Source organism: Schaalia sp. JY-X169, from assembly GCF_014069575.1.
Taxonomy (GTDB): domain Bacteria; phylum Actinomycetota; class Actinomycetes; order Actinomycetales; family Actinomycetaceae; genus Scrofimicrobium.
This window is the reverse complement of record NZ_CP059675.1, coordinates 2187616-2245286: the sequence shown is the minus strand read 5'-3', so window position 1 is coordinate 2245286 and position 57671 is coordinate 2187616. Positions and strand designations below refer to the sequence as shown.

Genomic DNA, 57671 nt, shown 5'->3' with positions numbered 1-57671 from the left:
CAGGGTGCCGAGGCGACGGTTGTTGCTGAGGGGAGAACCGGAGATAACAGGGGAGGTCTCAGAGAGTCCGTAGCCCTCCAAAATGATGCCGTGCGAGGCCGACTGCCAGAGGTGCGCAACCTTTTCGCTGAGCGGCATGGCGCCGGAAACTGCGAAACGAATCGTGGAGATGTCGGTGTTCGTCTCCAACGCTCCCTTGGCGATCCGTTCAAACATTGGAGGGACGCCGACGAAAAAGGTCACGGGGCGTCGGCGGTGTGCTTCGAGGGCGAGGTCGACGTCAAACTTGGGGAGCACGACCTGGGTCGCAGCCTTCTTCACCGAGGCCAGTAGGAAGAAGGTCAGACCGAAAGCGTGAAAGTAGGGGAGGAGTGAGAAGAAGACTTCTGCGCCCTCGTGCAACTTGAAGACCCAGAACAGGCACTGGTCGACGTTGGCGCCGAGGTTGCGGTGGGTGAGGGGAACCGACTTGGGGACCCCGTTGGTTCCGCCGGTGTGGAGAATGACCGCGATGTCATCGACTTTGGCGTGCGGGTAGTGAGCGGGAAGTGGGCTGGCTTCCCGGACGGCCCTATCCCACGATAGGGCCGAGGACGGGACCGGGGATCTCAGCGAAGCACGCTGCTTGCGGGCGGCCTTGACAGGAAGGGTAAGTAGGATGCGGGTCTTGACGGGCATGTGAGCGGTGATGTCGACGGACAGCACAGTCTCCAAAGTGGAGTCCCCGCCGATTGGGAGGTGAGCGACCGACCCTTCCCACGCGATGGCAACCTTGGCCTTGTGACGCGCGACCTGACCGGCAATCTCATCGGCGGGTGCCATGGGGTTGTGTTGGGCGGCAATCGCCCCAATCCTTTGACACGCGTAGAAGGCGACGAAAGCCTGGGGACAGTTCGGCAGTGAGAGTGCAACTACGTCCCCGCGTTCAACGCCCAGGTCAGTCAGCACTTGAGCGCCACGTTCAGCCTGGTCAAGGACCTCTGCGTAGGTGATGGTTTTTCCGAAGTAGTCCAGGGCAACGGTGTTGGGGTAGCGCTTTGCTGCGTCCTCGAGCAGGTGGTAGACCGACTCCGTTGGGATGGGGATTTCAAAGGGAACTCCGGGCTCGTAGTGCTTGTGCGCCTGTTCGGCAATTGTTTCGCGTTTAGCCACGGAAGTAGCTCCTCAACCTTTACCTCAAAATATCCTCTCGATATCGTACGCTGATAGTCCTAGTTCTGGTGCGTCGTAAGCGCGGCGCACAATGGCGCACGCTGGTAATTTCGGGGCAAGACCGACACGTCGTGAAATGTATACGTGGGGGTGAAAACCCCGCGTGGGGTGCCTACCCCAGACGCACATTTGATCCCAACATATACATTTCGCACAGCGCGGCGCAGCGAGGCGAGGCGCGGCGCGCCGGGTGGCGTGGCTGAGGGTTGCGACCTGGTTCGTCACGGTAGTAGGTCGATTACTCCTGGTCGGGCTTTCATTGCGTGAATGACCAGTTCGTTTCCGCTGTCAAAAACGAGGATGACCAGTTCAAATAGTCGTCCTTTGGCGTCGAATCCGACTCTTAGCTGACGCGATGGATTGTCTTCGTCGAGGTCTTCAATCCACAGTGCCCACTCCGCGGCGTAGAGTGCGTCGTCGTCTGTTATTCCGTGTTTGCGTGCGGAGGGGTTGACCTTCATGCTGAGGCCAGGTGCAGCGCCTCTCGGATAACTTCCGAGCGTGTGGTTCCTTCTTCTTTCACGCGAGCATCAAGTCTCTCGACTTCCTCTTTGGTTAGACGCAGGGCGATAACTTGGGAAGCAACTGCTCCGCGTCCGGGCCGACCCCTTCCGCGCTTCTTCATTGCGACGTAGTCGTATCCGGCCTCGGCCTCATCAGCCCATGCCTGAATCTGTTCTTCGGTTACCGGCTTGCCGTCGATTGTCTCGTTGGTACCCATACCAATATCGTATAACGAAAATGGTGTGGTTCAAGGATTTGGGGGTTGGAGGGTGGGTGTAGGCAAAAAGAATCCCAGCGGTCAAAATACGCTGGGATTTTCGTGGCTCCGACGGGCGTCGATCCCGTGACCTTTCGATTTTCAGTCGAACGCTCTACCAACTGAGCTACAGAGCCGAAAGTCGGCCCTAAAGCCGACTCTCCGCGACCCCGACGGGACTTGAACCCGCGACCTCCGCCGTGACAGGGCGGCGCGCTAACCAACTGCGCTACGGGGCCTAACCTGAAAGAAGCCGAAGCCACTTCCAAGACCGACCGGAGGATTACCCCGATCTTTGGCCAGTGATCATTCTAGTAGTTGAACAATCGCTCTCCCAAATCGTGAGCAAATCTTTGAGATTTGACACTTCATTGAGAAGTACCCCCAACGGGATTCGAACCCGTGCCGCCGCCGTGAAAGGGCGGTGTCCTAGGCCGCTAGACGATGGGGGCCTGTTGACTTGGTTCCCGAAAGAACTTCTATCTCCAAGACGGAAATCATACGTGAGCCAAGACGTGACCACAAATCATTTTGGGCTCCTAGTTCAACAGGTAATAGATCCCACAGTTCCGTAGGCTGGGTGATTGGATGGTGCAGAAGACTTTGTAGGTGCTCTCAATGCCACGAATTCCCCGCTAACGGGACTGATAGTTGGCGCGGCGATGGGTGCGCTGGTTGCGCTCATTTTCGTCGTAGTACTCTCCTTTGGGTTTCGTGGCCACGGGGTCGTGAGCCGCCTGGTGCGTAGCACGCGCGCCCAGATTGCATTGCTCTTCACCACGCTCGGTGCTTGGACGGGATTTGTGCTGACAACTCCTCCCGACCCTCCTGACTGGTACGGACACGTCGCCCACGGACTTTTGGTGGCCGTGATTGTTGTTGGTGGATGGATCATCTACGCGGGAATGGGTCTGCTCGGTGAGCCGGAAATCTTGGCAGATGTCCGCACCGGAAGGGACATCCGTCGCTTTCGTACTCAGGTGCAAATCCTGCGCCGCGCCTCTCAGGCAGCAACCGTCACCCTGACACTGGTTTTTGTGCTGTTGACATTCCCTGAGGCGAGGGCGCCCATGGCGTCCCTACTTGCCTCGGCGGGTTTGATTTCGGTTGTCGCGGGCCTCGCCGCGCAGACAACTTTGGGGAACGTTTTCGCAGGGCTGCAACTGGCGTTCACCGATGCGCTTCGGGTCGGTGACAACATAGTTGCCCCCGGTGAATCACAGCCGGGACGCGTGGAGGAAATCACTCTCACCTATGTCGTTGTCCGAGTTTGGGATGAGCGTCGCATAATCTTGCCCTCGACCGAGTTCACAACAAAGGGATTTGAGAATTGGACCCGCAAGTCCGCATCCCAGCTGTCCGCCTTTGAGATTCAGGTTGATTGGACCGCGCCTGTTGCTGAGATCCGCGCCGAGGTGCAACGCCTCCTGAAGTCGACGGACCTTTGGGATGGGAGGACGTGGAGCGTTCAGGTCTACGACCTGCCTGGCGCATTCATGACGTTGCGGATAACGGTTTCGGGCGACAACTGGGCGCGCTTGCAGGACCTGCGAGGTTACTTGCGTGAGAACCTTGTTGCCTGGATCCGCGAGAACATCCCCTCAGCGGTTCCGCGTGAACGGCTGATTGTCTCAGAGGCTCCCGAGGTCACGCCCGGTATGGGAACCGACGAACTCGATATCAGCCTGCTTGCTGATCCCTCCCTGATCGGACCACTCGGTGGTGGCGACTTCACCAAGGAGCAGCTCTTCAAGCCTGACCCAGATGCGCTGTTGCGTTCAGCAGCTCCCAGCGTTGAGGGTGCCCATTTGTTCTCTGGAAACCCAGCGGGTGAGAAGCGCGCATCCCTCTACGAGGGCCCAGGTCACGAAACGCTCTTGCACCGGGCTCTTCGTTCCCTGCAAAGGGCTAAGGACGAGGCCGCCTTGCCCCTAATGGGAGAGTTCGACCCCGAGGTCGTCAAGCAGGTCCAAAGCAAGGCCAAGCCTGGCGCGCCCACAGGGGAGGGGACTAGCGTTAACTGACATCCACATTGGCTTTCGATGGAAGGGGAGGGTGGCAATGGCATACGAACTTGATGAAGAAACCTGGAGAAAGCGCCTCTCCCCGCTTGAGTTTCAAGTCCTCCGCCAGGCTTCGACAGAGCGCCCCGGTTCAGGGGAGCACCTCTATGAGGATCGGCCTGGCACCTACTACTGCAAGGGCTGCGGCCAGGCCCTTTTCGACGCTTCAACCAAGTTTGATGCGGGCTGTGGCTGGCCCAGTTTCTTTGAGAACAAGCCGGGCGCCGTCACTGAGGACACCGACTACCTGCTGGGATATCCCCGTACTGAGATCCGTTGCTCGCGATGCAACTCCCATCTGGGGCACGTCTTCCCCGACGCTCCCGATACACCAACCGGCATGCGGTACTGCATGAACTCCGTTGCTCTGAACTTTGAGCCCGAGGACGACGGGTCGGACCGCAACTGACTGGAAACCCACCGCGGAAAGGCAGCCTGGCAGTGTTGCCTGCCCCCGCACTCTTCATATCCGCCGCGCTGTTTCAATACGTTGGCGCGGCAATCGCCATCGGCCTGTTTGGCGTCCTCGACCCCGGGGCGGTCGTCTGGTGGCGCATCATCATCGGTGGCGTGGGAATGGTGCTCCTCTGGCGTCCGTGGCGAGTGCGGTGGACCCCACGTTCCCTGGGGGCTTCGATTCTCTTCGGACTGGCACTCGCGGGCACCAACCTGCTCTTCTATGAAGCCATTGCACGGATCCCTCTTGGTGCCACCGTCTCCCTTGAGTTCCTTGGTCCCGTCGCGGTGGCAGTCCTTCGAGGACGAGGACGCGAGCCGCGCATCGCCGCCGGGATCGCCCTCGTCGGAGTTGTGCTCATCGGTGGCGTGGGCTTAGACCTAACCGACGCGACCACGCGAACCGGGTTCTTTTTTGGCCTGGCCGCTGGAGCCGCATGGGCCGGATACATCCTGCTGGGCGCCCGCATCTCCCAATCCGCTCCGCCCGGACCGTCGCTTGCGGTCGGAATGGTGGCGTCCGGGGTGGTCTTCCTCCCATTCCTCTGGTCCCAGGTCGTTACGACTCCGCTGACGCCCTCGTCCCCCGTGGTGTTGACCTGGGGTTTGGTACTAATGCTGGTCGGGGTTGGTCTCTTCTCAACGACCATTCCTTACTCGATCGAAGCCGTGGCCTTCTCCAGACTGCCCGCCGCCACCTTCGCGTTGCTCACCGCCCTCCTCCCCGCGACATCGACGCTGGTTGGCGCGGTAGCCCTACGGCAAATCCCCACGGTTGCCGAGTTGATAGGTTTGGTACTGATTTCTGTCGCCGTCTGGCTTGCTTCCCGGGCGCCCTCGACAAACTAGGAGTTGTGGAATGCTGAACCTACTGTGGATGGCCATTGTCGGCGCTGTGATCGGTGTTGTTGCCAGCATGTTCATCCAGGGGTCGCGGGCATCGGGTATGGGATGGACGATCTTCCTCGGCGCGGGTGGTTACGCCCTCGGCGGTTTCCTTGCGTATTCTTTCCACTGGTCAACGCTGATTCAGTGGATTTGCGGGATCGCGGCGGCAACACTTTTGCTCACTGGTTATCTCATGGTGACCGCGAAACGCGAATAACAGGCACAATACCCCCATGCACCACTCACCGCTTTCCCTCCCCCAAGATCACGCCTGTCTGACGGTTCACGGTCCAGACTCGGCTGGAATCGTTGCCGCTGTTACCGGCATGCTTGCTCGCAACGGGGGCAATATTGTCGCCCTCGACCAGTACGCGGACGAAACGCGAGGTGGGAAGTTCTTCCAGAGAGTGGTCTTCCACAAGGCGGGCCTCGCTGTTGCAATGCCCGGACTTCGCGAGGATATCGACGCGACTTTGCGCCCGTTCGGGCTGGACTGGGAACTGCGTGATCAGTCGGTTCCCAAGCGCATGGCGATCCTGGCTTCGAAACAGGACCACTGCCTGCTGGACCTCCTGTGGCGTCGTCGTCGCGGTGAGTTGCCGGTCAGTATTCCCATGGTGATTTCCAACCACGCGGACACGGCCGAGGACGTGCGCTCCTTCGGTGTCCCCTTCTTCCACGTGCCATCTGAGAAGGGTCCGGATAAGTCCAGGGCTGAGAAGAAGATCCTAGAGTTGCTGCGGGGCAACGTCGACTTCGTGGTGTTGGCCCGTTACATGCAGATCCTCTCCGGGGACTTTTTGGCCGAGGTCGGCGTTCCGGTCATCAACATTCACCACTCATTCCTTCCGGCATTCATTGGGGCCAACCCATATTTGAAGGCGAAGGAGCGCGGCGTGAAACTGATCGGAGCGACCTCGCACTACGTCACCGAAGACTTGGATGAGGGGCCGATCATTGACCAGGACACGGTCCGCGTCACCCACGCTGACACCGTTACTGAGTTGGCTCGACGCGGTGCGGATGTGGAACGCCAGGTGCTGGCGCGTTCTGTGCTGTGGCACGCGGAGGACCGCGTCATTCGCGATGGTCGGCAGACGATCGTCTTCTGAGGGCGCTGCGGCGCGGGCGGTTAGCGGCGCTTCTCGCGGGCATCGATAAAGCGCCACGGTTCATGCCGGGTTTCCGCGTAGTCAATCCCGATTCGTGGGGTGGCCCGCAGGGTGACCGGGTCGGTGCGCGGGGTGATGAACAGGTCGGTGCCGCTCAGATCGCTTCCGTAGTCGGCGCCGGTAATGGCCATGGCTTGACACAGTTTGCCGGGGCCGTCAGCAAGAGCTTTGCGGCCGCCCCGGAGGTCACGCATCTGCTCTTCGCCGCTGATGGGGTGTATTCCGCGAATGAGGACGCCCTCGCCCGTTCCCTCCGGACGCGTGACAGCGTTGAGGTTCCACCACATGCCGTAGATCAGATAGATGTAGGCGTGGCCGGGCGGGCCGAACATAACCTGGTTGCGTTTGGTGCGCCCGCGGGCGGTGTGTGCCGCGTCGTCTGCTTCCCCCAGGTAGCCTTCGGTTTCGGTAATGCGACCGACGAGGACGCCCCCGCCTAGGGTCTCCGGAAGTCTGCGGTGGAGGTAGCAACCCACCAGGTCTTGCGCGACTAGCAGGGTGTCGCGCTCATAGAAGGAGTGGGGCAGTGGGAGTTGCAGGTCTTGCACGTTTTCCTTCCATGGGGGTTGGACGCCAGCGCCAAGTGTCGGAGGGCGTTGTTAGGCTGATTGTAGTTAGTCGGAATGCATGGAGGTTGCCGGTGGTACAGATAGTCGTCTATGGCGCGGGACGCCTGGGGCAGGCCGTCATCGCGGCTGCAAAGGCAGCGGGGTGCGGGATTGTGGCAGTGGATCGCCACCTCTTGGAAAGCGGTGGCGGCGATGCAGTTGGCGCGCCGATGTTTGCGACGCTTGAGGAAGCGGCGCAGCAGACGTCCCCGGATGTGATTGTTGATGCCTCACGCGCGGATGCCCTCGATGAGGTGCTTGAGTTCGCGGTGGGTAGCGGAACCGGGTTGGTTATCGCCGCAACGGGCCATGATGAGGGCCAGGTTGCGAAGATGAAAGAGGCCGCGAAGGTTATTCCGCTACTACGGTCTTCCAACCTGTCGGTCGGGGTGAACGTTCTGCGTCGGTTGGCTTCTGACGCGGCTCGCATGCTTGGTCCGGTGGACACTGAGATTGTTGAGGCCCACCACAGGCTGAAGGTCGACGCCCCCTCAGGGACGGCGCTGACCCTTGCGGAAGCGGTGCGGGATGCAGTCGATGTGGACCGTGAGTTCGTCTATGGGCGCAGCCCTTCAGACCACGGGGCCCGCGGGAACGAAATCGGTATTCATGCGGTTCGCGGCGGGACCGTGGTTGGTGAGCATACGGTGACGTTCTTGTTGGACGATGAGATTGTTGAGCTGCGCCACGTTGCACAGTCGCGCGGGGTGTTTGGATTTGGCGCGGTGAAGGCGGCACGTTTCGTAAAGGGTGCGCAGCCCGGTTTGTACACGATGGAAGACCTGTTGGGCTAGAGGGGCCAAGACTATGTTGAATGAAGAGTTCCAGAAGATTCCGTCCTCGTACCTATTTAGCGACATCGCGAAGAAGGTCGGCAAGTACCAAGAGACGCACCCCGACCAGCAGGTTCTGCGCTTGGGGATCGGGGATGTGACACTCCCGCTGGCCCCGGCAGTTGTTGCGGCGCTGCATGAGGCAGTGGATGAGCAGGCGTCAAGTGAGACGTTTGCTGGCTATGGGCCTGAGCAGGGCTATGGCTTCCTTCGTGAGGCGATCGCGGAGGGAGAGTACGGTGTGATCGGCGTCAGTGTCGACCCTGATGAGATCTTTGTCGGTGACGGTGCGAAATCAGACACGGGCAACATCCAAGAGCTGTTCTCGGTTGATGCGTCGGTCGCAGTGGCGGATCCGGTGTATCCCGTTTACGTGGACTCCAATGCCATGGCGGGTCGGTTGGGGGAATACAGGGACGGCACCTGGTCGAATCTGACATACCTCAGTTGCACGGAAGCGAACGGCTACAAGCCGCCGTTTCCCAGCGAACACGTTGACCTGATTTATCTCTGCTACCCCAACAATCCCACCGGGACCACATTGACCCGTTCGGAGTTAGAGGGATGGGTGGACTACGCGCGCCACAACGGGAGCATCATCCTGTTTGATGCCGCTTACAGGGCTTTCATTACGGATGACTCGATCCCGCGAAGCATCTACGAAATCGATGGGGCTCGGGAGGTGGCTCTTGAGTTCGGCAGCTTCTCTAAGACCGCTGGGTTCACCGGGTTGCGTTGTTCGTGGACGGTCGTGCCTAAGGAGCTGCAGGTCGAGGGCGTGTCGCTGCACGCCATGTGGAACCGCCGCCAGTCAACGAAGTTCAATGGAACACCGTACGTGGTGCAGAAGGCTGCAACCGCGATTTACACGCCGGAGGGTCGGGTGCAGGTCCAGGAAGCCATTGACTACTACCTGCGTAATGCGGCGCTGATCCGGGACGCACTGCTTGGAAGCGGAATCGAAGCCGTCGGTGGGGACAACTCCCCGTACGTGTGGTTCAAGTGCCCCGGTGGCATGGATTCTTGGGAGTTCTTCGACTATCTGCTGAACAACGCGCAGATTGTTGGTACGCCGGGTGTCGGCTTCGGCCCTGCTGGGGAAGGGCAGTTCCGCCTCAGTGCTTTTGGCTCTTTTGAGACTACCTCTGAAGCGGTGCGGCGCCTCCAGGCTCTCTTGCCGACGCTCAAAGGGTAGCCCGCCCTCGTCCTCAACACTTCGCAAATAGTTCGTCCTCGTCCCACTCCATCCCCCGTCGCATCGCAGCTGCCCCGGCCGCACTTAGAGAAAGGACTGGCAATGCCCCGCACTGCCCCCTCAGAAGCAAAACTACGTGAGATCGTTGCGAAGATTCCGACGCCGTTCCACCTCTACGATGCTGCGGGAATCCGCGCCAACGTGGATGCCTTGCAACAGGCTTTCGCGTGGAACCCGGGCTTCAAAGAGTACTTTGCGGTCAAGGCAACCCCGAATGCCGCCATCCTCAAGCTGCTCAAGGATCAAGGGTGTGGGGTCGACTGTTCCTCTTACACTGAGCTCCTGCTCTCTGATGCTATGGGCTTCAAGGGGCACGACATCATGTTCTCCTCGAATGTCACGTCCGCAGAAGAGTACCGTTTGGCACGCAAACTGGGCGTCCTCATCAACCTTGACGACATTAGCCACATTGATTTTCTCGCGGAAAATGGCGGTATCCCAGAAGAGATCTGCTTGCGCTACAACCCGGGGGGCGACTTCAAGTTGGGGACCCGGGTCATGGGGGATCCTGGGGACGCCAAGTACGGGCTGACTCCGGCCCAGATGCCGGTAGCGATCAACCGCCTGAAGGAACTGGGTGTCAAGCGGTTCGGAATTCATGCGTTCCTGGCTTCAAACACCACTGATGGCGGTTACTATCCGGCGCTGGCGAAGATTCTCTTCCAGTTGGCTGTGGACCTTGCCGAGGAGTGCGATGCGGAGTTCTTCCTCATCAACCTCTCCGGGGGCATCGGTATCCCGTATGAGCCCGGTCAGCCCAATGCGGACCTCACAGCTATTGGGGCTCAAGTTGAGGTGGCGTACCAAGAGACGATCGTGGCCGCGGGAATGGACCCGGTTGCAGTGGTCACGGAGTTGGGGCGGTACATTACCGGGCCGAATGCGTGGCTGGTCGCCACTGCCCTGCACCACAAGGACACACACAAGCAGTATGTCGGCCTGGATGCCAGCGCTGTGAACCTGCTACGCCCGGCCATGTACGGCGCATACCATCACATCACGGTTGCCGGGAAGGAAGATGCGCCCCTCGACCACGTTTACGATGTGACCGGGTCACTGTGCGAAAACAATGACAAGTTCGCCATTGATCGTCCTCTTCCAGAAATTGAGATTGGCGATCTTGTAGTGCTGCACGACACCGGGGCCCACGGACACTCCATGGGGTACAACTACAACGGAAAGCTTCGCTCCGCCGAGGTGCTCCTTGAAGAAGACGGGTCTTTCCGCATGATTCGCCGCGCCGAAACGCCGCGGGATTACTTTGCGACAATCGCGGGTTTTGAGGTGACGGAGGACCTGGGTAAACCAGAACTTGATCCGCTACTGCACGACCCGGTAAATAACGCGTAATCTAGCCGGACACTACCCAGAGGTTCACAACTTTCACCCTTAGAGGAGCACATGAGATGGCAACCGTAAACGTCGCAGTACTTGGGGCAGGGACCGTTGGCTCACAGGTGATTCGCCTTATTCAGGAGGAAGGCGGCGACCTTGCGGCCCGCGCCGGTGCCGATCTGAACATCCAGGCGGTCGTTGTCCGTAACGTGTCTGCGCCCCGCGATGTAGAGATTGATCCCGCGTTGCTCACCACGGATGCGAACCAGGCCATTGACAACGCGGATCTGGTCATCGAGCTGATCGGCGGTATTGAACCGCCGCGCACTTTGGTATTGCGCGCACTCAGCCAGGGCAAGACCGTGGTGACTGGTAACAAGGCACTCCTTGCAGCTCACGGCCCAGAGTTGTACGAGGTCGCAGCCCAGAATGGTGCTGACCTCTACTACGAAGCCGCCGTCGCGGGTGCAGTTCCGGTTGTGTATGGGCTCCGCGAGTCTCTGGCGGGAGATAAGATCCTCCGCGTCCTCGGCATTGTCAATGGAACTACCAACTTTATTCTCGACTCGATGACCTCGACGGGTGCTTCGTATGAGGACGCATTGGCTGAGGCCCAGCGGCTCGGCTTTGCTGAGGCTGACCCCACGGCAGATGTTGAAGGGCTAGATGCCGCGGCGAAGTGCGCCATCTTGGCGTCACTCGCCTTCCACACCAGGGTGTCTATCGACGACGTCGCGGTTGAGGGGATTTCAAGCATCACGGCTGACGATATTGCTGAGGCAGAGGCCGGGGGCAACGTCATCAAGCTGCTCGCAATTGCTGAACGCGTCACGAAGGATGATGGCACCGAATGGGTTTCAGTGCGGGTCCACCCCACGCTTGTCCCACGTGACCACGCCCTCGCCAATGTCAACGGTGCTTTCAACTCGATTGTTGTGGATGGTGAATCTGCTGGTCGGCTCATGTTCTACGGTCAAGGTGCAGGCGGGGCTCCGACAGCGACAGCCGTACTTTCAGATGTTGTGGCTGCGGCCTCGCACATTGCCAACGGTGGGAACGGTCCAAGGGAACTGGTGTATGCAAACCTGCCGATCTTGCCGCGCGCGGAGGCCGTTACCCGTTACCAGGTGCAGGCAGAGATTCGCGACAGGGTAGGTGTGCTGGCTGAAGTGGCGGGCATCTTCGCTGCGAACGGGGTCTCTATCAAGTCGGTGAGTCAGAGGGACGCCAACGATGAGGTCAGTGAGGGGAGCGGCGATCTCAAGACTGCTGTTCTGACGATTCTCACTCACCGCGCCACGGAAGGTTCCTTGGAGCAGGTGGTTGCAGACCTGAACGACAGCGCATCAGTCATTGAGGTGAGTTCGATCCTGCGTTCAGAGGTCAGCGCCTAGGCGCCAACTCGGCACCCCCGGCATCCGCCGTCACGTAAGGTTGCCGCCGTCACACGCAAGCACTGGGCCACAGACCTAAGGTCGCCGATGTCGCCTAAGGTCGCCAATAATTCGCTAGAACAGCGGCGACCTTAGTGGATATCGGCGACCTTAGGAATGGCGGGGTGCTCCGCCGAGTCAAGATCGGTGGCGTGGCGCTCCATTGGGTCGCGCGCAGTGGACTTTCGGGCAGGCTCAGTCGGCTCCAACCGGCGAACGGAACAGAGCAGTAGCCTCAGTCGCCGGCAGCGGGCGAACGGAACAGCGCAGCCGACTCCGCCGGCAGCAGGTGGCCCGGCAGCGTTGCACCGCCAAGTTGAACGTCGCTGTCTGCGACTCTGTTGTCCTGGGCTGGGCTGGTAGACCGAGCGTTGCCAGGGTGGGCTGCGCTGCTGAGCAGCATCCAGTCTCGAGACAACCCGCGTGGAAGTGGGACAGGCGCCGAAGTGAAATTCACGACCAGGTCAACGGTGGTTTGAGTTGGGGTCTCGGCAGCAGTCTGCTCGCTAGGCTCCACGGTTGGAAGTGCCCAGAGGCGCAGATGCAGGAACCCGGTCCTTTCAACTTCGGCAACTGGCGAAACCCATTCCAAAGCACCAGACCCCAAGGCAGGCTCTTCCCTGCGCAATCGCAGCAGGTTGCGGTAAAGACTCAGCATGGAGGACGGATCACCGGCCTGCTGCGCGACCGTCAGTGACGCCCACTGATCCGGCTGGGGCAGCCAGGTCTGCGGTGGGGGCGCCCCGGGTCCTGTGGGAGAAAACCCGAACGGCGGTTCAGATCCTGACCAGGGAAGAGGAACGCGGCAGCCATCTCGGCCTCGAACGGCCCCATTTGTGCGGAAGAATGATGGATCTGTCAGAACCTCGTCAGGCAAATCCGTCACCTCGGGAAGGCCCAACTCCTGACCCGCATAGATGTATGCGCTGCCGGGAAGGGATAGGAGTAGAACCGCCATGGCCCGAGCCCGACGCACCCCGATGTCAGAGGCTGCGTCCTCGCTGCCAGCGCCTGCAGTGTCGACTTGCGGGACATACGCCCCGCTCAGCGACCCACCGGTTGCGTAACGCGTGACGGACCGGACCGTATCGTGGTTGTCCGTCACCCAGGTGGTCGCGGCGCCAACGTCGGCGAAGGCGCGAGCCGACTCAAAGATAGCCCGCGCAATCTCTCCCCCGTCCCACCCCGTCTTCAGGAAGCGGAAGTTGAACGCCTGGTGCATCTCATCCGACCTCAAGAACAGGGCGACGATGTCGTCATCAGCGCCTGTCTCAATGACTGCCATGGTCTCTGGATACTCATCCATCACGGCGCGAAAATGGCGGTAAATGTCGTGAACTGGGCTCGCAGCATCCTTGGGGATGACCGGCCATCCGCCCTCGGTGTCTGGCCACGCCGTGTCCTTGATCAGGGCATCGGAAACGTCGATACGAAAGCCATCTACACCGAGGTCAAGCCAGAAGCGCAGCACGCCCTCAAAGAACTCCAAAACCCGGGGATTCCCCCAGTTAAAATCAGGCTGAGTGGGGTCAAAGAGGTGGTAGTACCACTGACCCGGCTGGCCATCGGCCTCGACAACGCGTGTCCAACTTGGTCCCCCGAACACCGACTTCCAGTTGTTAGGCGGTAGCCCCCCACTCGCGCCGTCGCCCTCGACGAAGTGGTACATGGCCCGCTCCGGACCCCCGGGCAGACCGCACAGAGCGGCCTGGAAGAGGGGATGTTGGTCAGAACTGTGGTTCGGGACCAAGTCGATAATGACCGCTAAACCCTGCTCATGAGCGGTGTGAAGCAGCGCCTCAAAGTCCTCCAGGCTTCCAAAAACTGGGTCAACGTCGCGGTAGTCCGCAATGTCGTAACCAGCATCCACCTGGGGCGATGGGTAAAAGGGACTAAGCCAAAGTGCGTCAACGCCAAGGTCTTTCAGGTATGCGAGCCGCGAGGTGATACCCGCCAAGTCCCCCATTCCTGACCCCGAAGAATCCGCGAAAGAGCGCGGGTATACCTGGTAGACGACGCCCGTCTTCCACCAGCTTGATTCAGTCGTCGATTCCGGCATCGTCAGCTTCAGTGATAAGCCATTCTGTGAACGTGATCGAAAGCCGTTTGCGGCGTGGCGACGCAACGTAGGGACCGGCTTTCACCTTCAGGGCGCCCTCGAACGGGAACATGCGCACTAGCTGCAGCGGCTCACCATCAACGCTGGCGTAAATCCACATCATCTCGTGTTTCCACGCGGCTCGAACTCGCACCGGGCGCCCGTTCCAGTCGGCCACCTGACACATCGAACGGTCGGAAAGTCCCCGGGTCAGAGTCGCAGTGAGCTGCAGGAGCCCGTCGGAGAGCTCCATGCCCGCCTTTGCCCACGTTGCGTCGTCTGAAACGATGAAGATGCCGGCCTGGTCAAACTGTTCGGTCATGTCCGCAATGAATGCGACCTCGACCGCTTGGCCCTGATGAAGGTCGGTGACGAGGGCGTTCTCGGTGTGAACCGTCTTCGCGGGATCGGTGCTATTCCATGCATCCGACATCTCTGTTGCCGTGATGGTAAGGCCCAGTGGGCTGCTCCGGACGTCCTCGGGTACGTGGGTCCACAGACCCTCTTCCCACGGCACAGCGCGGACGGTCATCAGTTGCATCATTCCTGCCACCCCCTCGTGGTCTTGGCACACACCAAACGTTACCGAACGTGGCGTGCAACTTCGCGCATTACGCCCACGGTGAGCTAAGCGCCACCTTTTGTCAGACCAGGTCCGCGAGTCCGAGGCGCTGGTTCGGAAGAACGAGTTAGGTACCTACTTCGTCACCTTGAGCTGTTCGTCGACAGTCCCCCCGCGAACTGCAACGATTCCGGCCGCTGACATGGGGACTGCGGTGAGGGCGAGGACGATGAGGATGGGCTCCCAGTTCCCAATCGCACCGAACGTAATCCCGACAAGGAATGGGCCCACGGCAGCAAGCAGGTAGCCGACCGGTTGGACGAATCCGGACAGGGCCGCAGTGATGGAAGCGTGACGTGTCTTGTCGATGATGAGGGCGAGGGCGGTGGGGAAGCAAAACCCGGCTACTGACAGGCACAGCGCCCACAGCCAGGGGAGCGTCGTTGGGAGAAAAGCTATCCCCAGGTATCCGATAGCCAGCAGGGCACCGAAAACAGTAATGAGGCTTTGCAGCCCACGCCCTCGGGAAACCAGCCACGGCATGACGAGTCCACCCGGTATGCCGCCGAGGGCGATGATTGAAATCATTATTCCCGCAGAGGTCGCATCCAAACCTCCTGCCCTGTAGGCAACTGGTGCCCAGCCAAACTGGATGTATGCCTGCATGGACTGAAGCCCAAAGAAGAACATGAGGGCGACCGCTGTCTTTGACTTCCAGATCTTCTGGCGACCAGCGTGGCCGCCGACGAGTTGGGGGTGCTCCTTCTTACGCAGAGACGCGTCCCTCAAATAAAGGTATAACCACAGCGCAAACGCCACAAGGCTGATCGCCGCCCACACACCGATGGCAGCTCGCCAGCCCAAAAGTGGTTAGAACCGACCCCGCAAGTAGTGCCCCAACTAGTCCACTCCACGATGCAAGTCTGATAGAAATGATGCCGATCGCGGCGAAGCAAATGCCGGGCAGAGCAGTGAGAAGCCCCGCCAATCCTCCGCTCATTCCAAGGGAGTCCATCAATTCGGGGAGCGCAGGCCCAACAGAAGTAGCCCCGGGACGCAGGCTTGCTGCAGTGACAATCGCTGCCGCTACCAACACCAGAACGAGGGCGCCACTGCGGCGGTCTCGTCTCGGTATTTGGACCAAATTGGGAGTCTCGGGGATCTTCGACATAGCTGTGTAGCCTAATTCGTCCTCGTCCGCAGTGGAATTCTTCTTGAAATTCCACCAATTGCCCGCGCGGTGTATCAGCGCGCTATTCTTGGGGCACTTCGCAACCTGTCCTGTTGTTAGGGCGCATTTCTGTGCCTTGGCGTGGGTCAGAGATGAAGTTGCGGGGACCACGGAAAGATTTTTTATGTACCGGTACCTATTCAGGCGGTTGCTCAACTACCTGGTGTTGCTGTTTATTGCGGTTTCGCTTGCCTACCTACTGGCGGGAACCGCACTGAATCCGCGCACCCAGTTTGACTTTACCAACCCCAACCTCGATGTGGATTCTGTCAACGCAATGTTGACTGCCTACAACATCAACCCTGACATTCCACTCCTGGAGCGCTACTCAACGTGGCTACAGAATGTTCTGTTCCACTGGGACTGGGGCCGCACGCCAAAGGGTGACTTTGTCAACAGTATTCTGGCGACTCGCATCTGGGTTTCGGTGCGACTCATCACAATTGGGTCTTTCGTCGGCATCATCGGCGGTGTCGCTCTGGGTGCTTGGACTGCAACGAGGCAGTACAAGGTTTCGGACAGGGTCGTCTCCCTGCTCGCCCTCATCGTTATCTCAACTCCTACCATCGTCATCGCGACAATCCTGCAGATCCTGGCGGTTCGTTTCAATCAGGCGACAGGAACCGGGTTCTTTGAGTTTGTTGGTGAGACTGGGAACATTGGCAACTATCCGGGCGCTGAGTTGGTAAACAGACTGCAACACCTGCTGCTTCCGACAATCTCCATGTCGCTTGGCGGCATCGCCACCTATTCGCGTTACCAGCGCAACCTGATGTTGGACACGCTGGGCGCCGACTACGTGCGCACCGCCCGAGCCAAGGGCCTTCGCAAGGGGACCGCCGTGCGTAAGCACGCCCTCCGCACCGCGTTGATTCCAATGGCAACTTACTTCGCGTTTGTGATCGCCGGACTCTTTACGGGGGCGACTATCACGGAGCAAATCTTCTCGTGGCATGGCATGGGGATCTTCTCAGTCATGTCGATTACCCAGCATGACGTTAACGGCACCGTGGCCGTCGTGGCGTTCTCCGCAGCTACAACATTCTTTGGACTGATGCTTGCAGATGTATTTACTGTCGTGGCCGACCCGCGCGTGCGCGTTAGTTAGGAAGGGGGAGAGCAATGGCAATTGGAGATAACAAATCTAGTGGCGATCCGTCGCACCCATACTTTTCCCGCGACCCGATTCGTCGTGAAGAGGACGGTTTCAACACTAAAGGCAGCCAGCCTGACCCGGCCGGTGAATTGGGGATTGACCCGGACGGTCTAACCACGCCTAGCGCTAGCGAGGAGGGCCTGGAAGGTGTTCGGACCGAAGTTGCCGTCCAGGATGAAAAGGTCGCGAACCAGGCGTTCGAAGACGAGGACCTCGACAAGAAACCTCTGACCCGCGGTCAGCTGATTTGGCGTCGTTTCTCCCGTTCGAAGACCGCGATGTTCGGCCTCATCGGTTTCATATTGATCGTCGTCTTTGCAATCATCGGCCCCTACATCAGCCCCTGGGAATACCGCCAGGTTGACAGTGGAAACTTCCTCAAGGGACCGTCTGCCGAACACTGGCTTGGCACGGGACAGACGGGGCGCGACATGTTCGCTCTTACCGTTGCCGGCCTCCGCAAATCGCTGGTTATCGGCCTCTCCGTCGCCGCCATTCAAACGGTCGTTGCAGCACTGGTTGGAGCCTCGGCCGCATTCTTCGGCAAGTGGTACGACAAGGTGGTTCTGTGGATCATCGACTTGCTGCTGGTGATCCCCGCGTTCCTTCTGATCGCAATCATAACTCAGCGCATGTCTGGCAGTAAGAGCTCAACAATCACGTTCATTTTCCTGCTGGCAGCATTCTCCTGGATGCTGACGGCCCGCGTGATCCGCGCAATGACGCTGTCTGTCACAAACCTTGACTACGTGCGGGCCGCAAAGTACATGTCGGTTCCGTCGTGGGCGACCATCACCAAGCACATCCTTCCCAACGTTTCGTCTTACCTCATCATTGATGCGACGCTCGCGGTGGTTGCCGCCGTCATGATGGAGACCTTCCTGTCGTACTTCGGGTTCGGTGTCCAGCCGCCAGAGACTTCGCTTGGTGTCTTGCTTTCAGAAGGCCAGGCGATGGCGACCTCGTTCCCCTGGACCTTCCTGGCACCCGCGACCATCCTGACCTTGATGCTGGTGTGCATCAACTTCATCGGTGACGGTCTGCGCGATGCCATTGACCCGACCTCAAAGTCCGGAGGCACACTGTGAGTCGTCGAAACAAGAATCAACCAACTTTCGAAAGCAACGAACTACCAGAGAAGAAGGATGACGTCCCAGTTCTTGAGGTCAAAGACCTCAAGGTTACGTTCCCGTCCGAGGACGGGGCGGTTCACGCTGTTCGTGGCGTCAACTTCACCCTGCGCAACGGGGAAGTCCTTGGAATCGTGGGTGAATCCGGGTCCGGCAAGTCTGTTACCTCAATGGCCGTGATGGGTCTGCTGGACGAGGGCGCCAAGATTGAGGGCTCAGTCAAGATGTACGGGACTGAGATCCTTGGCCGCTCAGACGCCTACATGTCCAACGTCCGCGGCAAAGTCTTGTCGATGGTTTTCCAAGATCCGCTGTCCGCCCTGACACCTGTTTACACCATCGGTAGCCAGTTGGTTGAGGCACTGCAGATCCACCAGAAGATGACGGACAAGCAGGCGGAAGTTCGCGCTGTGGAGCTGTTGGGACTGGTGGGGATCCCCAATCCTGAGGTTCGTTTCAAGTCTTTCCCCCACGAGTTCTCCGGAGGCATGCGTCAGCGCGTCATGATTGCCATGGCGATTGCCAACGACCCGGATCTGATCATTGCGGACGAACCAACCACGGCCTTGGATGTGACGATCCAAGCCCAGATCCTTGACCTGTTGCGCACCCTACAAAAGGAGACAGGCGCGGCGGTCATCATGATCACCCACGACCTGGGTGTTGTCGCAGGAATGTCCGACAAAGTGTCCGTGATGTACGCGGGTCGTGTTGTTGAGTCCGGTCCTGTCGACGATGTTTTCTACCGTCCTCATATGCCGTACACAATCGGTCTGCTCGGTGCATTGCCGAGGCCGGATGCGAAGTCGGATTCCGCCCTCGCCACCCTGGACGGGAACCCGCCTTCGATGCTGCAGGTGCCGACGGCTTGCCCGTTCGCGCCACGCTGCCCAATGGCTGTGGCGGCTTGCCTTGACGGTGAACCGGACCTGGAAGTCCTGCCTGCCGCCGCCCTCGCCATCGAGGATGAGAGAGTCGCGGAGACGGGCGAAGACCGTGGACCTGACGCCGACCTTCCTCATCGCGCAGCCTGCATTCGCCAGGCGGAGATTGCTGAGAAGGGGTGGCATTACAAGGATATTTACCCGATTCCGCGTCACATTGACCGCATGGTTGGTCGCCGAGGGCGCGCGGGTCGCGAGAACATTCTTGAACTGAAGGATGTTGTCAAGACCTTCCCGCTCATGAAGGGCGCAGTCTTTAAGAGGCAGGTTGGCACTGTTCACGCTGTCGATGGGATTTCCTTCCGTATTAAAGCTGGCGAGACCATGGGGTTGGTCGGGGAGTCAGGCTGCGGGAAGACCACAACGTTGCTGGAGATCCTTGATCTCAAGGCTCCAGAAGAGGGCACCATTGTCGTCCTCGGGAAAGATACCGGGCAGCTGAGTCGCAGTGGGCGCAAGGAGGTCCGTCGCGACCTGCAGGTTGTTTTCCAGGACCCAATGGCATCTCTGGATCCGCGCATGCCGATCTCAGAGATCCTCGCGGAACCGCTGAAATACAACGGGTACTCCAAGAAACAGATTCAGGAGAGGACGGCCGAGCTCATCGAGTTGGTCGGCTTGGAGCGGGCGCACCTTAACCGCTATCCGCGTCACTTCTCCGGGGGGCAGCGCCAACGTATTGGCATTGCACGCGCCCTCGCTCTCGAACCGAAGCTGCTGGTCTTGGATGAACCTGTCTCTGCACTGGACGTTTCGATTCAGGCGGGTGTCATCAACCTGCTTGATGAGTTGAAGGCCAAACTGGGTTTGTCGTACCTGTTTGTGGCACATGACCTCTCAGTTGTTCGCCATATCGCGGACCGTGTTGCGGTCATGTACTTGGGCGTCATTGTTGAGAAGGGTGATGTTGAAGAGGTATTCCGCGCCCCGCAGCATCCTTACACCCAGGCTCTTCTCTCTGCGATTCCCGTTCCGGATCCGCGGTTGGAACGGTCCCGCGAGCGCATCCTGCTCAGTGGGGATCTCCCGTCACCTGCCGACCCCCCTTCGGGATGTCGTTTCCGCACGCGTTGCCCACTCTTCAAGCTTCTGCCGGAAGAGAAGCAGCGACTTTGCATTGATGAACGCCCAGAGTTGAAGCCACGCGCGGGGTCCTTCGACATGCAGACGGCATGTCACTACCCCGAGCCGCTCAACCCCTTCGTACCGGACGCGGTTGCGGAACTGGACGAGGACGCAGAGGAGGCGGCCGCATCCTGATCGGTGTGGCGACACTCTCAAAATTGCGAGTTTTGGTCACGGTTTAGGCTCAAAACGATCGAATGTGCCCCGCTGGGACCCGGCGGGGCATATTTGCGTCCTATTGTGAAACGGTCTATTGATGATCAAATTTGGAGGTTAATTGATGCGACGCTCAATGCGTGTTTTCGCAGCAACTGCCGCCGTTCTGGCCCTGGGCCTCGCTGGTTGTTCCAGCGGCACCAGCGGTGACCAGTCCGGCAACAACGAAGGTGCCGCAGAAGGCGCCACCGACGCAGTACCTGCATCGGCAATCAACGCTCACGACCGCGCTGATCTCGAAAAGGGCGGCCAGCTCCGCTTTGCAATTAGCTCGATGCCCACGTCATGGAACACCATGAACGTGAACGGCAACAAGGTTGACTTGGCCTCGACGATGGCAACCTTCATCGCACCCGCCAACTGGATCTACCAGGGCGATGGCACCTTTGATGTCAACCCCAACTATGTCGAGAGCTTTGACGTGCAGGATGGCGACGGCGCAGATACGCCCCAGGTCGTTACCCTCCACCTCAACAAGAACGCTGTTTGGGGAGATGGAACCCCGATTTCCGTTGCCGACTACCAGGCCACCTGGAACGCTTGTAACGGTGAGAATTCAGACTTCCTGTGCGCTTCAACCGACGGATTCGATCACATCACCTCTGTTGAGCAGGGCGCCGATGAGTTCGAAGTAGTTGTTACCTACAAGGATGTTTTCCCTGACTGGTCGGCAGCACTTTCGACGGTATATCCCGCCGCGGGTGTTTCAGATCCAGAGACCTTCAATGAGGGTTGGAACGAGCCCAACAACGACTGGCTGGCTGGTCCCTACCAGGTCTCGGGCGTTGACGTTGCACAGCAGGTCATCAGCCTTGAGCCAAATCCCGCATGGTGGGGCGAAGAGCCAATGCTTGACTCCCTGTCATTCCGTGTCATGGATCCTTCGGCAAACGGCACCGCCTTTGCTGGCAGTGAGATCGACGTTCTGACCGGCATCATTTCCGCTCAGGAATACCTTGAGGCCGCAACCCGCGCCGATGGCGAAATCCGTCGCGCCGGTGGCCTGCAGTGGCGTCACGTCACCTTCAATGGTGAGTCAGGCGTACTCCAGGACAAGGATCTGCGTGCAACCCTGGTTCGCGGTATTGACCGTGTTGCCATCACTGAGTCTGACCTTGCAGGTATCCCGGATCTGGTTCCCGTTGACCTCGTCCTCGGCAACCACTTCTTCATGCCGGGTCAGGAAGGCTATGAGGACAATGGAGTGGACTACTCCTACGATCCTGAGCGCGCAGCGAAGGAACTGGATGAGCAGGGTTGGGTCCTGGAAGATGGCGCGGAATACCGCACCAAGGATGGCGAAACCCTCGCATTCGAATACATGATGATGCCCGACATCCCCACCTCGAAGAATGAGGGTGAGCTGATGCAGGCACAGCTGAAGGAAATCGGCGTTCAGGTAAACATCCGCAACGTTGAGTCGGCAACCTTCTTCGATGAGGTTCTTGCTGGTTCCTTCGGTACCACCACATTCGCATGGCAGGGTACCCCGTACCCAATGGCGAACATCAACCAGATCTACTCGTGCAAGCAGTTCGCACCTGAGGGTCAGAACTACGCTCGCGTTTGCGATGAGCGGATTGATGAGTTGTCGGCGAAGATCGCGGTTGAGCCCGATCACGCAGAGCGCCTCAAGATGGCCAACGAAGTTGACGCCATCATCTGGGAGAACACCATGGTTCTGCCGCTGTACCGTCGCATGGAGATGACCGCAGTTCCGGCCAACTTGGCCAACTACGGCGCCTTCGGCATGTCTTCGGTTCAGGGTGAAAACGTAGGCTTCCTGAAGTAAGCAGTAAATAAGCACCAAGCGCCCCGGGGATCGTTCTTGTGAACGCCCTGGGGCGTTTTGCTGCCCGCGTGCCCGGCACTGTGGCACCCGCCGCCGCCGCGCCGACCCCGCGGGCGCGGGTCTCGCCCCCACCCCCGCCCACCACCCCCGCCCACCGGCAGGACTGCGGCCCCCCGCCCCTGCCCACCGACCAACGCCCACCGGCCAACGCCCACCGGCAGGACTGCAGCCCGCACCCCTGCCCACCGGTCAACGCCCACCGGCCAACACCCACCGGCAGGACCGCAGCCCCCACCCCCGGCCTAAGGTTGCCGCAGTCACGTAAGGTTGCCGCGGTCGCGTAAGGTTGCCCGTAATTCGCAAGATCGGCGGCAACCTTAGGAGACTGCGGCAACCTTAGGCTTGAACAGGACTGCAGTACCTCAGCCGCGCAGCCGCCTCGAACTGTGGTCTATCGGTGGTTGGGGAGCCTCCTCCCGCGGCTCCTCGGCCGCGTCGAGGGGTGCTCCGTGAGATGTGTGCGTGGGGGCCAAATGTATATCTGGGGTATATACCCCGCGCGCACATTTCGCCCCCACGCATACATTTCAGGACGCCAGGTAAAATCTGACTGAATCTGGCGAGTAGAGCGGGTCGCACGGCCGGATGCAAGGGAATGCGCTCTGGGTGCTGGACGTTCGGGAATGCGCTCTGGGTGCTGGACGTTCGGGAATGCGCTCTGGGTGCTGGACGTTCGGGAATGCGCTCTGGGTGCTTCGCTGGGTTGCTAGAAGAGAATGCGCCAGATCCAGAAGGCCGCAAATGCCACAAAAACACCAATCTGTAGGAAGTTGTACCTGTAGCGCAGACCCTGGTACTCGGCCCCGGGGTCAGCAAGCGGTTCCCGAGCAGTATGACTCTCTGGCCGCTTGCTTGGGTTCTCTAGGTAGAACTTCTCTTCGTCCAGAATGCGTGCAGCAACCATCGGCGTGACGCGAAGAACCACCCTGTTCCGTTTTCCCAGGTTGAGAGGCGGGGTAGGTGGGGCCTCCTTACTGGTCGCAGTCTTGAAACCCCCGCGCGCTGGGACTGCAGAGGCGTAGATCGCCTTCTTGCTTGCAAGGTCATCCGGGTCAAGGTTGATGGGATCGACTGCTCCGATAGTGAGGCGCCCGCCAGCGGTGACCTCGGTCGGGGACGGGGTCGCGGTGTCTGTGGAGGACGGGGTCGCGGTGTCTGTGGGGGACGGGGTCGCGGCCGGGTCGGCGGTGGGTGTTGCGTAGACGTAAAGCCCCCACCGGGCCTCCGCCCTAGCGAACGACGACCAGGAAACGTCAGCTGTCCGCACCTGATTGCGCACCGCGATCCCACGCTCGTCGACAATTACCGCGGGCCAAGTCCAAATCCACCAGGTGAAATAGACGATACCCAGAGGAAATGGAACCGCTGCGAGCATCTGGACGAACCCGTCGGCCCACCACACTGTTCCCAGAAAAAAGATGCTGAAAGCCAGAAGCCCCCAGACGGCAATCTGTCCGTAGCGTGAGCGGAAAACCAACTGATAGTTCATTGTTCAAGCCTAAGGGAAAAGGGGATGCGGGTCGGCTCCGCGAGGCAGCATCACGCTGGTGGCGAAGGGGATGCGGGTTGGCTACGCGAGGCAGCATCACGCTGGCGGCGAATCGAGGGGGTTCGCCGCGCTGCCGTGGCGAACGTCGCACGTCGGGGACCTCACAGCGACCGTTTGACGGAAGCTGGGGCCGTTAGACTGGGGTGTTCGATTTCAACTTGGAATCGAGCGTATCTAACCGCGCAGTAACATCTGGGGGAGGCATCCACATGCCCGTACGTCCCGACATTCGCAACCTAGCGATTATCGCCCACGTTGACCATGGCAAAACGACCTTGGTCGACGCCATGCTCTGGCAGGCTGGCGCCTTCACGGCTCACCAGTCCCAAGAAAATACCGGTGAACGAGTCATGGACTCCGGTGACCTTGAGCGCGAAAAAGGCATCACAATCCTCGCGAAGAACACGGCCGTTCAGTACAAGCGTGCCAATCCCGAGGACGGGTCCGTCGAAGAGATCACCATCAACGTCATCGACACCCCGGGTCACGCTGACTTCGGTGGCGAGGTCGAACGTGGCCTGTCCATGGTTGATGGCGTTGTCCTTCTGGTTGACTCTTCTGAGGGTCCACTGCCGCAGACCCGCTTCGTCCTCCGCAAGGCTCTTCAGGCCAACATGCCTGTCATCCTGGTGGTGAACAAGGTCGACCGCCCCGACGCTCGCATCAGCGAGGTCGTGGATGAGACCCAGACCCTTCTGCTTGCCCTTGCCGATGACCTGGTCAACGATGGTTACGACATCGACATTGACAAAGTCTTGGACATGCCGATCCTCTTCGCCTCCGCGAAGGCAGGCCTTTCATCACGTGAGCAGCCGGCTGACGGCACGCTTCCCGAAGAGGATCTTGAGCCTTTGTTCCAGACCATTCTGGAGCACATCCCCGGGCCCACCTTCCAAGAAGACGCTCCCCTTCAGGCCCAGGTCACAAACCTGGATGCCTCCCCATTCCTCGGTCGCCTGGCTCTGCTGCGTGTCCACAACGGCACCCTTCACAAGGGTGACGTTGTCACATGGGTGAGGACGGATGAGACCAAGAAGAACGTCAAGGTCACCGAGATCCTGCGCACCAAGGGCCTTAACCGTGAACCCGCTGAAGAGGCAAGCGCAGGCGACATTGTCGCCGTGGCCGGTATCGAAGACATCACCATCGGTGATTCACTTGTTGATCCCGATGATCCCCAGCCGCTCCCAGCAATCCACGTCGACGAGCCAGCCATCTCGATGACTATTGGCATCAACACCTCACCCCTGGCGGGACGGGTCAAGGGCTCCAAAGTCACCGCGCGGCAAATCAAGGACCGCCTCGACAAGGAGCTGGTCGGCAACGTGTCGATCCACGTCCTCCCCACCGAACGTCCGGACACCTGGGAGGTTCAGGGTCGAGGCGAACTCGCCCTCGCCATCCTTGTCGAACAGATGCGTCGTGAAGGTTTCGAGATGACCGTGGGCAAACCCCAGGTTGTTACGCGCGTTATCGACGGCGTTGTTCACGAGCCGATGGAGCACGTCACCATTGACATTCCCGAAGAGCACCTCGGCGCAGTCACCCAGCTTATGGCAGCCCGCAAGGGTCTGATGCAGTCCATGTCTAACCACGGTTCCGGATGGGTGCGCTTGGAGTTCCAAGTTCCTGCCCGCGGCCTGATTGGCTTCCGCACCCAGTTCCTCACGGAAACCCGCGGCACGGGCATCCAGTCCGGCGAGTTTGACGGCTACAAGCCCTGGCAGGGTGAGATCACGCGACGCCCCACGGGTTCGCTGGTTGCGGACCGCTCCGGCGCTGCCACAGCATTCGCCATGGTTGCCCTACAGGAACGCGGCACGCTGATGGTGGAGCCCACCGCCGAAGTCTACGAGGGCATGGTTGTTGGGGAAAACGCCCGCAACGAAGACATGGATGTGAATGTCACGCGTGAGAAGAAGCAGACCAACATGCGTTCGGCCACGGCCGACGCGTTTGAGGCGCTGACACCGCCCCGCCACCTCACCCTCGAGGAAGCGCTGGAGTTCGCGTCCGATGACGAGTGTGTCGAAGTGACTCCCGAAATCGTCCGCATCCGCAAGGTCTACCTGGATAAGACGGAACGGGCGAGGGCGACTGCGCGTAAGAAGCGTGGCGACGCCGCTTAGGATCCGAAACGGGGACGGGGTGGTCGGACCACCTTCCCCACAATCATCTGGGAAGCATCAACCCGCACCCGCCCTCGTCGTGCATCGATTACGACATGGTCGGGTGCGGCTTCCACAAGTGTGCCGAGGGCGTCGCGGCTGCCGCCATCGGTATCGCGATAGCGGACGACGACCCTCTGGCCGACCTGCCATGACATCCACGGCAGCGGCGGCGGTGGGGTGGGGCGGCGAGTATCATCGTTGGACATCTTCGAAGTCTAGCGATCTGGACACTAGCGATAAGCTGTCAGTCAGGAGGAGCAATGACCTACATAATCGCGGAACCGTGCGTGGACATTAAAGACCGGGCATGTGTTGACGAATGCCCCGTGGACTGCATCTATGAGGGAACTCGGATGCTCTACATTCATCCCGAAGAATGCGTTGACTGCGGGGCTTGTGAACCGGTGTGTCCGGTGGAAGCAATCTTCTACGAGGACGATCTGCCTGAGAAGTGGTCAGATTACTACAAGGCGAACGTCGACTACTTTGACACCATCGGGTCGCCGGGCGGCGCTCAGCGTACCGGCGTCATCGACATGGACCACCCGGTCGTTGAAGCCCTCCCGGCGGACATAAACGATCACCTCAAGGGTTAGGCGCTAACCGGAACCTACAGGTAGTCCACCTTTGAGATCTGCGACGCTAGTCCAGCCAAACTATGGGACGAATGTCCCTATGGCGGTAGTATCGGTGCCGGGCACGCTGGTGTGAGGCAGACTAGTGCTAAGGCGCACACGCAACAGTTCTACGCACAGGCAACAGACTTTTTAGGAGTGGCAGATATGGCGGAACAGACCCCAGGTACGGAAGCGACAGTAGAAAGGGGCCCGGATGGTCTCCTGACCGTTGGGGCAACAAAGGTGGAGCTTCCACGGGTCACGTCCACGGTGGGATCAGATGGTCTGGCGATCTCGAAGGTTTTGGCATCAACCGGCGACGTCACGTTGGATTACGGCTTCGTGAACACGGCGGCTTGCGCATCGGACGTTACCTACATTGATGGTGACGCCGGCATCCTGCGTTACCGCGGTTACCCGATTGACCAGCTGGCACGCCACTCATCTTTCCTTGAAGTTGCTTGGCTACTGATCTACGGGGAACTCCCTCGGGCCCAGGAGCTGGAAAGCTTCCTGCGCAGAATTCAACGTCACCGCCTACTTCATGAGGATTTCAAGGCTTTCTTCACTGCCTTCCCACACAATGGGCACCCCATGGCGATCCTCCAGGCCGGTACTGCCGGCTTGGCTACCTACTATGAGGAGACCCTGGATCCCCACGATCCTGAGCAGTTGGACCGCGCCCTCGTCCTCCTCATTGCCAAGATGCCGACGATGATTTCGTACATCGCGAAGCGCGCAGCAGGTCTGCCACTGCTGTACCCGGACAGCCAGCGCGGCTACACCGAAGACTTCATTCGCATGACTTTCGGCATGCCCTACCAGTCCTACGACATTGATCCGGCGCTGGTCCGCGCCCTCGATATGCTGCTGATTCTGCACGCGGATCATGAGCAGAACTGCTCGACCTCGACCGTGCGTTTGGTTGGCTCATCGGATGCGAACCTCTACTCCTCCGTGGCGTCGGGTATCGGTGCGCTCTCCGGTCCCCTTCACGGCGGTGCGAACGAGGCCGTCTTGAGGATGCTCAACCAGATCGTTGGCGGTGGCGGGTCCGTCAGGGACTATGTCGACAAGGTGAAGAATAAGGAAGACGGCGTGAAGCTCATGGGCTTCGGGCACCGCGTCTACAAGAACTACGATCCCCGTGCAGCAATCGTCAAAGAGAGCGCGCATGACGTCCTCGCTCGCTTGGGTAAGAAGGACCAGATGCTTGACATCGCGATGGAGCTTGAGGAAATCGCGCTGGCTGACGACTACTTCGTCTCTCGCAAGTTGTACCCGAATGTCGACTTTTACACGGGCCTGATCTACTCGGCTATGGGCTTCCCGCCGAAGATGTTTACGCCGCTGTTCGCCCTCGGCCGCCTGCCGGGCTGGATCGCACAGTACCGCGAAATGATCAACGATCCCAACACCAAGATTGGCCGCCCTCGTCAGGTTTACCAGGGCGTTGTGGAACGGGATTACGTGCCGTTGCGCGCCCGGTCACGCCGCGAAGGCTGACCTTCAAGCAAAGAAGGCCCTGGGTTAGGCGCCCTCCCCTGAACTGAGAATGATGGTGGAGTTGCCCCGACCCAGGGCCTCAATGCTGCCCGTTAGTGAGTTGCGGCGGAAGAGGACGTTGGAGGCGCCTGCAAGTCGTGAGGCCGGAACAAGCTTCGGATTGATGAACGAGCCGTGCGAATCGGGGACGACGCCACCACCAGGAAGTAGTGAAACACGGGTGTTGGCAGTAACGAACACCCCGGCTTCGACGACACAGTCGTCGCCAAGGGGGATCCCCAACCCAGAGTTGGAGCCCAAGATACACCGTTTACCCAAGCAGACACGGGCGTGAGAGACGCCGACGACGCGACCCATGGTTGAGGCGCCACCTCCGACGTGTGAGCCTTCCCCGACCACAACACCCTGTGAGAGGCGCCCCTCGATGGTTGCGCGACCAATTGAACCAGCGTTGTAGTTGACGAACCCGGCATGCATGACGATGGTGCCCGGCGCCAGGTGTGCCCCCAGTCGCACGCGCGCACCGGAAGCAATCCGTACCCCTTCGGGGACGACGTAGTTCACCATTGGTGGAAACTTATCCACGCCTGTAAGGGTGGCGGGGTGGCCGTAGTGGGCGCGCAGCCGGAAGCGTGTTTCCTCAAAGTTCTCCACCGCGCATGGGCCAGCCGAGGTCCACGCAACGACGGGCAGTCTGGAGCGAATCCCGTCAAGGTTGATCGTGTTGGGTTCGGCAAGGCGATGTGAGAGCAGGTGCAGACGCAGGTAGGCGTCTGCTGTTGAGGTGGGCTGGTCACGCAGGTCCGACACGACACGTACGACAGAGGTGTGCACGCGGCGCGCCTCATCACGAGTCTCTAGTCCAGCGAGCTTCGCAAGAAGATCTGGGTCGCCACCTTCGGGCATAGCGCCCAGGTGAGGTTCCGGATACCAAACATCCAGGGTCTTGCCAGAATCAGTTACGGTCGCGAGGCCGATGCCCCAAGCCAACATTTCTCTCATCACCCCAGCTTAGCCGCTGGGATCTACCTCACGCTCGGTTCCACAGGTCTGGCCAGAAGACGCCAAGGCGCCCGGCCAAGTCGCGCAGTAGTGGAAGTGAGACGCCTACAACGGAGTGCGGGTCCCCGGTCACCCCGCGTACGAAGGGCCCACCGAAGCCGTCGATTGTGAAGGACCCGGCGACGTTGAGGGGTTCGCCAGTCGCCACGTAGGCGTCGATCTCAGCGTCAGAGATGTCCCCGAAGTGCACTACTGTCGAGGCCGCCTCCACTGCCTCCCCATCCGCGTTGCCCTCAGCATCGACGGACAGAAGCGCGTGGCCGGTCCACAAGACCGCATCCGTGTTGCGCATTTCAGCTATGCGTTCCTTCGCGACTTCCGCGGTGTGTGGTTTGCCGACTATGCGTCCATTGATCTCCAGCATGGAGTCGCACCCCAAGATGAGGGATTGTCCCGGTCCGGGGCGGGAGCTCACCTCCGCAGCAACCGCCTGAGCTTTGGCGAGGGCGAGGGCGGAAACGACCTGCGCCGGAGCGGCGTCCGGTGGTAGAGCTGCCGCCACCGCGTCCTCGTCCACATCCGACACGATGACAACGGGATCGACCCCGGCACTTCGCAGCGTGGCGAGCCGCGCGGGAGATTTCGAACCCAAAACTAGCCGCACGCGCGAATCATCCGTCACTTGTCACGCCCCTAAAAGGGCGCGCCGCAGGGTCCCCATCGGTAGTGAGCCGAGGGCGAGTGCACGGGTGTGGAAGTCGCGAACAGCGTCGGCGCGGGACCCTGTGCCCTGATGGGCGGCCGCGAATTCGTCGCGCATTCCCAACCACAGGCGTTGGCCAATCTTGTACGAGGGCGCCTGCCCCGGCCACCCCAGGTAGCGGTCCAGCTCAAACTTGAGGGAACCATCCGACATGGCGCTGTTGTCGCGGAGGAACTGGTGGGCATAGCGCGGATCCCAGATCCCGTTGCCGCCAGGACGCTGCTTGCCAAGGTGAACGCCAATGTCGAGGACGACCCGCGCGGCGCGCAGCCGCTGCGCATCGAGCAGGCCCATGTGGTCGCCGGGATCCTCCATGTACCCCAGGTCAGCCATGAGTTGCTCTGCGTAGAGCGCCCAGCCTTCCCCGTGTCCTGAGTTCCAGGAACCCAGCCTGCGCCACAGGTTCAGAGAGCCGGACTCATAGATGGCCTGAGCGATCTGCAGGTGGTGTCCGGGAATGCCCTCGTGGAACACCGTTGTCTTTTCCTGCCAGGTGTGAAAGACCGTATCGCCCTCGGGAATGGACCACCACATTTGACCGGGCCGGGAGAAGTCAGCCGAAGGCCCCGTGTACCAGACCCCGCCCTCCTTTGAAGGCGCGATGCGTGCCTGCAAGACCTGCAGTTCAGGCGCAATCTCAAACTGCGTCCCATTCAGGTCAGCGATGGCTTGGTCACCGGTTCCCTGCAGCCACTGTAGAAGGGCGTCCTCGCTGTGCAACTGGTATTTGGCGTCGGCATTGAGTCGTTCAAACGCTTCAGAAATTGTGGCGCCAGGGCCATACAGGTCATTTGCGATGGCCTGCTGGCCCGCAACGATGCGCTCTAGTTCCTCCAACCCCCACTCATAGGTTTCGTCGAGGTCGACGCGGGCCCCCACAAAGAGAGCGGAGAAGAGCTCATAGCGCCCACGCCCCACCGCGTCTTCTGCAGGTGCGAGCGGAAGCAGGTTCTCTTTCAGCCAGTCAGCGAGCCACAGGTAGCCCTGCGAGGCCGCCCTAACGGCACTGTGGATCCGGTCGTTGCCTACCTTCGCGACGATCTCCGCAGGGCAGTCCAGCGCTAACTTCTCAAAGAACGCCCCGGATGAGCCCGGTGTCCCAATGGAGACAGACTGCTTGATACCTATCTCCACCTGACGCCTGGCGGCAACCATTCCCGACTCCGCCGCATACGCCAGCGACTGGGTGTACTGCATCAACGCTTGCGGGACGTTCCCCATTCGGCCCACAATGGCTTCCCAATCTGCCACGGTCGCGGTTGGCATCAGTGAGAAGGCGTCCTTGACCGACTGGAGGGGGGAGGCGAGGTTGTTGAGTTCCGCGTAGTCCTCTTTGCCGGCGTGGAGTTCCTGGCTGATACCCAAGCGGTCGACGAGGGCGTCTGCGGTGACCCGATCGACCTCGTCCTCAAGCGCAGTTTGGGCAACCGTGGCTAGCAGCGCTGCGTCAAGACCCGCGCGTTCGTCGATGCCGTCAGGGGAGAGATCGGGAAGCGTCGTTGGGTCCGTGGGTAGACCCCAGTCTGTTGCTGCCGTCGGGTCGAGGCGCGCATAGTCGTGGATGTAGCTATCACAGAGTTTGTCGAGGGCGGACCAGTCGCGGGTCTCCGGGGCAGTATTGGTGCTTGTCATGGAACCACTTTACGTTCCGCGCTTCGGAAGCAAGCGGGAATCTGCAAGGATGGGCCCATCTGCCTATGCAGAGGGGCTCCGGGGCGGTAGGCTCATCTGGTGACCTGTGCCACATCAAATTTCCACCGCGATGTGGGGTCGGCGTGGGGTGATGACGAAAGCGGGAGAGAGATAGCAGTGCAGAGCATGACGGGGCCGGAAAGTAGGCTGCCCGGACGGCACGTTGAGTCCCGCACGTTGGACGAATATCAACAGCTGCTCCTTGGTGGGCGCCCAACCCTGACCGCAGATCAGCTTGCTGAGAAGTCGGGAATCCCCATCGACGAGGTCCACAACTATCTGTTGGAGATGGGCTTTTCTCACGTCGACCACGACGAAGTGCGCTTCACGGAGCGTGACTTGGACATTTTGGTGCGCTGGACCGAAGCCGCGGAAGCAGCTGGTCTGGCTCCGAACACAACCGCGTCGCTGGCTCGCGCCCAATCGCACCTCAGTGACAGGCTCGCCTTGTGGGAGATTGAAGCATTGGTCGAGGGCGTGGAGCGGCGCACCGGTCTGGATGACACTTCGGCGCGGGTTGTGGCAATCAATGAGATGCGCCAGATGGTTGATGCCCTCGAAGAGCAGATGGTTTACGCGTGGCGCCGCCAAATGTATGCGCTGATTGAACGCATGACCCGGGAGATTGCTGGGCGTAGCAGCGACCATTCCAGTCGCAGATTCCCGCTGAGTCGCGCCTTCGGGTTCGTTGATATGTCGTCTTACACTCACACCGCATCCATCATGGGCGCGGACTTAGTCGGGCTGGTCGAACGTTTCGAGTACCTGTGTCGAACCGTGGTTACCACTGCTGGAGGGCGCGTCGTCAAGATGATTGGCGATTCTGTCTTCTTCATCGCTGATGACCTTGAGGTGGGGTTGCAGGTGGTGACTGACCTTATCGACAACCTGCGGACTGCAGAGGGGATACTTCCTGTTCGCGCCTCATTCATTCAAGGTGATGTCTTCTCGCGCAGTGGCGACGTCTTTGGCCCGGCTGTGAACCTTGCTGCTCGCCTAGTTGACATCGCGCCACGTTGGTCGATCCTGACGGACGCGCGAACCGCGGCGGCTATCGACTCATCTTCGGTGCGATCCGAGTACGAAATCCAGGAGTTCCCTTCCACGGAGCTGCGCGGACTCGGCCGAGTTTCCCCCTACAGGCTTCGCAAGCGCGGCCAATGAAGGCGGTTCTACAGCGGGCATTGACGGCTTCTGTCGAAGTTGAGGGCGAGATTGTGGGTGCGATCGAGAGACCCGGCCTGGTCGCCCTCGTCGGCGTCTTCAGAGACGACAATGAAGGGGACGCGCGAAAGCTAGCGCGAAGAATCGCCACCATGCGCATCCTGGAGGACGAAGAATCGCTTGAGAGTCTCGGCGCGCCAGCCCTGGTGATTTCGCAGTTCACGCTTGCCGGCAGGACCCGCAAAGGAACGCGCCCGTCGTGGTCAGATGCGGCCCCTGGTGAGGTTGCGGAGCCCCTTGTTAACCTGGTCGTTGCAGAACTTCAGGCCCTGGGCGTCGAGACGGCAACCGGACGCTTCGGCGCCATGATGAACGTGTCCTTGGTGAACAACGGGCCCTTCACCGTGATCATTGATACCAGGCAAACGCGCGCATCCCAGCGTTCCTGAAGCGGAACTAGACCAACGCCTTCAGCGAACATTGCCCCAGTACCCACCTGGGCGCCCTACGCTGAACACAGATCGCACACGTCCGAGCGTGCGCGCCGCACTACCGGCCACACCATCCCAGGGGGGTTGCCATGTTTGAACGGTTTACTGACCGAGCCCGCCGCGTCATCGTCCTCGCGCAGGAAGAAGCACGCAGGCTGGAGCACAACTACATCGGAACCGAGCATCTCCTGCTCGGGTTGATTCACGAGGGCGACGGCGTTGCCGCAAAAGCCATGGAGATGACGGGCATCAAGCTCGAGGACGCCCGACTCGCAGTCACCGAGCTGATCGGTGAGGGTGAGAAGCCGGCGGAAGGCCACATTCCCTTCACTCCGCGAGCCAAGCGCGTCTTCGAGCTGTCGTTCCGTGAGGCCCTGCAGCTGGGGCACAACTACATTGGCACGGAACACTTGCTACTCGGCCTCCTCAAAGAGGGTGACGGTGTCGCAGCGCAGGTTCTCCACAAGCTGGATGCTGACCCCGCCAAGATCCGCAAGGCTGTCATGCAGTTGCTGCAGGGCTATCAGAGTCAGGGTGACGGGCGGGAGGCTGTGGGCACCAGTGGCGCGCCGGTCCGTGACAAGGAACGCGGGAACTCCGCCCTCTTGGAGCAGTTCGGTCGCAACCTGACCCAGGCTGCCCGCGAAGGCAAGCTTGATCCTGTTATCGGGCGCTCAAATGAGATGGAACGCGTCATGCAGGTCCTCTCACGGCGCACCAAGAACAACCCGGTTCTGATTGGTGAGCCCGGCGTTGGTAAGACCGCCGTAGTTGAGGGGCTCGCACAGGCCATTGTTCACGGCGACGTTCCGGAAACCATCAAGGACAAGCAGATTTACAGCCTCGACATGGGTTCGCTTGTCGCTGGTTCCCGTTACCGTGGTGACTTCGAAGAGCGCCTCAAGAAGGTTCTCAAAGAGATCCGCACCCGCGGCGACATCATTGTCTTCATCGATGAAATCCACACGCTGGTTGGTGCCGGCGCTGCCGAGGGATCAATTGATGCGGCGCAGATGCTCAAGCCCATGCTTGCGCGCGGCGAACTGCAAACCATCGGTGCCACAACGCTGGATGAGTACCGCAAACACATTGAGAAGGACGCCGCCCTCGAACGTCGTTTCCAACCCGTCAAGGTGGATGAGCCGACGATGGAGGAGACCGTCGGGATCCTCAAGGGTTTGCGTGACCGCTACGAAGCACACCACAAAGTGGTTATCACGGATGAGGCGATTGAGGCGTCTGCGGCGCTTGCGGATCGTTACATTTCGGATCGTTTCTTGCCGGACAAGGCCATTGACCTGATGGACGAGGCTGGGGCACGGCTGCGTATTCGCCGCATGACGGCGCCTCCGGAGATCCGCGAACTGGATGACAAGATCGCCCAGGTTCGCACCGCTAAAGAAGCCGCGATTGACAATCAGGACTTCGAGCGTGCCGCCTCCTTGCGTGATGAGGAGCAGAAGGTTTCTGCTACTCGCCAGGAAATGGAATCACAGTGGCGCGGTGCGGGGGAGACTGAGATTCTTGAGGTCACCGAGGACGACATTGCGCAGGTTCTTGCCATGTCGACTGGTATCCCAGTCGTGAAGTTGACGCAGACTGAGACGACCAAGTTGATCAACATGGAAGACGAACTGCACCGTCGCGTTGTCGGTCAGTCAGAGGCCGTCAAGGCTCTGGCGCAGTCGATTCGACGCAGTCGCGCAGGGCTCAAAGACCCGAAGCGTCCCGGTGGTTCGTTCATCTTTGCCGGGCCCACGGGTGTTGGTAAAACTGAGCTCGCGAAGACATTGGCTGAGTTCCTCTTCGGGGATGAGGATGCCCTCATCCAGTTGGATATGTCGGAGTTCTCTGAGAAGCACACTGCTTCGCGACTGTTCGGTGCACCTCCCGGATACGTTGGTTACGACGAGGGCGGACAGTTGACGGAGAAGGTTCGTCGTCGCCCGTTCTCAGTTGTCCTGTTTGACGAGGTTGAGAAGGCACACCCCGATATCTTCAACTCACTGTTGCAGATCCTTGAGGAAGGCCACCTGACTGATTCCCAGGGTCGCAAGGTTGACTTCAAGAACACGGTCATCTTGATGACCACCAACCTAGGGACCCGTGACATCAACAAGGGTGTCATGACTGGCTTCCAGTCGTCAGACTCGCTGACCCACGATTATGACAGGATGAAGTCCAAGGTCAATGAGGAATTACGTCAGCACTTCCGCCCCGAGTTCCTCAACCGCGTTGATGAGATCGTGGTGTTCCCGCCACTGACCCGCGATGACATCAAGACGATCGTGGATTTGATGATTGGGCGCTTGCGTCTGCGGATGCAGGAGCAGGACATGGGCTTGCAGATCACTGATGAGGCCCGTGAACTACTGGCCGAACGTGGCTACGATCCGGTCCTCGGCGCACGTCCATTGCGTCGCGTTATCCAGCGGGATATCGAGGACGCCGTGTCGGAGCGCATCCTGTTTGGGACAATCAAGCCAGGTGACGTTGTCACGGTTGGTGTGCGCGAGGTCGATGGTAAGAAGGAGTTCTCATTCAACGGTGAGGTCAACCCGGTCTTCCCCAAAGAAGAACTGCTCATCGAAGGTTAGGGTTTCGACTGCGAACACCTTTGGTACTACGCGGGCCTTTATGCGCGGGGCGAAAGTCCCTCACATAGAGGCCCGCGCCACAATACAGCCCGATGTTTCACTCCGTTTGGTTGCTAAACTTGGGCTCGTGCGTCGCGATGGCGCTGACGATCCGGCGTCCATGTAGACGCTGACGAACTAGCACGGAGGCTTGATCGATAAATGGTCAAATATGTTTACGATTTCTCCCAGGGTGACAAGGATCAGAAGGATCTCCTGGGCGGAAAGGGCGCTAACCTCGCCGAAATGACTCGCCTGGGACTTCCGGTTCCCCCCGGATTCACAATTACTACCGAAGCTTGCCGCGTTTACCTTGAGTCCGGATACGTTCCGGAAGAGCTCTCAACCGAGGTAACGAAGGAACTTCGCAAAGTTGAAGAGACTATGGGTCGGGAGCTTGGCGACTCCACTCACCCACTACTTGTTTCGGTTCGTTCCGGCGCAAAGTTCTCCATGCCCGGCATGATGGAAACCGTCCTCAACATCGGCCTCAACGATGAGTCGGTAGAGGGACTGGCGAAGGACGCCGATGAGCGTTTTGCGTGGGATTCCTACCGTCGCCTCATCCAGATGTTCGGTAAGACCGTCCTCGACATTGATGGTGACCTCTTCGGTGACGCCCTCGAGCAACTCAAGGAAGACCGCGGTGTTACAGCGGATACGGAACTGGGTGCGCAGGATTGGAAGACCCTGGTCGCAACGTACAAGGAAATCGTCGAGCGGGAGACGGGTAAGCAGTTCCCACAGGATCCGCGCGATCAGATGGACATGGCAATCGAAGCTGTGTTCCGTTCTTGGAATACCGAGCGCGCCAAGATCTACCGTCGTCGTGAGCGTATTCCTGAGGATCTGGGTACCGCCGTCAACGTTCAGACCATGGTGTTTGGCAACCTTGGCGATACCTCAGGCACGGGTGTCTGCTTCACGCGCGACCCCTCCACCGGGCACTCCGGTGTGTACGGCGACTACCTGATGAATGCCCAGGGCGAGGACGTTGTTGCGGGTATTCGCAACACCGAGCCGCTGGCTGAGCTGGAGACCCAGGATCCCGCTGCTTACAAGGAACTACGCGCGACCATGCGCAAGCTTGAGACGCACTACCAGGACCTGTGCGACATTGAGTTCACGATCCAACAGGGCAAGCTGTGGATGTTGCAGACTCGCGTCGGTAAGCGTACGGCCGCCGCTGCGTTCCGCGTTGCGACCCAGTTGGTTGATGAGAAGCTGATTACCCGTGATGAGGCGCTGGAGCGCGTTACCGGTGAGCAGTTGACGAACCTGATGTTCCCGCAGATTTCGGCTAAGGCTGAGAAGGTGCGGATTGCCAAGGGTATGGCTGCGTCACCAGGGGCTGCTGGTGGTCGTATTGCCTTCAACAACGCCCAGGCAGAGGCTTTTGCAGCCGAGGGCGTGAAGTGTGTTCTGGTGCGTCGTGAAACCAACCCGGAAGACCTTCCAGGCATGGTTGCGGCCGAGGGCGTGCTGACGGCGCGTGGTGGTAAGACCTCGCACGCTGCTGTTGTTGCGCGTGGCATGGGCACAACCTGTGTTGTGGGTGCTGACGAACTGCTCATCAATGACGCAGAAGGAACCCTGAAGGTTGGCGACTACGTCCTCACCACGGATGACATCATCACCATTGATGGTTCAACTGGCGAGGTCTTCCTCGGAGCTGTTGAGGTCGAGGATTCGGCTGTTACCACCTACCTGCATGACGGTCTTGAGGCTGGCTTGGAGGCCGCTGGTGACGATGAGGGGACCCGTGAACTGATTGAGTCGGTTGACCGCATCCTCACTCACGCGGATTCCGTGCGTCGCCTGCAGGTTCGCGCCAATGCTGACAACCCGTTGGATGCCACCAATGCGATTGACTTTGGTGCTCAGGGGATTGGCCTGTGCCGTACCGAGCACATGTTCCTCGGTGACCGTCGTCCGCTTGTCGAGCGCGTCATTCTTTCTGAGGCCGGCTCAGTCGACCAGCAGGAAGCATTCGATGCCCTTGAGGTGTTGCAGAAGGGCGACTTCCTCGAGATGCTCCGCACCCTTGACGGCAAGCCGATGACGATCCGTCTGATCGACCCGCCATTGCACGAGTTCCTTCCAGATCTCACCACACTTGAAGTGAAGTCGGCAGTTGCTAAGGCACTGGGTGAAGAAGTCTCCGCTGAGGATGAACGCCTGCTCACTGAGGTTCGTCGTCTCCATGAAGCCAACCCGATGCTGGGCTTGCGCGGCGTTCGCCTTGGTCTGTACCTGCCGGGTCTGTTCAAGCTGCAGGCCCGCGCGATTGCTGAGGCAACCGCGGAGCTGAAGGCAGAGGGGTTGGATCCCCGTCCGGAGATTATGGTGCCTCTGGTTGCATCGATCCGCGAGCAGCAGTTGGTGCGCTCCTTCCTTGAGCCTGAGATTGAGGCGGTTGAGAAGGCTGCGGGCGTCGAGCTAAGCATCCCGGTTGGCTGCATGGTTGAGTTGCCACGCGCCGCAGTCACGGCCCAGGACCTGGCCCGCGAAGCGGACTTCTTCTCCTTTGGTACGAACGACCTGACGCAGACGGTGTGGGGCTTCTCCCGCGATGACGTCGAGGGCGCGTTCTTCGATGAGTACATCGAAGCTGGCGTGTTCGGTGTCTCTCCGTTTGAAACCATAGACATCAATGGCGTTGGTCGGGTTGTTGAGATCGGTGTGGCACGCGGCCGCAGCACGAAGCCCGACCTCAAGTTGGGTGTCTGTGGTGAACACGGTGGCGATCCGGCATCGATTCACTTCTTCAACAAGGTCGGCCTTGACTACGTGTCGTGCTCGCCGTTCCGCGTGCCGGTGGCTCGTCTTGAGGCGGGTCGCGCTGCAGTAATGCAGGGCTAGTTCTCACAGGCAGGTTTAGTCGCTAGAAATGGGTCGGGCATTCGGGTGAAAACTGGGGTGCCCGACCCTTTCTATGCCTAAGCCGGCAACATTCCCGCGTCGACCGCCTGCTCGCAGCGTCGGCGGTTCCGGCCAGGCCGGCTGCGCGGTTTGACCCGCCCACCGGCGCCCCCCTCGCGAAATGTATATGACGGGACCAAATGTGCGTCTGGGGTAGGTACCCGACGCGATCATTTCGCCCCGCCATATACATTTCGGAGTCTGGCTGTGCGGGTAACCCCTGGACGGGCGGATGACCCCTGGCCGGGGCTGCGGTTGGCGCGGCGAAAGGTGAATGCGGGGGTGCTAGGGGCTGGGTGTGGGACGAAGGTTAGGGTCCCCGTGTAGGACCAGGGTCCCAGGCTGTGAGCAAACCATCCATTTACGCAACGCATCCCGCGCGAAAAGATGGCTTTTGGGGTTAGGTAAGCCTTACCATTTAACTTATGAAGCTTGCCAAGTGCCCCCTACATACCCGGGCGCAAATTGTTGACGTCAGTGTTGACGGGAGATTCGACCTTCGCCTGCAAGAGCTGGGCGTCCGAGTCGGCGCCAAGTTCTCCGTGGTGAACAAGGCCGCGTTTGGTGGGCGCGTCCTCAACATTGCCGGAACGCGTATCGCTGTGGACCACCGCAGCCTGCAGCAGATTTCGGTCGCTGCCATACAATGAGCTGCCCGCATTGCGGTCCGTCCTCTGCTACAGGGGGCACCGCCGTTCAAGAGTGCACTGCTAAAGGCGGAGCGCATGTTGAGCCCACGATCCTCTTGGTTGGCAACCCGAACGTCGGCAAGTCAACGGTCTTCAATCTGATCACCGGCGCACGGCAGGCAGTGGTGAACGCGCCGGGCACGACTGTTGAAGTTGCAGTGGGTCGCTCTGCGCGAACCAGTGCCCGTGTGGTTGACATGCCCGGCACCTATTCTCTTGTTGCCCAGTCACCTGACGAGCAGGTTGTCGTGGACACTCTCGCCGGCGCACAGGGGTCCTTCACAGACCCGTCCTCGGGTCGAGATGTCGACCTAGTCGTTTGCGTTCTCGATGCAACAGCCCTGACGCGATCTCTCTATCTGCTCGCCCAAGTGGCGCGGATGGGTCGGCCGATGGTCGCCCTCGTCACCCTTGATGACATTGCTGAGTCCGAGGGCGAGAGGACAGACACGGACGCCCTCGCCAATGTCTTGGGCATCCCAGTTCTGGCCATCGATCCGCGCGAGCACAAGGCAAAGGTTACTGCGGAGGACTTCCTGGCACGCGGATTGGCTCTGCGCCCCTATCTAAGAGGAATCGAACCCAATCCGCACGAACCCGGAGAAAGCGTCGAGGAACTCTTCGATTGGGTGGAAAAGACTGAAGCCAAGTTGGGTCGCGCTGAGACAGACTCGGCGAAGATGTCACGCTCGGACCGCATCGACCGCGTCCTACTGAACCCCTGGCTGGGAATCCCCGTCTTCATTGCCCTGATGTGGCTGCTTTTCAAGGTGGCGGGTGAATGGATCGGACCGGTCATGGACCTGTTCGACGGATTCTTCACCTCCGACGCTCCTGGCGCCATCTCTGTCGCGAACCTCGCCAACTCCCTACTGGCTCTTGCGGGTTGGCAGGACACGTGGGTGCAAGGTTTCTTAGTCGGAGGTGTACTGACTGGCCTCGGTGTCGTCGCCTCATTCGTGCCGCTGATGTTCGTGATCTTCTTGATGATTTCCCTGTTGGAGGACTCGGGCTACATGGCTCGGGCTGCATTCCTTGGGGACAGGCTGATGCGCAAGATTGGTTTGGATGGCCGTGTCATCATGCCTCTGATCATGGGTTTTGGATGTAACCTCCCCTCTCTGGCGGCGGTGCGGACGCTTCCGAACAATCGTCAGCGTATCGTCACTGTGCTGATCACGCCCTACACCTCTTGCGCTGCGCGGCTGACCATTTACCTGATGATTGCGCGGATCTTTTTCCCAAACCACACGGGAACCGTGGTTTTCGGGCTTTACATGCTCTCAATCATCATGGTGGTCCTGGGCGCGCTGGTCTTGCGACCGTTCTTCACGAAGAACGAAACACAAGCGCCCCTGATGCTGGTGCTTCCTCCGTACGGAGTTCCCAGGATCCTCTCCACAATTTACAAGACCTGGCTGCGGTCCTGGTCTTTCGTGAAGGGTGCCGGCAAGATCATTGTTGCAATGACGCTGGTGGTTTGGGTGCTGGCATCAATTCCAACGACCACGGGCTATGGGTTTGCGGACCCGGAGCTTCCCATGGAGGACTCTGCATACGGCGCGACAGCGCAAATGCTGGTGCCTATCTTCCAGCCGGCGGGTTTCGGAGAGTGGCACATGACCGGCGCGTTAATGACCGGCTTTGTTGCGAAGGAAACCGTCATTTCCTCCATCGTGGTCTCCTACAATCTGGACGAGGCCGCCGCTGGAGACGCCGAGGACGGAGGGGCCGACCTGGGTAGTTTGCCCGCCCTCGTGCAGGATTCCTTCCGCGAAGCTGCGGGGGACGCGGCGCCACTTGGAGCATTGGCATTCCTGATTTTCGTCCTCACGTACACTCCGTGTCTGGCGACAGTCGCAGAGCAGGTTCGCCAAATTGGAGGGCGCCTCACCACGGCTGCAGTTGCCGTTCAGTTGGTTGTGGCATGGCTTCTTGCGGTTGGCTTCTTCCAAATCGGAAGCCTCTTCCTGTGAGGTCCGCCCCGTGAGGCCAGCAGAGGTGGGCGGCGAAAGGCTCGGTGTTGCGAGTCGTGTCCAGGCACATTTGCGCCGCGGGAGCACTGTGGCAGCGATTGCATCCGCTGAGAACCTCAGCCCCGTCCTCGTCGAAATAATCGTGGATGACCTGAGCAGGCGAGGCAGACTGATGCCCGCTGAGTCCCTGTGTGCATCAGGTCTGGGTGCGTGCGGTGGGGGCAAATCGCCCGAGATTGCACTTCACTGTGCGGGTTGCCCCCTTGTTCCCCTACGTCCGCGGTCAGCGTGACACAATAGGGCGACAACCAAATTGCTTTAGGGGTTTACCATGGCGCTTTTTGAGCTAGAGAACGGTCGGCTAGTCCCCGCACAATTCGGGCGTGAAGTTCCCGATGGGTTCACTGCGGACGTTCTCCAGGCGGTTCGGTCGCAGGTCTTAGAGATTGTTTCTAGGCCACTGTTCCCCATTGCTTGGGAGGGCGGTACAGGCTCGAATGATGATGCTCCACGCTTGACCGCGCTGGATGCGGCCGGGCAGGTTGTCGCAGTGGAAGTGGTTGAGCTCTTGGACGCGGACGGGCTCATCAATGCTCTGTCCCGGCTGGCTGATTCTGCAGCAATGTCATGGACTGACTTGGCGCACCACTATCCCAGAGGCATCGAAGGTTTCAAGGAGGGGTGGGCTCGATTCCGGGAGTCGATGCCGACTTCACCGCCCAATGGTCCCCGGATGATCCTTGTAGCAGCCAAGATCGCACCGGACGTGCGTCCCGCCTTGGACGTACTGTCGTCCTCCGGGGTTGAGGTCCATGAAATGTCACTCCGTGAGACAACTAATGGGCGGGCCTTCCTTGAGGTTGACCCGGTGGGTCAGCGCCTTTACAACCACCGTTTCACCCCGGTTGTGGAGAGCGCTAATCCTGTCCCCGCCCTGGCGGCAACTTCGCGAAAAACCCGACGTACGGATGTGTCCGAGGGCGATTCCACTCCTGACGTGCTGGAACGCCGTCGTCGGCATCCCTCGGTGCGCCAGGGCTCGAGCTCAGCCAGGCCCCAGACACAGGGTGAGACTGCTGCGCCCCGCCGCAGCACCCAATCGCCTTCTGTCCCGGTTGTGCAGGAGCGACCTTCCACTAAGGGAGCTTCGGCGGCGGGATTCCCATCGCGGGCTAGCAGATGGTCGCGCCGCGAGAAGCGTGAAGAAGTTGTCTTTGAAACTGTGAGTCCGATGCCGACGCGTAGGTCGCGTCGTGAGCATGTTCGGCATAACGCCGGGGTTGTAGCCGTTGGCCGCGATGCCGCTGGTTTGCGTGCGCTTGCGCGCATGCTCGGTTCGGATGTGACCCTTTCGCTGCAGCCCGCGGCGCGGACGCCTACTGGAGCTCTGCTCTCTCTGGAAGGGCAGATCGTAGTTCCCGCAGGCGCATTCAGTGATCCCTCATTGGCGTTGCGCGCTTGTGGTTTCTATGGCGAGGACGGGTGGACTGCCTGGCACCTGAGCGATGACAGGGGGCCGTCGCTGGGGGAATCGATCGATGAGGTTAATCAGTCTCAGTAGAGCTTTCTGAGACGTAGGTGAGCCACCGCTTGATGGTGGCGTAAATGTCGGCTCGAACTGGGGGGTCGGACAGGAGCAGGTCGTGTTTCCCTGGGAATCTGGCAATGGTTACCGAGTCGGACAGGTCCGCTGCACGTTCGGTGATCAGGTCGGCATCCAAGACGACGTCGCTGTTGAACATTGCTTCTGACCAGTCTTCCTCGGTTGTCGAGCGGGTGGAGGCCATGGCAAGTACCGGGCAGTCGAGGTGAACTTGCTCCTCGACTAGTTCGTGACCATCGAGGATGGTTGCGAGCCAAGCTGCCGGAGCCGGATAGGAAAGCGGCACTTTCCATTCCGGACGCACGTTCCAGCCGACCTTCGCTGGGTCGCTGGTCAGCTCTTGGAAGTACGCAGGTACTTGGAGGCCGCTGGCATCCCACCCCTCCGAGAGTGAGCGGAAGTACGTGTCACTCTTGGATTTGCCGATTATTGCTGCACGAGGGCGGACTGCCGCCAACCTCTTGGCAACCTGGTGGATGGCACCCCGCATGTTGGTGTGTATCTGAAGTTCGAGCCACGCTGAGTTGAGGATTAGTCCGGCCAGGACCCCCGGGTTGCGCCATGCCCATAGGGTGGCAATCAGGCCTCCGGTCGAGTGAGCGAAGATGTAGAGAGGGAGGTCGGGGTGGTCATCCCGAATCAGAGCAATTGCAGCTTCGATATCGCGGTCGTAGTCGCCCAGGTCAGCTGAGTAGCCAATTGTTTGCCAAGGGCGCAGTGAACGTCCGAACTTCCGGAGGTCAACGGCGTAGAAGACGCCCCCCATTTCGCTGAGCGTGCGTGCGGCTTCAGTATGGAAAAAGTAGTCGTTCCTGCCGTGGATGTAGAGGACGGCGAACTTTGGCGCGTTGGTGCGCGGACTGCGTCCTAGAGTCTTCGCCCAGCGCAGAAGACTGTTCTTTCGGCTCCTGTGGTCTTGAGACTGGAGGGTGCGCCTCCGAACCAGTGTGGCGACCACTTGCCCCTCGTCGTCCTCACCCAAAGGTAGGGTGCGCGCTTCAAAGTCTTCTCCCAGAATGTCGGTGGCCCAGGTTCCTGGTCGGGGTGGCCCACTCTTTCCCCAGGGGGCGAGGACGTTGGCGCTTCCGCCCTCGTCCACATCGGGGAGGCGTGCCTCTGCGGCCAAAAATGTTGCCTCGTCCAGGAGGCCGATATCCTCTATCGAACCCTGCTCGGCTATGTGTAGGGCTGAGAGGTTTGAGTCAGAACCAGGTTTCGCGTTTCGGCTGGATCTGGTTCCTGCGTGTGGGTGATTCGGCCTATTGTGCATCTCACCAGCCTAGATTAGCCTCCGCTTGGCCTCTAGAGATTAGAGCAACAGATTCAAACCCTGGTACACCTGATGCAATTGTTGCTAGTGTTGCGGATGTTGAGGTTGTGACAGTTCGGTAATGACGCAAAGTTTTAGTTCAAGGGTGGTCACGTTGACACAGTCAACTACGGCAAAGAAGCGTGGAAGTACAACTAAGAGGACCGCGGGACTTCTGGCGACAATGGCGCTGGGGTTCGGAGCGATACTCGGTGGACAGGCGGCTTTGGCTGCTCCCTCTCAGGAGGATGTCAACAACGCGCGCCAAGAGGTCGCCTACGCGGAAATGTCAGTAGCCCAACTGGAGATTCAGCTTTCTGCAGCATCCCAAGCCGCCGCCGACGCCAACGTTGCCGCAGCCACCGCAGGTGAAGCTGCAAACCAGGCTCAGGTTCGTTTGGATGAGGCCAAAGAGGCGGCAAAGACTGCCACGGCAGAAGCATCCAAGGCCCTCGAAGCTTATGAAGTGGGTTTGAAAGACTTCGCAAGCGTTGCGCAAGTCGCGTATAGGGGAGGCACTGGTTCCCTGGATGCGCTTGCTCCCTATCTGGAAGCGGACGGCCTCGCCAACCTAGAGCAACGTCGCAACACGGTTTCTTCTTTCGGGCTGGCAGCAGATAACCAGATGCAACAGGTTGCCGCACTGCGTCAGGTTGCAGATCTCATGGAGACAGCGGCGCAGAAGGCCAAAGCAGCGCAGGAAGAAGCCTACGTAGAAGTAGCGGAGAAGGCTGAAGAGGCCGCCGCCGCCGCAGAATCGGCAAGCCAGATTGTGGCAGAAGCGGAACGCACTCGTACCGCCATGCTCGAGGAGCTGGCTGTGAAGCGGCAGACTTCCGTCGAACTTGAACGTGAGCGCATTGCTGCGGCAGAGGCGCAGCGTGAGCAAGAGGCTCTTGACCGCTTGTTGGCCCAGAACACAGCGCCGACTCCAACTCCAGCTCCTTCGAACCCAACACCCGCGCCGACTCCAGCGCCAACTCCGACACCGACACCGACGCCAACACCGACTCCAGCGCCAACACCTACACCTACACCGACCCCACCGCCTTCAAGTGGCACATCGTCGAGTGCTCTGAGCTACGCGCGTTCACAGGTCGGTAAACCCTATGTTTGGGGTGCAGCAGGACCCAACGCTTACGACTGCTCGGGGTTAGTCAAGTGGTCTTTCGCCCAGGTCGGGAAATCTGTGCCGCGAGTCTCATCCGCGCAGTACTTCGGTGGAACTCAAGTGCCATTCTCGCAAGCGCAGGCCGGCGACCTGATCTTTTGGTCTTCCAACGGCAGCTCGAGTGGCATCTATCATGTTGCCTTCTACATTGGCGGTGGACAGATCCTTCACGCTCCCGTTCCGGGGAGTGTGGTGCGAACCGATTCTCTCTTCAGTGTCGGTAGCATCATGCCTTACGCGGTGCGCGTCTGATCAGTGAGAGCCCTTCGCTTCAGCTCTCTTGAGTCGTTCAAATGAACGCTTGATTTCGATCTCAGCGTCGGCGCGTCCAACCCAGTGTGCGCCCTCAACTGATTTTCCGGGCTCAAGGTCTTTGTAAACCTCAAAGAAGTGTTGAATCTCGAGGCGGTGGAACTCCGACACGTCCTCGATCTCAGTGCGCCACGCTGCACGGTGATCTCCGGCCGGCACGCAGAGCACCTTGTCGTCGCCGCCCATTTCATCCTTCATGCGGAACATGCCAAGAGCACGACACCGAATTACACACCCGGGGAATGTTGGCTCCTCAAGCAGCACCAAGGCATCCAAAGGATCTCCGTCTTCGCCCAGCGTGTCATCAATAAACCCGTAGTCATCGGGGTAGCGCGTGGAGGTAAACAAGAGGCGGTCAAGGCGGATTCGGCCCGTTTCATGATCAATCTCGTACTTGTTGCGGTTCCCCTTGGGGATCTCGACCGTTACATCGAACTCCATTGTTGACCTTTCATAGCGTGTGTTCCGACGCTGCTACCCCTCCGTGGTGAACTAGGGTGAAACGGTCACCCGGTCAGTCGTCAGTGGGAGGTGAAATGCGTCGCCGTGCATTCCCCGTAATTGTAGGCGCAACCGTGACCATTTTGGTCATCCTGTTGGTTTTCATTGTTTTTGGCCTTGCGCGTTGGGCTCCAATCCTCTCAACTCCAGGCTTCGGGTCTCCTCTGCCTCCACCTGCTATTCCCACCGCGGTGGTCGAGGGCGACGCTGTCCAAAGCGGGGAGTCTGCGGCCAAATCGCTTGACCTGGCGGCGATTGAGGCGGCCTGGGCGAGTTTTTCAGAAGTGGCGCAAACGGGTAAGTGGACACCGTGGGTCCGCGTGGTGGATGCCGACACGGGCGCTGTCGTTTTCGCTGCCAATGACTCTACTGCTCACACACCCGCGTCCACGATGAAAGTGTTGACCTCATACTTCGCGCTCTCCGTCCTCCGCCCTGACACGGTCCTCACGACAGGAGTATCCCGGACTGGCGGTGCCCTTTACCTCTGGGGCGAGGGTGACCTCTTGCTCTCAGCCGGGACGGGCAATCCCGACGCTGTTGTCGGGCATGCCGGCCTAGCCGACCTCGCACAAGATACTGCTGACGCCCTGAGCGCTGACGGTGTGACCACGGTGACCCTTACCTACCAAAACCAGCTGTTTGACGGCCCCCTGCGACCACCCGGATGGGAGGAACAGGAAGTCACCGACTTTGGCGGAGATGTGGGAGCCTTCGCCATTGACACGGGGCGCACCTCCCCCGGTGCTTGGCAGTTCGTCGAGGACTCCGCTGCGCAGGTAGCTGACGCATTCGCAGAATCCCTGAGGAGTCGTGGAATCACGGTACAAACCATCACCCCCGGTCAGCCGCCTGCAGACGCGTCCGAGGTCGCTACCGTTCACTCTGCAACCGTCCTCGACCAGATTGATTTCATGGCGACAACATCAGACAACACGCTCGCAGAGCAGTACTGTCACCTGGCTGCGAGCTCCTACTTGGGAGCGTCCGCAACATTAGCGGAGTCCACGCGAGCACTCTCGCGCTACTTGGATGAGCAACGAATCTCAACGGAGGGCTTTACCCCCTACGACTGCTCCGGATTGGATTCAAGGACGAAGGTGGCCCCTCAAACACTCACAGACACGATTCTCTCGTCAGCGTCACCAACTGTCGCCTCCGGATCATTGACACGATTCTTCCCCGTCGGGGGATTCACGGGTACTCTCACGGATCGCTTCGACACGGGCAGCGCCTCAGGGAATGTCGCTGCGAAGACCGGCTCTTTGGGTGCGGTGGCAACTCTGGCAGGGGTGGTCACGAACCAATCAGGACAGACGCTCATTTTTGCAGTGGGCGCAGATGATGTTCCGGATGATGGTGCTGGATGGTATCGACCCACATTGGACGCCTTCGTTACGGCACTGGCTGATAGTTAGAGCAATGGACTTCCCACCCATCACCCCCAAATTCATGTCGCCGTCAATGGTTGTGGGAGCCACCCCTCCATTGGAAGCCCGCCCAGTATCGCTGGCTGTCCGCAACTACCTACAACGATATTTTGACCGGTCCCACCAAGTCTCCGGTGGGTCGGGAATCGTCCTGGCAGTTTCTGGAGGGGCGGACTCCCTTTCCCTGGCAGTTGCCGCCGCAGATGTGGCGGAACGGATGCAGATTCCCTACACCGCCGCGATTGTGAACCACGGGTTACGCAAGGAATCGGAGGCGGAGGCCCTCGAAGTAGAAGGGCAGCTGTACGCACTGGGGTGTCCCGAGGTCGCGGTGCTGCAGGCGGACACAACCGGGGTCGACCTCGAACACCCCTTGGAGGGTTGGGGGAGGGAAGTTCGCCACCAACTTCTCAACAAGTACGCGCTTGAGTGGGCCACGAAAAGAGGCGCGGGCCGACCCCTCGGATCTGTAGACATTCTCTACGGTCACACCCAGGATGATCAGGCAGAGACCGTCCTCATGCGGCTTGGCCGGGGAGCCAGTCCACGGTCGCTTGCGGCGATGAGGGAGAGGGTTGTGGTGGCGACCTCGGGCATTGACGACGAGGGCGGGAACGATGACGAAAGACCGACGACCACCCTGCACAGGGGTAGGCCACTGCTGTGTGTTCGTCGCACCGATACAGTGGCGTTCTGCCGGGCCCTTGGATTGACGTGGGTCAATGATCCGAGTAACTCTGCAGAAGGGGCTTGGACCAGTGCTTCGGGAGCCGCACTCCCCAGGACGGCCTTGCGGCACGACGTTTTGCCACGCCTAGGCGACGCCCTCGGGCAGGATCCCATTCCGGCGTTGGCGCGGGTTGCGCAACTGTTGGCCGAGGATGAAGACGCGCTCAGCATGCTTGCAGACGATGCGCTAGACCGCGTTTGGGAAAAGGGAGCGGAGGACAACAGTATCGACGTTGAGGCGGTCGCGGATCTTCCTCTGGCCCTTCGAAAAAGGGTCTACCTGTTGGTATGGGGGGCGGTGGCATCTTCTCTTGAGGAACCATTGCACAGCGCGCAGTTGCGTTCTCTCGATCAGTTGGTAATCAATAGCAGAAGCGGTCCACGATCACCGATCGGCAAGATCGTGTCGTTGCCTGGGGGTTGGACGGCGAAACGGAGCAGGAAGAGCCTAATATTCCGCAAACCCAAGACGCTTGGAGTTCTTACCCCTGCAGACTCCTGAAATGCACACGGGAGACTGTTCGTTCGCTGCACAGGTGCGTTCTCTCGATCAGCTGGTAATGAACAGCAGCAACGGGCAGAGGTCACCGAGAACGGAGATGTCGGTGGCAGGCACTAGAGTGGAGAGATCTAAAACTAGGCTGCCGTCTTGCCGCAGAACCAGCGAAGGGAGTATGAGTGGACGCGAACGACATGGGGAACGCCCTCGAAAAGGTCTTGATATCTGAGGAAGAACTGGACCAGAGACTTTCGGAGCTGGCTGCCCAAATCGACCGGGACTATCCGGAAGGTGACCTGCTGTTGGTTGGCGTGCTGAAGGGTGCGGCTCCAGCAATGGTCGATCTGTCCAGAAAGATCCATCGACCAGTAGAGATGGACTGGATGGCCGTGTCATCCTACGGGGCAGGGACCAAGAGCTCCGGTGTGGTTCGTATCCTCAAAGACCTCGATGCTGACGTTCATGGACGAAATGTCCTCATCGTTGAGGACATTATCGACTCCGGACTTACTCTGCATTGGCTTAGGGAGAACCTCTTGAACCGCGGGGCAAAGTCAGTTTCTATCCTCGCGGTCTTGCGTAAACCGGACGCGGCAAAGGTTGCCGTCGATGCGAACTACGTCGGATTTGATATCCCCAACGAGTTCGTGATCGGTTATGGGCTCGATTTTGCTGAAGATTACCGCCACCTGCCCTTCGTCGGCACATTGGCGCGCCACGTATACGAAGTTGAAGGCGAATAGTAAATGGCCTCGTCTGCTCCCAAAGATAAGGAAAAGGGAAAGAAGCCCGCATCAAAGGTGTGGCCCTACATTGTGGTGCCACTACTTGCCCTGATGATGATTGGCTGGATGGTTTGGCGTCTGCTTCAACCGGGGATGGTCAACACATCTGAGGGTATGGAGATCCTTCGTACCGAAGGTGTCGAATCAGCGGTGCTGAACGATGGCACCCAGCAGGTCACGATGCAGTTGGCGCAGCCCTACACCCACAAGTCGACCTCGGTTGAGGATCCGGCCAAGGAACTGGGTACCAGCATCACCTTCACCTACGCTCGGGCCCAGACGGATGAGATCCTCACGTTGATTGAGGACGCCGATCCCAAGCTTGGGTACAACGCGATGTACCCGCAGAGTTCCGTGCTGGGATCCATGCTGCAACTGATGCTTCCCATGATCCTGATTCTGGGTGCTTTTTGGTTCCTCATGTCACGCTCAACACGGGGCGGAATGATGGGCTCTTTCTCCTCGTCTAAGGCTAAGGAATTCAATGAAGAGAACCCTGAGATAACTTTTGCCGATGTTGCGGGTGAGGATGAAGCGGTAGAGGAACTAGAGGAAATCAAAGAGTTTCTGGTGGCTCCGTCGAAATTCACGTCAGTTGGCGCCAAGATTCCCCGGGGCGTGCTTCTTTATGGGCCCCCAGGAACAGGCAAGACGTTGCTGGCTAAGGCGGTTGCTGGGGAAGCAAAGGTGCCATTCTTCTCGATCTCTGGATCAGAGTTTATGGAGCTTTACGTCGGTGTCGGTGCTTCCCGCGTTCGTGACCTCTTCAACAAGGCGCGCAAGGCTGCACCTGCAATCATCTTCGTGGATGAGATTGACGCGATTGGCCGTCATCGTGGTTCCGGGATCGGTGGCGGCAACGATGAACGTGAGCAGACACTGAACCAGATGCTGGTCGAACTCGATGGCTTCGATGCGCGCACCAACGTCATCATGATTGCTGCGACAAACCGCCCCGACATCCTTGATCCAGCGCTGCTGCGCCCAGGGCGTTTCGACCGCCAAATCGCCGTGGAAGCCCCAGACCTGAAGGGGCGCCAGGCAATCCTTCATGTTCATGCGCAGGGAAAGCCTCTCACCAAGGACATCGACCTGTACCAGGTCGCGAAGCGCACTCCGGGCTTTACCGGAGCTGACCTCGCAAATGTCCTCAACGAAGCTGCTCTGCTAACTGCGCGCTCGAATGCGGACCTGATTGACATGCGCGCAATCGATGAGGCGATAGATCGAGTCATTGCTGGGCCTCAGAAGCGCACCCGCGTCATGAATGAGCATGACAAGTATGTGACTGCCTACCATGAGGCGGGACATGCGGTGTGCGCGGCTGCCTTGCAGTACACGGACCCAGTCACCAAGGTGACGATCCTGCCGCGTGGACGCGCCCTCGGATACACGATGGTGATGCCGACAGAGGACCGCTATTCGAAGACCCGCAACCAGCTTCTTGACGACCTGGTTTACGCAATGGGTGGACGTGTGGCGGAAGAGGTCGTGTTCCGTGATCCGTCCACGGGAGCCGCAAACGACATTGAAAAGGCGACCAAGACGGCTCGAGCTATGGTTACGGACTACGGCATGACCACGTCGGTAGGCATTGTGAAGCTCGGACAACAGGATACAGATCCGTTTGTTGGTCGTGAGGTTGGCCAGGGCAGAGGTTTGGGGATCTCCGATCACCAGTCAACAATGATTGACGAACAGGTTCGCACGCTGATTGATGATGCGATCAGTGAGGCGTGGACAATCCTCACGCGCAACCGTCATGTGCTTGACACCCTGGCAGTCAAACTGCTTGATGTGGAAACTATTGATGAAAAGGGCTTGGCAGAGATCTTTGTCGGTATAGAGAAGCAGCCTAAACGTGAAGTGTGGAACTACGGATATCATGGCGCTGTGGAAGGTGCGGTTCTCGGCCACCCCGTAGGTCTCGCAAATGACGAGGTTGATCCACCAGCGCCAATAAATGAGCAACTGTGATGGAGCCTTCACAGGTGGGTGGTACTTCATCGCCATATGATCCGGCCCTCGTTCAGCACGCAACCAGGCAGCTCCTTGCCGCCATTGGTGAGGATCCTTCCCGCAATGGACTTCAAGAGACACCGCAGAGGGTGGCGCGCTCCTATGCCGAGATTTTCGGCGGATTGAATGAGGATCCCGCAGCGCACCTCCAAAAGACCTTCGAAATTGATACCGATGGTTTGGTAGTTGTCAAAGACATTGAGTTTTACTCAATGTGCGAACACCACCTGTTGCCATTTTTTGGCACGGTCGGGGTTGCATACCTTCCAAGCGGTGGGCAGGTCACCGGACTCTCGAAACTTGCGCGTTGTGTCGATGGTTTCGCCAGGCGGCCCCAGGTGCAAGAGAGACTGACGATGCAGATCGCAGAGGCTGTCCAATCCGCACTTACGCCCTCAGGCGCTGCCGTCGTGGTCAAGGCGGAACACATGTGTATGACCATGCGCGGAGTGAGGAAGAGCGGTTCGCAGACGGTCACTGCGCACTTCACGGGTGTCTTGGATGAACCCGCGAACCGAAACGAGGTCTTGGCACTTCTTTAGAGCCCAGTATGCAGTGTTCGAGTTTCCCAGCGGATCGTGTTTGAAATGGAGTCAGAGGAAATCCCCACGATGAGCAAAGTCCCTGCACCACTACTCGGCGGAGTGCCGCTCGGTGGGGGGACGGTGTCCGTAATGGGAATCCTCAATGTCACACCCGATTCATTCTCAGATGGAGGACTGTGGTTTGAACACCGCGATGCGGTGAGTCAAGGGTTGCGGCTGGCAGACCAGGGTGCGCTGATAATCGATGTCGGCGGTGAATCGACGCGCCCCGGAGCTGCGCGCATCGACATTGAAGAAGAGTGGCTCAGGGTAGGTGGTGTCATCCACAAGCTTGCTGCCAGGGGTCTTCGGGTTTCCGTAGACACCGTAAATGCAGAGGTAGCTCGTCGCGCCACTGTGGAGGGAGCCTGCCTGATCAATGATGTGTCCGGCGGGATGTTTGATCCGGACATTGTTCCGGTGGCAGCAGAGGCGGACGTGCCAATGGTGGTTCAGCACTGGCGCGGCTTTCCCTCGGATCCGAACCTGGACACAGACTATACGGATGTCGTCGAGGACGTAATGGCCGAAACCTCGAACCAAATTGCCAGAGTCGTAGCTGCCGGGTTGTGCCTAACCCAAGTGATCGCTGACCCCGGGTTAGGATTTGCACAGACGATGGCGGATTCGTGGGCTATCGTGGACAGGTTGGAGTCGTTCACACAACTGGGCCTCCCCGTCCTCGTCGGCGCCTCTCGGAAGCGGTTCATATCAACCCGGTTCCCGGGCGATGTGGAACGGGGAACACTGGAGACCACAAGGCGTGCGGTGCAGGCAGGTGCGTGGGGGGTGCGCGTTCACGATGTGGAGGCGCATGTGCGGCTTATCGAAGAGTTGTCGTGAGTAGGAAAGGTCGGTGACACAAGCGGTGAAAGAGTGGGATGTCATCACACTGAGCGGACTTAGGGCAGTGGGGAACCACGGTGTCTACGACTTTGAGCGGGCCTCCACGCAAGATTTCATTGCTGACCTAACCCTCTATGTCGACACGCGAAGTGCTGCATCCAGTGATGACCTAGCGGATACGGTCGACTACTCCCAGGTTGCAGAAGATGCGGTTGCCGTCATGACCGGGCCCGCTGTCTTCCTCATCGAGACTTTGGCTTCGCGCCTTGCTGAACTTGCACTGACGTATCCCCGAGTTGTGAAGGCCCAGGTGACTGTACACAAGCCCATGGCGCCATTGCGGCACCAGTTCTCGGACGTGGCAGTCACGGTAGTTCGGGAACGACGCAAGGGAGGTCTCGAGTCGGCGGCTCGAGCCAAGCCACAGGGCGGCGAGCAACCCGTTGAGCGAGAAGTGGCGCAGCAACCCGTTGTGCGGGAGGCTGGGCCACAACCCGTCGAGGCCGTTCTAACGCGGATGACTAAGACACCGCCGAGACCCTCCGTCCGAGGCAAACACGGCAGAGAGGGAATCAATCCCACCTACCGCAGGACACCCACTAGACCTCATCCTCACACCTACGATGTTGTCCTCGCCCTCGGCGGTAACAGGGGGAGCGTTGTCGCAAACTTGCGCGGAAGTGTCGCGGCCCTCGCCGATTTGGATGGCTTCGAAATAGTTGCGGTGTCTCCGTTGATCCGTACTGAGCCGGTTCTTGAGGAAGGCGCCCTACCCCAGGACGACTACTTCAACGCCGTTGTGATTGCGAAGACGGTGCTTGCGCCGCCAGCCCTGCTTGCAGCAACGCAGCGGATTGAGACGCAGTTTGGACGTGTGCGGGCGGGGCGCTGGGGTGCGCGGACACTCGATATCGACATCATCGACCTCGACCGAATGACACTGAACCTGAAAACCCTGACTCTGCCGCACCCCAGGGCGCATGGTAGAGCCTTCGTCCTCTATCCCTGGACGAGGGCGGATGCCGACGCGCACCTCATCGGCCACGGATTTGTGCGTGACCTGCTCACTAAAGCTGGCGACCTCGGCGGAATTATCGCTGAGTACCCGGGATGGCTTGAGAGGGATGGCAACGATCCCGGGGAAGAGGTGTCGCTGCACTTGGCTCCAAGGTCAAGTCGGCACAGGACGCTACATAAGGATGCTTACTCGCCGCACGTCGTCCTTCGCGGGGAAGAGGTTGTTCTGGCGGACGTCGAAGATGACCCAATCTTTCAGAAGTTGCTTGTCAAAGAGCAGCGCAACGCAAAGCTTGTACCACGCACGCATGCAAAGGAGATGCCGGTCGCGCAGGTTTCACCCCCGCCTCGACCCGGGCAGCGAAAGTCACTCACTGCAAGACACGGTCGAACGGAGCAACGGGTGGGCACTGTCAAGGTTCCAACCACTGAGGTACTGGATGTGGGAATACCTTTGCGGCCCACTCTAGATCGAGCACCTAGTGGCTCCCACGAAGTACCACAGCAGACACTTCCAGATTGGGAGTTCTCAACCAGGCAGCAGGAAGTTCGTGTGGTTGACTCGATAGACCAGTTTGATGAGGGTAGTGAAACGCCTATGGAGGGAGTTCGGGTACAACACGAGCGGGCGATCAACCACTCGAATATTTCAGCTGTGCGACCAGCTGTTGCGGGTGGGACCATACCGCGCGTCGCCCGCGGAGTCACCGTGCGACCTACGCCTACCGGGTCGCTACCGTTGGCGCGGCGTCAATCCCAAGCCAGTGGGAACCAGAAGCAGGGTAGTGAGATCCAGACAGAGAAGCGATGAAGCCGCTCAATCGGACACTCGTAGTCTCAGTCGGTATCGTCGCGTTGGCCGTCGGAAGTTTGGCGTCTGCTCTAATGGTGCGCTTTGCGGGGCGGCCCATAATGGTCACTCCGGTACTGTCCTTGCTCTTCGTTGTGATCGGTGTCTGGCTGCTAGTTGGGGGCGGCGGGGTTCGGCGACTTACTGCAAGACGTGAGACTTGGGTGACCCCTGTCGGGGCTGCCCGGATAGCGGTTCTAGCGCGGTCTAGCGCATATGTCATGTCTGGTTGCGGTGGTTTCCTTGCCGGAGTTGCCGCCGTAGGGTTTACCCGACTTTGGGCGCCAGCAATGGCCTTTTCGGCTTGGAGCAGCCTCGCGGGCGCGGTAGGTGCAGTGTTTGCTTGCGTGTGTGCAGTTGTGGTGGAGCGTTGGTGCATTGACTCCAATAGCAGTGGTGAGGATGAGGGACGCGGGGTGCCTGGCCGCGCCTAGAGCGGTACGGTGTTGAAGGAATAGGGGCACAGAAGTGACAACAACCAACTCGAAGCGGAAACGTAAGGTTCCGTGGGCGCGACGCATCATTTCTTTAGTGGTTTTGGCTGCGCTATTGGCGGGGCTCATCTTTGCGGGCGTGAAGGCCTTCGGCTGGGTGATGGGCATCCTTAATGAGGAGCACGCCCGGGTAACCGATGTATCGACGCCCAAACCTGTTGAAATACTGCCGTGTGCTGCTGATGATTTGAACGTGACACTAGCTCCATCTTCGGCTGCAGTTGATGAAGGAATTGGTTTCGATCTTGGCGTGCAGATTGAGAATAGGGGTAGCACTGACTGCAGCGTGGAGACCTCTGAGATAAGGATCCAGCTTGCCGGGTCGTCAACGGTCGTGTGGTCACCGTCCGAATGCGTGCCCGAATGGTCTCGGAAGTTGCTCTTGGCGTCGGGAGAATCGTGGACGGGGAACCTGTCTTGGAATGGTCACATCTATGAAGGCTGTGAGGCTGTAGCCCAGGAGACGGGCGGTGCTACTGCGTCCGCGGGAACCTACACATTGACTGCACTGCCAGCAGGCGCGAAGACACCGCAAACAGTGTCAATTCAGGTGCGGTGAACCAAGGCGGTCGGCGCCGCATCGGGCCGCGTGTGTCAAACTGCCTGTGAGTCTGGGTTGGGAGATGTGGGCCTATGATTGCTACGCCACAGGGGCTGCAGCGGCAGTGATGGAAACTTGAGTGCCAGCGACGGGGACTTGGGTGCCCGGCCGCCGGGTGCTTGGGTGCTTGGGTGCCCGGCCGCTCGGGGCACCCGAGCATTACGGAGCCGGTTGCACCAAACGGAGCGAGTTACGCCTTGCGGAGCGGGTTTGGCACCACTTGACCTAGAATAACACTGTTATGCAAGACAAACCCGCTCCGTAAGGCGTAACCCGCTCCCTTATGACACGGGGTAACGCCGGTACCAACCTCAACAACAAGAAAACACCAGCCCATCGATTCCAAACAGCCTGGAAGCCCGCGGGCCGCGCGAAATGCATACGTGGGGATGAAATGTATGTCTAGGGTAGGCCCCCCACACGCACATTTGGCCCCCACGTATACATTTGGGAGGGTGCCGTGTGCCTCCAAGGTTGCCGGTGTCACGCAAGGTTGCCAGTATCAACTAACGTCGCTGCCGTCTGTGAGAATTACGGGCAACCTTAGGTGATGTTGGCAACTTTAGGTGTGGGGTCCTGCGGCTTCAGCAAACTTAGGTGTGGGGTCCTGTAGTGGCAGCAAACTTAGGTGTGGGGTCCTGCGGCTTCAGCAAACTCAGGGGCAAAGAGCGCCTACCACGAGACATTCGGATCACCCGCAGCATTCGTACGCTGCCTCAAATGATCGACAATGGTCTGGGCGCGGTACGGTCCTATGCCTTCAACCTGCTGGAAATCTTCTGCCGTAAGTTGCTGAAGCTCCGCCAAGGTTGGCCAGCGCTCAGTGATCTGCTGGATTAGCCGCCACGGGAGTCGGGGAATCACTGCTAGCGCGCGGATCCCACGCGGGCGGATGACCTCATCCAGATCCGCTGGGTCATAGATTGACATTCCCAGACTTTCGGCGATCTGTGAGAGATCCACTAGGGACTCACCGGACAGAGCCGAGAGCTTGTCTTCCACATCATCCAGCATGATCGGATCCGCGATGTAGTCGCGCAAAACCAACGTTCGTTCAGAAGCGGCACCGCGAAGAAGATCATCAACTTGAAGGGAGAGCAGACGCCCATCATCGCCGAGCTGGCTCAAGTACCCGTCAAGCTCTGCGGTTATGCGCCGAATCATCTCCATGCGTTGGACGACGGTTGCGATGTCGCGCACCGTAACCGCCTCCCTCATCTCAAAGATGGCGAGGGAGGACAGCACTTCGTCTAGGCGCTGCGTGTATCGTTCAAGGGTGTCGACTGCCTGATTGGCGCGGGCCAGAAGTGTCTCCGGTTCCTCCACTGTGTGGTGCAACTGGCCCACATAGATCGAGATTAGACGCATTGAGGCAGACAGGGACAGCACTGGAATGTTGGTTTGTCGCGCGACT

At 59.6% G+C, this 57671-nt stretch carries 49 protein-coding genes and 3 tRNA genes (2 of these 52 only partly in view); 34 read left to right on the top strand and 18 right to left on the bottom strand.

What is annotated here, in order from left to right; genetic code table 11:
• The 6 genes from H2O65_RS09695 to H2O65_RS09670 all read right to left on the bottom strand — a co-directional run.
• On the bottom strand, positions 1 to 1152 hold the 5' portion of the coding sequence (locus H2O65_RS09695) for an AMP-binding protein (RefSeq protein WP_182141495.1). It extends 726 nt beyond the left edge of the window; only the first 1152 of its 1878 coding nucleotides appear in the window; the start codon lies at positions 1150 to 1152; its stop codon lies off the left edge, out of view.
• A 281-nt stretch (positions 1153 to 1433) separates the two neighbouring features.
• A complete protein-coding gene (locus tag H2O65_RS09690) occupies positions 1434 to 1673 on the bottom strand; it encodes a toxin (protein ID WP_182141494.1) in 240 nt (79 codons plus the stop codon).
• Complete coding sequence (locus H2O65_RS09685; protein WP_182141493.1) at positions 1670 to 1933, bottom strand: ribbon-helix-helix domain-containing protein; 264 nt, start codon at positions 1931 to 1933, stop codon at positions 1670 to 1672. The genes H2O65_RS09690 and H2O65_RS09685 overlap by 4 nt, the downstream gene beginning before the upstream one ends.
• 103 nt (positions 1934 to 2036) lie before the next feature.
• Positions 2037 to 2109, bottom strand: a tRNA-Phe gene (locus H2O65_RS09680).
• Between the two features lie 28 nt (positions 2110 to 2137).
• Positions 2138 to 2211: transfer RNA gene (locus tag H2O65_RS09675), tRNA-Asp, on the bottom strand.
• A 140-nt stretch (positions 2212 to 2351) separates the two neighbouring features.
• A tRNA-Glu gene (locus H2O65_RS09670) sits at positions 2352 to 2424 on the bottom strand.
• Between the two features lie 132 nt (positions 2425 to 2556).
• Here H2O65_RS09670 and H2O65_RS09665 point away from each other — a divergent pair.
• Genes H2O65_RS09665 through purU form a run of 5 tightly spaced genes read left to right on the top strand, consistent with a single transcriptional unit; the run spans position 2557 to position 6491 of the window.
• A complete protein-coding gene (locus H2O65_RS09665) occupies positions 2557 to 3996 on the top strand; it encodes a mechanosensitive ion channel family protein (RefSeq protein WP_182141492.1) in 1440 nt (479 codons plus the stop codon).
• A 37-nt stretch (positions 3997 to 4033) separates the two neighbouring features.
• Positions 4034 to 4444 (top strand): peptide-methionine (R)-S-oxide reductase MsrB, encoded by a 411-nt coding sequence (msrB, locus tag H2O65_RS09660; protein ID WP_182141491.1) that lies wholly within the window; start codon positions 4034 to 4036, stop codon positions 4442 to 4444.
• A 32-nt stretch (positions 4445 to 4476) separates the two neighbouring features.
• Positions 4477 to 5340, top strand: a complete 864-nt coding sequence (locus tag H2O65_RS09655) for a DMT family transporter (protein ID WP_259349517.1) — start codon at positions 4477 to 4479, stop codon at positions 5338 to 5340.
• 10 nt (positions 5341 to 5350) lie between these two features.
• Positions 5351 to 5596 (top strand): hypothetical protein, encoded by a 246-nt coding sequence (locus H2O65_RS09650; protein WP_182141490.1) that lies wholly within the window; start codon positions 5351 to 5353, stop codon positions 5594 to 5596.
• Positions 5597 to 5612: 16 nt separating this feature from the next.
• On the top strand, positions 5613 to 6491 hold the full coding sequence (purU, locus tag H2O65_RS09645) for a formyltetrahydrofolate deformylase (RefSeq protein ID WP_182141489.1): 879 nt from the start codon (positions 5613 to 5615) through the stop codon (positions 6489 to 6491).
• 20 nt (positions 6492 to 6511) lie between these two features.
• Here the strand turns inward: purU and H2O65_RS09640 are convergent, their stop codons facing one another.
• Complete coding sequence (locus H2O65_RS09640; RefSeq protein ID WP_220458745.1) at positions 6512 to 7099, bottom strand: DNA-3-methyladenine glycosylase; 588 nt, start codon at positions 7097 to 7099, stop codon at positions 6512 to 6514.
• Between H2O65_RS09640 and dapB the strand changes: the two genes are divergently transcribed.
• The 4 genes from dapB (at position 7078) to H2O65_RS09620 (ending at position 11976) form a co-directional block, all read left to right on the top strand.
• Positions 7078 to 7953, top strand: a complete 876-nt coding sequence (gene dapB, locus H2O65_RS09635) for a 4-hydroxy-tetrahydrodipicolinate reductase (protein WP_182141488.1) — start codon at positions 7078 to 7080, stop codon at positions 7951 to 7953. The two genes, H2O65_RS09640 and dapB, sit on opposite strands and share 22 nt — an antisense overlap.
• A gap of 13 nt (positions 7954 to 7966) precedes the next feature.
• Positions 7967 to 9187 (top strand): LL-diaminopimelate aminotransferase, encoded by a 1221-nt coding sequence (locus tag H2O65_RS09630; RefSeq protein WP_182141487.1) that lies wholly within the window; start codon positions 7967 to 7969, stop codon positions 9185 to 9187.
• Between the two features lie 102 nt (positions 9188 to 9289).
• The gene (locus tag H2O65_RS09625) at positions 9290 to 10597 is read left to right on the top strand and encodes a diaminopimelate decarboxylase (protein WP_182141486.1); all 1308 of its coding nucleotides are present in this window, start codon (positions 9290 to 9292) and stop codon (positions 10595 to 10597) included.
• Between the two features lie 56 nt (positions 10598 to 10653).
• On the top strand, positions 10654 to 11976 hold the full coding sequence (locus H2O65_RS09620; RefSeq protein WP_182141485.1) for a homoserine dehydrogenase: 1323 nt from the start codon (positions 10654 to 10656) through the stop codon (positions 11974 to 11976).
• A gap of 274 nt (positions 11977 to 12250) precedes the next feature.
• Here the strand turns inward: H2O65_RS09620 and H2O65_RS09615 are convergent, their stop codons facing one another.
• The 3 genes from H2O65_RS09615 to H2O65_RS09605 all read right to left on the bottom strand — a co-directional run bounded on the left by H2O65_RS09615 (position 12251) and on the right by H2O65_RS09605 (position 15539).
• Entirely contained in the window at positions 12251 to 14074 is a 1824-nt protein-coding gene (locus H2O65_RS09615; protein ID WP_182141484.1) for a glycoside hydrolase family 13 protein, read from the bottom strand.
• Positions 14055 to 14657, bottom strand: a complete 603-nt coding sequence (locus H2O65_RS09610) for a DUF1349 domain-containing protein (protein ID WP_182141483.1) — start codon at positions 14655 to 14657, stop codon at positions 14055 to 14057. Before H2O65_RS09610 ends, H2O65_RS09615 begins: the two co-directional genes overlap by 20 nt.
• 153 nt (positions 14658 to 14810) lie before the next feature.
• Positions 14811 to 15539 carry an MFS transporter gene (locus tag H2O65_RS09605; RefSeq protein ID WP_182141482.1) on the bottom strand — a complete coding sequence of 243 codons (729 nt, stop codon included), beginning with the start codon at positions 15537 to 15539 and terminating at the stop codon, positions 14811 to 14813.
• Positions 15540 to 16030: 491 nt separating this feature from the next.
• Between H2O65_RS09605 and H2O65_RS09600 the strand changes: the two genes are divergently transcribed.
• From H2O65_RS09600 to H2O65_RS09585, 4 genes are all read left to right on the top strand, one after another.
• Entirely contained in the window at positions 16031 to 17014 is a 984-nt protein-coding gene (locus H2O65_RS09600; RefSeq protein WP_182141481.1) for an ABC transporter permease, read from the top strand.
• A 14-nt stretch (positions 17015 to 17028) separates the two neighbouring features.
• On the top strand, positions 17029 to 18150 hold the full coding sequence (locus tag H2O65_RS09595) for an ABC transporter permease (protein WP_182141480.1): 1122 nt from the start codon (positions 17029 to 17031) through the stop codon (positions 18148 to 18150).
• Complete coding sequence (locus H2O65_RS09590; RefSeq protein WP_182141479.1) at positions 18147 to 20396, top strand: ABC transporter ATP-binding protein; 2250 nt, start codon at positions 18147 to 18149, stop codon at positions 20394 to 20396. Before H2O65_RS09595 ends, H2O65_RS09590 begins: the two co-directional genes overlap by 4 nt.
• Before the next feature lie 145 nt (positions 20397 to 20541).
• On the top strand, positions 20542 to 22269 hold the full coding sequence (locus tag H2O65_RS09585; protein ID WP_182141478.1) for an ABC transporter family substrate-binding protein: 1728 nt from the start codon (positions 20542 to 20544) through the stop codon (positions 22267 to 22269).
• Between the two features lie 766 nt (positions 22270 to 23035).
• Here H2O65_RS09585 and H2O65_RS09580 read toward each other — a convergent pair.
• Complete coding sequence (locus tag H2O65_RS09580; protein ID WP_182141477.1) at positions 23036 to 23818, bottom strand: PH domain-containing protein; 783 nt, start codon at positions 23816 to 23818, stop codon at positions 23036 to 23038.
• Positions 23819 to 24087: 269 nt separating this feature from the next.
• Here H2O65_RS09580 and typA point away from each other — a divergent pair, with 269 nt between their 5' ends.
• Positions 24088 to 26007 (top strand): translational GTPase TypA, encoded by a 1920-nt coding sequence (gene typA / locus H2O65_RS09575; RefSeq protein WP_182141476.1) that lies wholly within the window; start codon positions 24088 to 24090, stop codon positions 26005 to 26007.
• On the opposite strand, the gene H2O65_RS09570 is transcribed toward typA, so the two are convergent.
• Positions 26004 to 26255 (bottom strand): hypothetical protein, encoded by a 252-nt coding sequence (locus tag H2O65_RS09570; RefSeq protein ID WP_182141475.1) that lies wholly within the window; start codon positions 26253 to 26255, stop codon positions 26004 to 26006. The two genes, typA and H2O65_RS09570, sit on opposite strands and share 4 nt — an antisense overlap.
• 54 nt (positions 26256 to 26309) lie before the next feature.
• Between H2O65_RS09570 and fdxA the strand changes: the two genes are divergently transcribed.
• Entirely contained in the window at positions 26310 to 26645 is a 336-nt protein-coding gene (gene fdxA / locus H2O65_RS09565; RefSeq protein WP_182141474.1) for a ferredoxin, read from the top strand.
• 186 nt (positions 26646 to 26831) lie between these two features.
• A complete protein-coding gene (locus H2O65_RS09560) occupies positions 26832 to 28172 on the top strand; it encodes a citrate synthase (RefSeq protein ID WP_182141473.1) in 1341 nt (446 codons plus the stop codon).
• A gap of 24 nt (positions 28173 to 28196) precedes the next feature.
• Here H2O65_RS09560 and H2O65_RS09555 read toward each other — a convergent pair whose 3' ends face one another.
• From H2O65_RS09555 to H2O65_RS09545, 3 genes are read right to left on the bottom strand one after another with little or no spacing between them, the layout of a single operon-like run.
• Positions 28197 to 29174 (bottom strand): DapH/DapD/GlmU-related protein, encoded by a 978-nt coding sequence (locus H2O65_RS09555; RefSeq protein WP_182141472.1) that lies wholly within the window; start codon positions 29172 to 29174, stop codon positions 28197 to 28199.
• 28 nt (positions 29175 to 29202) lie between these two features.
• On the bottom strand, positions 29203 to 29838 hold the full coding sequence (locus tag H2O65_RS09550) for a nucleoside triphosphate pyrophosphatase (RefSeq protein WP_182142762.1): 636 nt from the start codon (positions 29836 to 29838) through the stop codon (positions 29203 to 29205).
• A gap of 21 nt (positions 29839 to 29859) precedes the next feature.
• Entirely contained in the window at positions 29860 to 31569 is a 1710-nt protein-coding gene (locus H2O65_RS09545) for a DUF885 domain-containing protein (protein WP_182141471.1), read from the bottom strand.
• 99 nt (positions 31570 to 31668) lie between these two features.
• Here H2O65_RS09545 and H2O65_RS09540 point away from each other — a divergent pair, with 99 nt between their 5' ends.
• From H2O65_RS09540 to H2O65_RS09505, 8 genes are all read left to right on the top strand, one after another.
• Positions 31669 to 32793 carry an adenylate/guanylate cyclase domain-containing protein gene (locus H2O65_RS09540; RefSeq protein WP_259349516.1) on the top strand — a complete coding sequence of 375 codons (1125 nt, stop codon included), beginning with the start codon at positions 31669 to 31671 and terminating at the stop codon, positions 32791 to 32793.
• Positions 32790 to 33242: a D-aminoacyl-tRNA deacylase gene (dtd, locus tag H2O65_RS09535; protein ID WP_182141470.1), complete on the top strand. Its 453-nt coding sequence runs from the start codon at positions 32790 to 32792 to the stop codon at positions 33240 to 33242. The genes H2O65_RS09540 and dtd overlap by 4 nt, the downstream gene beginning before the upstream one ends.
• Before the next feature lie 131 nt (positions 33243 to 33373).
• Entirely contained in the window at positions 33374 to 35881 is a 2508-nt protein-coding gene (locus H2O65_RS09530; protein WP_182141469.1) for an ATP-dependent Clp protease ATP-binding subunit, read from the top strand.
• 201 nt (positions 35882 to 36082) lie between these two features.
• A complete protein-coding gene (gene ppdK, locus H2O65_RS09525; protein ID WP_182141468.1) occupies positions 36083 to 38782 on the top strand; it encodes a pyruvate, phosphate dikinase in 2700 nt (899 codons plus the stop codon).
• Between the two features lie 485 nt (positions 38783 to 39267).
• On the top strand, positions 39268 to 39492 hold the full coding sequence (locus tag H2O65_RS09520) for a FeoA family protein (RefSeq protein ID WP_182141467.1): 225 nt from the start codon (positions 39268 to 39270) through the stop codon (positions 39490 to 39492).
• Entirely contained in the window at positions 39489 to 41507 is a 2019-nt protein-coding gene (gene feoB / locus H2O65_RS09515; RefSeq protein ID WP_182141466.1) for a ferrous iron transport protein B, read from the top strand. The genes H2O65_RS09520 and feoB overlap by 4 nt, the downstream gene beginning before the upstream one ends.
• A gap of 10 nt (positions 41508 to 41517) precedes the next feature.
• Positions 41518 to 41799 carry a hypothetical protein gene (locus H2O65_RS09510; protein WP_182141465.1) on the top strand — a complete coding sequence of 94 codons (282 nt, stop codon included), beginning with the start codon at positions 41518 to 41520 and terminating at the stop codon, positions 41797 to 41799.
• A gap of 39 nt (positions 41800 to 41838) precedes the next feature.
• Positions 41839 to 43068: a hypothetical protein gene (locus H2O65_RS09505; protein WP_182141464.1), complete on the top strand. Its 1230-nt coding sequence runs from the start codon at positions 41839 to 41841 to the stop codon at positions 43066 to 43068.
• Here the strand turns inward: H2O65_RS09505 and H2O65_RS09500 are convergent.
• Entirely contained in the window at positions 43052 to 44380 is a 1329-nt protein-coding gene (locus tag H2O65_RS09500) for an alpha/beta hydrolase (RefSeq protein WP_182141463.1), read from the bottom strand. The two genes, H2O65_RS09505 and H2O65_RS09500, sit on opposite strands and share 17 nt — an antisense overlap.
• Positions 44381 to 44534: 154 nt before the next feature.
• Between H2O65_RS09500 and H2O65_RS09495 the strand changes: the two genes are divergently transcribed.
• Positions 44535 to 45842, top strand: a complete 1308-nt coding sequence (locus tag H2O65_RS09495; protein WP_182141462.1) for a C40 family peptidase — start codon at positions 44535 to 44537, stop codon at positions 45840 to 45842.
• Here H2O65_RS09495 and H2O65_RS09490 read toward each other — a convergent pair whose 3' ends face one another.
• On the bottom strand, positions 45843 to 46343 hold the full coding sequence (locus H2O65_RS09490) for an inorganic diphosphatase (RefSeq protein WP_182141461.1): 501 nt from the start codon (positions 46341 to 46343) through the stop codon (positions 45843 to 45845).
• A 134-nt stretch (positions 46344 to 46477) separates the two neighbouring features.
• On the opposite strand from H2O65_RS09490, the gene H2O65_RS09485 reads away from it, so the two are divergent.
• The 9 genes from H2O65_RS09485 (at position 46478) to H2O65_RS09445 (ending at position 56215) form a co-directional block, all read left to right on the top strand.
• Complete coding sequence (locus tag H2O65_RS09485) at positions 46478 to 47821, top strand: D-alanyl-D-alanine carboxypeptidase/D-alanyl-D-alanine-endopeptidase (RefSeq protein ID WP_182141460.1); 1344 nt, start codon at positions 46478 to 46480, stop codon at positions 47819 to 47821.
• Between the two features lie 4 nt (positions 47822 to 47825).
• Entirely contained in the window at positions 47826 to 49064 is a 1239-nt protein-coding gene (gene tilS / locus H2O65_RS09480; RefSeq protein WP_182141459.1) for a tRNA lysidine(34) synthetase TilS, read from the top strand.
• Between the two features lie 176 nt (positions 49065 to 49240).
• The gene (gene hpt, locus H2O65_RS09475; RefSeq protein WP_182141458.1) at positions 49241 to 49804 is read left to right on the top strand and encodes a hypoxanthine phosphoribosyltransferase; all 564 of its coding nucleotides are present in this window, start codon (positions 49241 to 49243) and stop codon (positions 49802 to 49804) included.
• 3 nt (positions 49805 to 49807) lie between these two features.
• A complete protein-coding gene (ftsH, locus tag H2O65_RS09470; RefSeq protein ID WP_182141457.1) occupies positions 49808 to 51823 on the top strand; it encodes an ATP-dependent zinc metalloprotease FtsH in 2016 nt (671 codons plus the stop codon).
• Positions 51823 to 52407: a GTP cyclohydrolase I FolE gene (gene folE, locus H2O65_RS09465; protein WP_182141456.1), complete on the top strand. Its 585-nt coding sequence runs from the start codon at positions 51823 to 51825 to the stop codon at positions 52405 to 52407. Before ftsH ends, folE begins: the two co-directional genes overlap by 1 nt.
• A 69-nt stretch (positions 52408 to 52476) precedes the next feature.
• Positions 52477 to 53292, top strand: coding sequence for a dihydropteroate synthase (gene folP / locus H2O65_RS09460; protein WP_182141455.1), 816 nt, complete (start codon positions 52477 to 52479; stop codon positions 53290 to 53292).
• 13 nt (positions 53293 to 53305) lie between these two features.
• Complete coding sequence (gene folK, locus H2O65_RS09455) at positions 53306 to 55123, top strand: 2-amino-4-hydroxy-6-hydroxymethyldihydropteridine diphosphokinase (RefSeq protein ID WP_182141454.1); 1818 nt, start codon at positions 53306 to 53308, stop codon at positions 55121 to 55123.
• The gene (locus H2O65_RS09450; RefSeq protein WP_182141453.1) at positions 55120 to 55596 is read left to right on the top strand and encodes a DUF3180 domain-containing protein; all 477 of its coding nucleotides are present in this window, start codon (positions 55120 to 55122) and stop codon (positions 55594 to 55596) included. The genes folK and H2O65_RS09450 overlap by 4 nt, the downstream gene beginning before the upstream one ends.
• Before the next feature lie 34 nt (positions 55597 to 55630).
• On the top strand, positions 55631 to 56215 hold the full coding sequence (locus H2O65_RS09445; protein ID WP_182141452.1) for a hypothetical protein: 585 nt from the start codon (positions 55631 to 55633) through the stop codon (positions 56213 to 56215).
• Positions 56216 to 56929: 714 nt separating this feature from the next.
• Here the strand turns inward: H2O65_RS09445 and disA are convergent.
• A protein-coding gene (disA, locus tag H2O65_RS09440; RefSeq protein ID WP_182141451.1) for a DNA integrity scanning diadenylate cyclase DisA crosses the window boundary here: on the bottom strand, positions 56930 to 57671 show its 3' portion. The gene runs 329 nt beyond the window's last position; only the last 742 of its 1071 coding nucleotides appear in the window; its start codon lies off the right edge, out of view; it ends in the stop codon at positions 56930 to 56932.

Bases quoted from the DNA above. Each gene is read 5' to 3' on its own strand.
- H2O65_RS09690 (WP_182141494.1), bottom strand. From the start codon at position 1,673: ATGAAGGTCAACCCCTCCGCACGCAAACACGGAATAACAGACGACGAC.
- H2O65_RS09685 (WP_182141493.1), bottom strand. From the start codon at position 1,933: ATGGGTACCAACGAGACAATCGACGGCAAGCCGGTAACCGAAGAACAG.
- msrB (WP_182141491.1), top strand. From the start codon at position 4,034: ATGGCATACGAACTTGATGAAGAAACCTGGAGAAAGCGCCTCTCCCCG.
- H2O65_RS09650 (WP_182141490.1), top strand. From the start codon at position 5,351: ATGCTGAACCTACTGTGGATGGCCATTGTCGGCGCTGTGATCGGTGTT.
- purU (WP_182141489.1), top strand. From the start codon at position 5,613: ATGCACCACTCACCGCTTTCCCTCCCCCAAGATCACGCCTGTCTGACG.
- H2O65_RS09630 (WP_182141487.1), top strand. From the start codon at position 7,967: ATGTTGAATGAAGAGTTCCAGAAGATTCCGTCCTCGTACCTATTTAGC.
- H2O65_RS09625 (WP_182141486.1), top strand. From the start codon at position 9,290: ATGCCCCGCACTGCCCCCTCAGAAGCAAAACTACGTGAGATCGTTGCG.
- H2O65_RS09620 (WP_182141485.1), top strand. From the start codon at position 10,654: ATGGCAACCGTAAACGTCGCAGTACTTGGGGCAGGGACCGTTGGCTCA.
- H2O65_RS09615 (WP_182141484.1), bottom strand. From the start codon at position 14,074: ATGCCGGAATCGACGACTGAATCAAGCTGGTGGAAGACGGGCGTCGTC.
- H2O65_RS09610 (WP_182141483.1), bottom strand. From the start codon at position 14,657: ATGATGCAACTGATGACCGTCCGCGCTGTGCCGTGGGAAGAGGGTCTG.
- H2O65_RS09600 (WP_182141481.1), top strand. From the start codon at position 16,031: ATGTACCGGTACCTATTCAGGCGGTTGCTCAACTACCTGGTGTTGCTG.
- H2O65_RS09595 (WP_182141480.1), top strand. From the start codon at position 17,029: ATGGCAATTGGAGATAACAAATCTAGTGGCGATCCGTCGCACCCATAC.
- H2O65_RS09585 (WP_182141478.1), top strand. From the start codon at position 20,542: ATGCGACGCTCAATGCGTGTTTTCGCAGCAACTGCCGCCGTTCTGGCC.
- H2O65_RS09580 (WP_182141477.1), bottom strand. From the start codon at position 23,818: ATGAACTATCAGTTGGTTTTCCGCTCACGCTACGGACAGATTGCCGTC.
- typA (WP_182141476.1), top strand. From the start codon at position 24,088: ATGCCCGTACGTCCCGACATTCGCAACCTAGCGATTATCGCCCACGTT.
- H2O65_RS09570 (WP_182141475.1), bottom strand. From the start codon at position 26,255: ATGTCCAACGATGATACTCGCCGCCCCACCCCACCGCCGCCGCTGCCG.
- fdxA (WP_182141474.1), top strand. From the start codon at position 26,310: ATGACCTACATAATCGCGGAACCGTGCGTGGACATTAAAGACCGGGCA.
- H2O65_RS09560 (WP_182141473.1), top strand. From the start codon at position 26,832: ATGGCGGAACAGACCCCAGGTACGGAAGCGACAGTAGAAAGGGGCCCG.
- H2O65_RS09555 (WP_182141472.1), bottom strand. From the start codon at position 29,174: ATGAGAGAAATGTTGGCTTGGGGCATCGGCCTCGCGACCGTAACTGAT.
- H2O65_RS09545 (WP_182141471.1), bottom strand. From the start codon at position 31,569: ATGACAAGCACCAATACTGCCCCGGAGACCCGCGACTGGTCCGCCCTC.
- dtd (WP_182141470.1), top strand. From the start codon at position 32,790: ATGAAGGCGGTTCTACAGCGGGCATTGACGGCTTCTGTCGAAGTTGAG.
- H2O65_RS09530 (WP_182141469.1), top strand. From the start codon at position 33,374: ATGTTTGAACGGTTTACTGACCGAGCCCGCCGCGTCATCGTCCTCGCG.
- ppdK (WP_182141468.1), top strand. From the start codon at position 36,083: ATGGTCAAATATGTTTACGATTTCTCCCAGGGTGACAAGGATCAGAAG.
- H2O65_RS09520 (WP_182141467.1), top strand. From the start codon at position 39,268: ATGAAGCTTGCCAAGTGCCCCCTACATACCCGGGCGCAAATTGTTGAC.
- feoB (WP_182141466.1), top strand. From the start codon at position 39,489: ATGAGCTGCCCGCATTGCGGTCCGTCCTCTGCTACAGGGGGCACCGCC.
- H2O65_RS09505 (WP_182141464.1), top strand. From the start codon at position 41,839: ATGGCGCTTTTTGAGCTAGAGAACGGTCGGCTAGTCCCCGCACAATTC.
- H2O65_RS09500 (WP_182141463.1), bottom strand. From the start codon at position 44,380: ATGCACAATAGGCCGAATCACCCACACGCAGGAACCAGATCCAGCCGA.
- H2O65_RS09490 (WP_182141461.1), bottom strand. From the start codon at position 46,343: ATGGAGTTCGATGTAACGGTCGAGATCCCCAAGGGGAACCGCAACAAG.
- tilS (WP_182141459.1), top strand. From the start codon at position 47,826: ATGGACTTCCCACCCATCACCCCCAAATTCATGTCGCCGTCAATGGTT.
- ftsH (WP_182141457.1), top strand. From the start codon at position 49,808: ATGGCCTCGTCTGCTCCCAAAGATAAGGAAAAGGGAAAGAAGCCCGCA.
- folE (WP_182141456.1), top strand. From the start codon at position 51,823: ATGGAGCCTTCACAGGTGGGTGGTACTTCATCGCCATATGATCCGGCC.
- folP (WP_182141455.1), top strand. From the start codon at position 52,477: ATGAGCAAAGTCCCTGCACCACTACTCGGCGGAGTGCCGCTCGGTGGG.
- H2O65_RS09450 (WP_182141453.1), top strand. From the start codon at position 55,120: ATGAAGCCGCTCAATCGGACACTCGTAGTCTCAGTCGGTATCGTCGCG.